This window comes from Oleidesulfovibrio sp., assembly GCF_047973035.1.
GTDB lineage: Bacteria > Desulfobacterota > Desulfovibrionia > Desulfovibrionales > Desulfovibrionaceae > Oleidesulfovibrio.
The window spans coordinates 1-57,671 of sequence record NZ_JBKEBF010000036.1; the positions used below are offsets into that span (position 1 = coordinate 1).

General features: G+C 51.1%; 50 protein-coding genes and 1 pseudogene (1 of these 51 running past the window's edge). 25 read left to right on the forward strand and 26 right to left on the reverse strand.

Annotated features, from left to right (window positions below):
• A partial coding sequence (locus ACK5LI_RS11765; RefSeq protein ID WP_416949524.1) for a transposase occupies positions 1–248 on the forward strand: 248 nt, incomplete at its 5' end.
• Between the two features lie 124 nt (positions 249–372).
• On the opposite strand, the gene ACK5LI_RS11770 is transcribed toward ACK5LI_RS11765, so the two are convergent.
• The 3 genes from ACK5LI_RS11770 to ACK5LI_RS11780 all read right to left on the reverse strand — a co-directional run bounded on the left by ACK5LI_RS11770 (position 373) and on the right by ACK5LI_RS11780 (position 2,714).
• Positions 373–1,527, reverse strand: coding sequence for an iron-sulfur cluster carrier protein MrpORP (locus tag ACK5LI_RS11770; protein ID WP_416949526.1), 1,155 nt, complete (start codon positions 1,525–1,527; stop codon positions 373–375).
• Between the two features lie 164 nt (positions 1,528–1,691).
• The gene (gene hypB / locus ACK5LI_RS11775) at positions 1,692–2,351 is read right to left on the reverse strand and encodes a hydrogenase nickel incorporation protein HypB (RefSeq protein WP_416949528.1); all 660 of its coding nucleotides are present in this window, start codon (positions 2,349–2,351) and stop codon (positions 1,692–1,694) included.
• Between the two features lie 9 nt (positions 2,352–2,360).
• The gene (locus ACK5LI_RS11780) at positions 2,361–2,714 is read right to left on the reverse strand and encodes a hydrogenase maturation nickel metallochaperone HypA (protein ID WP_416949530.1); all 354 of its coding nucleotides are present in this window, start codon (positions 2,712–2,714) and stop codon (positions 2,361–2,363) included.
• A 194-nt stretch (positions 2,715–2,908) separates the two neighbouring features.
• Between ACK5LI_RS11780 and ACK5LI_RS11785 the strand changes: the two genes are divergently transcribed.
• The 3 genes from ACK5LI_RS11785 (at position 2,909) to ACK5LI_RS11795 (ending at position 5,425) form a co-directional block, all read left to right on the forward strand.
• Positions 2,909–3,682 carry a tetratricopeptide repeat protein gene (locus ACK5LI_RS11785; protein ID WP_416949532.1) on the forward strand — a complete coding sequence of 258 codons (774 nt, stop codon included), beginning with the start codon at positions 2,909–2,911 and terminating at the stop codon, positions 3,680–3,682.
• Positions 3,683–3,721: 39 nt separating this feature from the next.
• A complete protein-coding gene (locus ACK5LI_RS11790) occupies positions 3,722–4,534 on the forward strand; it encodes an AMIN domain-containing protein (protein WP_416949534.1) in 813 nt (270 codons plus the stop codon).
• Between the two features lie 228 nt (positions 4,535–4,762).
• A complete protein-coding gene (locus tag ACK5LI_RS11795; RefSeq protein ID WP_416949536.1) occupies positions 4,763–5,425 on the forward strand; it encodes a peroxiredoxin-like family protein in 663 nt (220 codons plus the stop codon).
• A gap of 152 nt (positions 5,426–5,577) precedes the next feature.
• On the opposite strand, the gene ACK5LI_RS11800 is transcribed toward ACK5LI_RS11795, so the two are convergent.
• A complete protein-coding gene (locus ACK5LI_RS11800) occupies positions 5,578–5,784 on the reverse strand; it encodes a heavy-metal-associated domain-containing protein (RefSeq protein WP_416949538.1) in 207 nt (68 codons plus the stop codon).
• Between the two features lie 154 nt (positions 5,785–5,938).
• Between ACK5LI_RS11800 and ACK5LI_RS11805 the strand changes: the two genes are divergently transcribed.
• Positions 5,939–8,551, forward strand: a complete 2,613-nt coding sequence (locus ACK5LI_RS11805) for a heavy metal translocating P-type ATPase (protein ID WP_416949541.1) — start codon at positions 5,939–5,941, stop codon at positions 8,549–8,551.
• Between the two features lie 308 nt (positions 8,552–8,859).
• On the opposite strand, the gene ACK5LI_RS11810 is transcribed toward ACK5LI_RS11805, so the two are convergent.
• The 3 genes from ACK5LI_RS11810 to ACK5LI_RS11820 all read right to left on the reverse strand — a co-directional run bounded on the left by ACK5LI_RS11810 (position 8,860) and on the right by ACK5LI_RS11820 (position 11,865).
• Positions 8,860–9,282: a hypothetical protein gene (locus ACK5LI_RS11810; protein ID WP_416949543.1), complete on the reverse strand. Its 423-nt coding sequence runs from the start codon at positions 9,280–9,282 to the stop codon at positions 8,860–8,862.
• Positions 9,283–9,471: 189 nt separating this feature from the next.
• Positions 9,472–10,947 (reverse strand): UTP--glucose-1-phosphate uridylyltransferase, encoded by a 1,476-nt coding sequence (locus ACK5LI_RS11815; protein ID WP_416949546.1) that lies wholly within the window; start codon positions 10,945–10,947, stop codon positions 9,472–9,474.
• A gap of 288 nt (positions 10,948–11,235) precedes the next feature.
• A complete protein-coding gene (locus tag ACK5LI_RS11820; protein ID WP_416949548.1) occupies positions 11,236–11,865 on the reverse strand; it encodes a YigZ family protein in 630 nt (209 codons plus the stop codon).
• A gap of 155 nt (positions 11,866–12,020) precedes the next feature.
• Here ACK5LI_RS11820 and ACK5LI_RS11825 point away from each other — a divergent pair, with 155 nt between their 5' ends.
• The 4 genes from ACK5LI_RS11825 to ACK5LI_RS11840 all read left to right on the forward strand — a co-directional run bounded on the left by ACK5LI_RS11825 (position 12,021) and on the right by ACK5LI_RS11840 (position 19,822).
• Positions 12,021–14,534, forward strand: coding sequence for a DNA topoisomerase (locus tag ACK5LI_RS11825; protein WP_416949550.1), 2,514 nt, complete (start codon positions 12,021–12,023; stop codon positions 14,532–14,534).
• 310 nt (positions 14,535–14,844) lie between these two features.
• The gene (locus tag ACK5LI_RS11830; protein ID WP_416949552.1) at positions 14,845–15,342 is read left to right on the forward strand and encodes a rubrerythrin family protein; all 498 of its coding nucleotides are present in this window, start codon (positions 14,845–14,847) and stop codon (positions 15,340–15,342) included.
• 327 nt (positions 15,343–15,669) lie between these two features.
• Positions 15,670–17,703, forward strand: coding sequence for a methyl-accepting chemotaxis protein (locus ACK5LI_RS11835; protein ID WP_416949555.1), 2,034 nt, complete (start codon positions 15,670–15,672; stop codon positions 17,701–17,703).
• Positions 17,704–17,983: 280 nt separating this feature from the next.
• Positions 17,984–19,822, forward strand: coding sequence for a UbiD family decarboxylase (locus ACK5LI_RS11840; RefSeq protein WP_416949558.1), 1,839 nt, complete (start codon positions 17,984–17,986; stop codon positions 19,820–19,822).
• 276 nt (positions 19,823–20,098) lie between these two features.
• Here the strand turns inward: ACK5LI_RS11840 and pgl are convergent, their stop codons facing one another.
• Together pgl and ACK5LI_RS11850 are read right to left on the reverse strand one after the other, a co-directional pair.
• The gene (gene pgl, locus ACK5LI_RS11845; protein ID WP_416949560.1) at positions 20,099–20,839 is read right to left on the reverse strand and encodes a 6-phosphogluconolactonase; all 741 of its coding nucleotides are present in this window, start codon (positions 20,837–20,839) and stop codon (positions 20,099–20,101) included.
• A 194-nt stretch (positions 20,840–21,033) separates the two neighbouring features.
• Positions 21,034–21,780: an N-acyl homoserine lactonase family protein gene (locus ACK5LI_RS11850; protein ID WP_416949562.1), complete on the reverse strand. Its 747-nt coding sequence runs from the start codon at positions 21,778–21,780 to the stop codon at positions 21,034–21,036.
• Positions 21,781–21,837: 57 nt separating this feature from the next.
• On the opposite strand from ACK5LI_RS11850, the gene ACK5LI_RS11855 reads away from it, so the two are divergent.
• The 3 genes and pseudogenes from ACK5LI_RS11855 (at position 21,838) to ACK5LI_RS11865 (ending at position 24,091) form a co-directional block, all read left to right on the forward strand.
• Positions 21,838–21,969 carry a hypothetical protein gene (locus tag ACK5LI_RS11855; protein WP_416949564.1) on the forward strand — a complete coding sequence of 44 codons (132 nt, stop codon included), beginning with the start codon at positions 21,838–21,840 and terminating at the stop codon, positions 21,967–21,969.
• A gap of 223 nt (positions 21,970–22,192) precedes the next feature.
• Positions 22,193–23,467: pseudogene (locus tag ACK5LI_RS11860) on the forward strand (methyl-accepting chemotaxis protein); the annotation flags it as partial.
• A 78-nt stretch (positions 23,468–23,545) separates the two neighbouring features.
• Positions 23,546–24,091 (forward strand): chemotaxis protein CheW, encoded by a 546-nt coding sequence (locus ACK5LI_RS11865; protein WP_416949566.1) that lies wholly within the window; start codon positions 23,546–23,548, stop codon positions 24,089–24,091.
• Between the two features lie 131 nt (positions 24,092–24,222).
• Here the strand turns inward: ACK5LI_RS11865 and ACK5LI_RS11870 are convergent, their stop codons facing one another.
• The 10 genes from ACK5LI_RS11870 to ACK5LI_RS11915 all read right to left on the reverse strand — a co-directional run bounded on the left by ACK5LI_RS11870 (position 24,223) and on the right by ACK5LI_RS11915 (position 34,714).
• Positions 24,223–24,804 carry a hypothetical protein gene (locus tag ACK5LI_RS11870; protein ID WP_416949568.1) on the reverse strand — a complete coding sequence of 194 codons (582 nt, stop codon included), beginning with the start codon at positions 24,802–24,804 and terminating at the stop codon, positions 24,223–24,225.
• 46 nt (positions 24,805–24,850) lie between these two features.
• Positions 24,851–25,600, reverse strand: a complete 750-nt coding sequence (locus ACK5LI_RS11875) for an acyl-[acyl-carrier-protein] thioesterase (RefSeq protein WP_416949571.1) — start codon at positions 25,598–25,600, stop codon at positions 24,851–24,853.
• A gap of 487 nt (positions 25,601–26,087) precedes the next feature.
• Entirely contained in the window at positions 26,088–27,326 is a 1,239-nt protein-coding gene (locus tag ACK5LI_RS11880; protein WP_416949573.1) for an ABC transporter permease, read from the reverse strand.
• A gap of 1 nt (position 27,327) precedes the next feature.
• On the reverse strand, positions 27,328–28,563 hold the full coding sequence (locus ACK5LI_RS11885; RefSeq protein ID WP_416949715.1) for an ABC transporter permease: 1,236 nt from the start codon (positions 28,561–28,563) through the stop codon (positions 27,328–27,330).
• 266 nt (positions 28,564–28,829) lie between these two features.
• Complete coding sequence (locus ACK5LI_RS11890) at positions 28,830–30,425, reverse strand: sodium:solute symporter family protein (RefSeq protein WP_416949575.1); 1,596 nt, start codon at positions 30,423–30,425, stop codon at positions 28,830–28,832.
• Positions 30,426–30,446: 21 nt separating this feature from the next.
• Positions 30,447–30,617, reverse strand: a complete 171-nt coding sequence (locus ACK5LI_RS11895) for a symporter small accessory protein (protein ID WP_416949577.1) — start codon at positions 30,615–30,617, stop codon at positions 30,447–30,449.
• A gap of 325 nt (positions 30,618–30,942) precedes the next feature.
• Positions 30,943–31,641 carry an ABC transporter ATP-binding protein gene (locus ACK5LI_RS11900; RefSeq protein ID WP_416949580.1) on the reverse strand — a complete coding sequence of 233 codons (699 nt, stop codon included), beginning with the start codon at positions 31,639–31,641 and terminating at the stop codon, positions 30,943–30,945.
• A complete protein-coding gene (locus ACK5LI_RS11905; protein ID WP_416949582.1) occupies positions 31,638–32,885 on the reverse strand; it encodes an efflux RND transporter periplasmic adaptor subunit in 1,248 nt (415 codons plus the stop codon). The genes ACK5LI_RS11900 and ACK5LI_RS11905 overlap by 4 nt, the downstream gene beginning before the upstream one ends.
• 141 nt (positions 32,886–33,026) lie before the next feature.
• Positions 33,027–33,641, reverse strand: a complete 615-nt coding sequence (locus ACK5LI_RS11910) for a GNAT family N-acetyltransferase (protein WP_416949584.1) — start codon at positions 33,639–33,641, stop codon at positions 33,027–33,029.
• Between the two features lie 170 nt (positions 33,642–33,811).
• Positions 33,812–34,714 (reverse strand): hypothetical protein, encoded by a 903-nt coding sequence (locus tag ACK5LI_RS11915; RefSeq protein WP_416949586.1) that lies wholly within the window; start codon positions 34,712–34,714, stop codon positions 33,812–33,814.
• A 172-nt stretch (positions 34,715–34,886) separates the two neighbouring features.
• Here ACK5LI_RS11915 and ACK5LI_RS11920 point away from each other — a divergent pair, with 172 nt between their 5' ends.
• The 5 genes from ACK5LI_RS11920 (at position 34,887) to ACK5LI_RS11940 (ending at position 37,834) form a co-directional block, all read left to right on the forward strand.
• Positions 34,887–35,294, forward strand: a complete 408-nt coding sequence (locus ACK5LI_RS11920; protein WP_416949588.1) for an Hsp20/alpha crystallin family protein — start codon at positions 34,887–34,889, stop codon at positions 35,292–35,294.
• 12 nt (positions 35,295–35,306) lie between these two features.
• A complete protein-coding gene (locus ACK5LI_RS11925; protein ID WP_416949590.1) occupies positions 35,307–35,672 on the forward strand; it encodes an Hsp20/alpha crystallin family protein in 366 nt (121 codons plus the stop codon).
• 295 nt (positions 35,673–35,967) lie between these two features.
• Positions 35,968–36,513 (forward strand): hypothetical protein, encoded by a 546-nt coding sequence (locus ACK5LI_RS11930; RefSeq protein ID WP_416949592.1) that lies wholly within the window; start codon positions 35,968–35,970, stop codon positions 36,511–36,513.
• A gap of 266 nt (positions 36,514–36,779) precedes the next feature.
• A complete protein-coding gene (locus tag ACK5LI_RS11935; RefSeq protein ID WP_416949594.1) occupies positions 36,780–37,244 on the forward strand; it encodes a hypothetical protein in 465 nt (154 codons plus the stop codon).
• Positions 37,245–37,309: 65 nt separating this feature from the next.
• Positions 37,310–37,834 (forward strand): hypothetical protein, encoded by a 525-nt coding sequence (locus ACK5LI_RS11940; RefSeq protein WP_416949596.1) that lies wholly within the window; start codon positions 37,310–37,312, stop codon positions 37,832–37,834.
• Positions 37,835–38,116: 282 nt separating this feature from the next.
• Here ACK5LI_RS11940 and ACK5LI_RS11945 read toward each other — a convergent pair whose 3' ends face one another.
• Together ACK5LI_RS11945 and ACK5LI_RS11950 are read right to left on the reverse strand one after the other, a co-directional pair.
• The gene (locus ACK5LI_RS11945) at positions 38,117–41,221 is read right to left on the reverse strand and encodes an EAL domain-containing protein (RefSeq protein ID WP_416949717.1); all 3,105 of its coding nucleotides are present in this window, start codon (positions 41,219–41,221) and stop codon (positions 38,117–38,119) included.
• Positions 41,196–42,056, reverse strand: a complete 861-nt coding sequence (locus ACK5LI_RS11950) for a transporter substrate-binding domain-containing protein (protein ID WP_416949598.1) — start codon at positions 42,054–42,056, stop codon at positions 41,196–41,198. Before ACK5LI_RS11950 ends, ACK5LI_RS11945 begins: the two co-directional genes overlap by 26 nt.
• A 189-nt stretch (positions 42,057–42,245) precedes the next feature.
• Between ACK5LI_RS11950 and ACK5LI_RS11955 the strand changes: the two genes are divergently transcribed.
• The 3 genes from ACK5LI_RS11955 to ACK5LI_RS11965 all read left to right on the forward strand — a co-directional run bounded on the left by ACK5LI_RS11955 (position 42,246) and on the right by ACK5LI_RS11965 (position 46,582).
• The gene (locus tag ACK5LI_RS11955) at positions 42,246–42,800 is read left to right on the forward strand and encodes a hypothetical protein (RefSeq protein ID WP_416949601.1); all 555 of its coding nucleotides are present in this window, start codon (positions 42,246–42,248) and stop codon (positions 42,798–42,800) included.
• Between the two features lie 68 nt (positions 42,801–42,868).
• The gene (gene rarD / locus ACK5LI_RS11960; RefSeq protein ID WP_416949603.1) at positions 42,869–43,771 is read left to right on the forward strand and encodes an EamA family transporter RarD; all 903 of its coding nucleotides are present in this window, start codon (positions 42,869–42,871) and stop codon (positions 43,769–43,771) included.
• Positions 43,772–43,864: 93 nt separating this feature from the next.
• Entirely contained in the window at positions 43,865–46,582 is a 2,718-nt protein-coding gene (locus ACK5LI_RS11965) for an EAL domain-containing protein (protein ID WP_416949605.1), read from the forward strand.
• A 209-nt stretch (positions 46,583–46,791) separates the two neighbouring features.
• On the opposite strand, the gene ACK5LI_RS11970 is transcribed toward ACK5LI_RS11965, so the two are convergent.
• Positions 46,792–47,187, reverse strand: a complete 396-nt coding sequence (locus ACK5LI_RS11970; protein ID WP_416949607.1) for a winged helix-turn-helix transcriptional regulator — start codon at positions 47,185–47,187, stop codon at positions 46,792–46,794.
• 350 nt (positions 47,188–47,537) lie between these two features.
• On the opposite strand from ACK5LI_RS11970, the gene ACK5LI_RS11975 reads away from it, so the two are divergent.
• The 3 genes from ACK5LI_RS11975 to ACK5LI_RS11985 all read left to right on the forward strand — a co-directional run bounded on the left by ACK5LI_RS11975 (position 47,538) and on the right by ACK5LI_RS11985 (position 49,413).
• Complete coding sequence (locus tag ACK5LI_RS11975) at positions 47,538–48,047, forward strand: nitroreductase family protein (protein ID WP_416949610.1); 510 nt, start codon at positions 47,538–47,540, stop codon at positions 48,045–48,047.
• A gap of 157 nt (positions 48,048–48,204) precedes the next feature.
• Positions 48,205–48,522, forward strand: a complete 318-nt coding sequence (locus ACK5LI_RS11980; protein ID WP_416949612.1) for a hypothetical protein — start codon at positions 48,205–48,207, stop codon at positions 48,520–48,522.
• Positions 48,523–48,879: 357 nt separating this feature from the next.
• A complete protein-coding gene (locus tag ACK5LI_RS11985; protein WP_416949614.1) occupies positions 48,880–49,413 on the forward strand; it encodes a rhodanese-like domain-containing protein in 534 nt (177 codons plus the stop codon).
• On the opposite strand, the gene ACK5LI_RS11990 is transcribed toward ACK5LI_RS11985, so the two are convergent.
• The 4 genes from ACK5LI_RS11990 to ACK5LI_RS12005 form a co-directional block, all read right to left on the reverse strand.
• On the reverse strand, positions 49,404–49,622 hold the full coding sequence (locus ACK5LI_RS11990; protein WP_416949616.1) for a SlyX family protein: 219 nt from the start codon (positions 49,620–49,622) through the stop codon (positions 49,404–49,406). The two genes, ACK5LI_RS11985 and ACK5LI_RS11990, sit on opposite strands and share 10 nt — an antisense overlap.
• A 2-nt stretch (positions 49,623–49,624) precedes the next feature.
• The gene (locus ACK5LI_RS11995; protein WP_416949618.1) at positions 49,625–50,089 is read right to left on the reverse strand and encodes an EVE domain-containing protein; all 465 of its coding nucleotides are present in this window, start codon (positions 50,087–50,089) and stop codon (positions 49,625–49,627) included.
• A gap of 43 nt (positions 50,090–50,132) precedes the next feature.
• Positions 50,133–51,560: a DNA integrity scanning protein DisA nucleotide-binding domain protein gene (locus ACK5LI_RS12000; RefSeq protein ID WP_416949620.1), complete on the reverse strand. Its 1,428-nt coding sequence runs from the start codon at positions 51,558–51,560 to the stop codon at positions 50,133–50,135.
• 372 nt (positions 51,561–51,932) lie between these two features.
• The gene (locus ACK5LI_RS12005) at positions 51,933–53,894 is read right to left on the reverse strand and encodes a YgiQ family radical SAM protein (protein WP_416949622.1); all 1,962 of its coding nucleotides are present in this window, start codon (positions 53,892–53,894) and stop codon (positions 51,933–51,935) included.
• A gap of 258 nt (positions 53,895–54,152) precedes the next feature.
• On the opposite strand from ACK5LI_RS12005, the gene ACK5LI_RS12010 reads away from it, so the two are divergent.
• Positions 54,153–57,050, forward strand: coding sequence for an ATP-binding protein (locus ACK5LI_RS12010; protein ID WP_416949624.1), 2,898 nt, complete (start codon positions 54,153–54,155; stop codon positions 57,048–57,050).
• 32 nt (positions 57,051–57,082) lie between these two features.
• On the forward strand, positions 57,083–57,671 hold the beginning of the coding sequence (locus ACK5LI_RS12015) for a FapA family protein (protein WP_416949626.1). 1,352 nt of this gene lie beyond the right edge of the window; only the first 589 of its 1,941 coding nucleotides appear in the window; the start codon lies at positions 57,083–57,085; its stop codon lies off the right edge, out of view.

Genomic DNA, 57,671 nt, shown 5'->3' on the forward strand with positions numbered 1-57,671 from the left:
AGATGAGTGTTTCAAGTTTTATTGGGTACTTGAAAGGAAAGAGTAGCTTAATGTTGTACGACCAATTTGGCGATCTTAAGTTTAAATACCGGAATCGCGAGTTTTGGTGCCGTGGATATTACGTAGATACAGTTGGAAAAAATAAGGCAAAGATACAAGATTACATTAGGCACCAACTTGAGCATGATAAGCTTGGTGATCAATTATCTCTTCCATATTCTGGAAACCCGTTTACGGGTCGCAAGTAACAAAGATGCAGATGCCAGACGAACGTGCGCCTGCTAGGGCGCTGCTAGTAAGAAAGCCTTATAGGCGCATATGAAGAACCCCCAGCTATGCTGGGGGGTACCTTTTATAGCTTCCAGTAATAAGTTACGCCGTTAGTTTGCCTTTCAGCCAGTCTTGTACGGCTTCTTCAGGCGGGCAGTCCGGAATGCCTGTGACGCAGGTTATCCCTGCTGACTGAAGTTGCTTATCCATGCCGGCTGCAAGGCCGCCTGTAATCAGCACGTTCACACCGTGTTCAGTCAGCCATGCGGGCAACGTAGTGCTGTCTTCCGGTGCGGGCACAGTCTGTTGATTGCTGATTGTTCCCTGTGAAACATCAGCTTCTGCCAGCAGAACGTGTTCACAATATCCTGCATGGCGGCAAAGTTCACCGCCTGCCATGGTTACTGCAACTTTGACGGAACCGGTAACCTCCGGGGTATCGGTGCTGTCGTTGTCAGACAGTGCCAGCACTTCGCGGACCACGTTCATCACTACATTTGCCGCTGCGGAATCCGGCTTTGCCTGTACAAAGACCAGCCCTTTGTCGCCGGAGCGGACAACCTGCGGGTCAAGCGGTACTGCTCCCAGAAACGGAATTTCCATTTCCTGTGCCAGATCTTCGCCGCCACCTTTGCCGAACAGTTCTTCCAGATGTCCGCACTGCGAGCAGGCAATGCCGCTCATGTTTTCCACCAGACCGAGCACGGGATTACCAAGGTCGCGGCAGAATGATATTGAACGCCGGACGTCATCAATTGCGACAGCCTGAGGGGTGGTGACAATCAGGCCCTTAGCTTCCGGTCCCAGCAGCTGCATGACGGAAAGCGGCTCATCGCCGGTGCCGGGGGGGCAGTCTGCAATCAGGTAATCAAGGTCGCCCCAGACCACATCAGACAGCAGCTGCCTGATAAAGCCCATTTTAACGGGGCCGCGCCAGACTACAGCCTGTTCCATGTCCGGCAGCAGAAAGCCAAGAGACATGACGGAAAGATTGCCGCTCCAGCGTACGGGTTCGATATAGTCTTTTTCGATGGTAACGCGGGCGTTATGCAACCCGAGCAGTCTGGGAACGCTGGGACCATGCACGTCCACATCGATCAGCCCCACCCGCTTGCCTGCAAGGGCAAGCCCCGCAGCCAGATTCACTGCAAAGGTGGATTTGCCTACGCCGCCTTTGCCGGACATGACCACAACCTTATGGCGGATCCGGCGCAGCGTACGCTGCAGGCGCATTTCTTCCATATTTAGTTCTTGCATATTCTATCCTGATATTAAGCCTGAAAGGCCGTGGGAATTGTTGTATGAAGGCTTCTGCAGCCGTGATGGACGAATTGCAGATGGTGCCGCAGCTTCGTGTGGTAGACAACAAAAAAGTGCCCGCAGGCATTTTAACGCTTTGCGGGCACTGGAAAGTTGCTCAGTTAGCTGCTTTTTTTGGCTTTTACCGCTTCGCGAATCCAGTCATACCAGTTTTCCAGTCCCTCGCCGGAACGGCAGGAAACAGGCAGGAATTTAAGTTCCTTATTAAGATGTGTCGCAAAACGGTGGGCGCGGTCTACGTCAAAATCGACATAGGGCAAAAGGTCTGTCTTGTTCAGCACCATTGCTGCAGAAAGGTTGAACAGCAGCGGGTATTTTTCCGGCTTGTCGTCGCCTTCCGTAACGCTGAGCAAGGCGACTTTAAAATCTTCGCCGCAGTCAAATTCCACAGGGCACACAAGGTTGCCTACGTTTTCGATAAAAAGAATGTCTGTGGCGTTCAGATCAAAATGACTTACAGCGTCCAGAACCATGGCGCTGTTCAGGTGGCAGCCGCCGTCGGTATTAATCTGAACAGCTTTTGCGCCGGTTGCGGCAACGCGCTTCGCATCGTTGGAGGTTTGCAGGTCGCCTTCTACAACGGCCATGACAAATTCGTCTTTCAGGTCGGTCAGAGTGCGTTCCAGCAGGCTTGTCTTGCCTGCACCGGGAGAGCTGATGAGGTTAAGTACCAACAGGTCGCTTTCTGCAAACAGTTTGCGCAACTCGGCGGCGGTTTGTTCGTTTGCTTCCAGAATGTTGCGGATTACAGGGATTTCCATACCAGTTCCTTATTCTGCTTCGATGTGATCGACGAACAGTTCACGCCCCGTGAGCACTTCGTGTGCAAATTCGCGTCCGCACTTGGGGCAGGGCATGTACACAATGTCGTCATGTTCGGGTGTGAACTCGTTACCGCACCCGCCGCACGCAACGGTCAGAGGTACCTCTACCAGTTCAAGCCGTGCGCCTTGCAGGCCGGCTTCCATAGAAGTTGCCTCAAAACCCATTTGCAGGGCTTCGGGTACGATATTTGTCAGCCTGCCGTAGCGTACCCGTACCATGAGCAGACGGGTGGCGCCATGTTTGGCCATTTCCTCCTTGACGATGCCTATAAGGCTAGCGGCGATAGACATTTCATGCATGCATGTTACGTAAATGAAAAGAAACACGGCGTAAAGTGGGGTTATGATATTCAGGGTTTGCATGCTGAGCGATGTTGCGTGTATGGTTAAGCGCGATGAAACAAGTAGCCATGCGCTTTTCGTTACGGGTGTGGTTTGCCGGTGGCGTGACGTACCGGATATGCAGCAAAAAATTGTAGACCAAGGACGGTACCGTGAGGCTCGATAATTATCTGGGAGTGTACTCTACAGTTGAAAGTGCCCCGTTTTCTGCAGGCAGGCCTGGCAAACCCGCGTCACGCAAGCGCTATTGGAGTGTCTGGGAGAACGATGCCCGATCCGTCACAATACAGGCACTTACCGGTAGTCTGGAAGCCGATGGCGAACCTCGAGTGATTGCCCGTTCCGAGCTGGAAGGTCGCTATATGCACGAGCCGGGCCTTACTGCCATGTTGCCGGAGCAAGGGGGCTTCAGCTCTGAGTCTCAGCTTAAGGCCGAAGTTGATGACGATGATTCTCCTTTTGTCGGTCCTTCTGCCGCGCCGGAGATAATCGATGATAAGAAGCCGGCCAAGCTTGATCTCGATGACGGCCTGCTTGAATACGCAGAGGAAACAGAAAATGCCGCCCGTATGGACTTTGCATTTGCACTGACGTATTTGCGCAGGGGTGATAAAGAAAGAGCTGTGGAACTGTTTAAAAGCCTTGCGGCTGCTGATGAGCGTTATGTGCCCCAGCATCGTCATATGTTTACAGACTTTGGCATCAATCTTCGCAAAAGCGGATTGCCCGAGATTGCAATTTTGCATCATGAACGTGCGTTGCAGTTGACTCCTGCTGACGACCATATTCATTTCAATATTGCCAGAGCGCATTATGATATGGGAGATATGCAGAGCGCATTGCACCATATAGAAGCGTCGCTGCAGTTGAACCCGCAGCTTAAAGCTTCTCAGCGTTTTAAAAAGCATATTTTAACTAAACGATAAAACAGGCCGCCAGGCCATATTTCCATCGGAGTACCAGTTATGAACCGTATTATTGCCATGCTCATTCTGGGGGTGCTGCTCACCGCCATGGTGCTTATTGTGGCAAACTATATGTCGCGCCCCGACATGCCCGAAAATTATGTGCAGGAAGCACCTGTTCCCTCGCAGGCTATTCCTGCACCGCAGGAAGAAGCAAAACCGGAAGAAAGTGACTTGCGCAGCATGTTGCAAAAGCCTGTTCCTGCTCCGCAGGAAGCTCCCGAAGCAGTTGACGGCGGGCTACCTCAGCCCGAACCTGTTGCTCCCGGCGCAGGACAAGACTCGACGCAGCAGAATGCCAGTGTCCCTGTACCGCCTGTTGTTACCCAACCTGTTCCGGAAATGGGTAAGCAGCCTGAAAAGCAGCCCGAGCCTGTACAGATGCCTGTGGAAAAAGCGCCTGAAGAAGTGGCAGCTAAAAATGCCGAAGCAGAAAAGCCTGTCGCTCCTCCTGTGTCCAAACCTGCACCTGAAGCGGGCAAAAAAGTGCAGAAGCCCGCAACCTCCGGCGTACTGGTCATGGAGGCTGCAGGGTTCCGTTTTGACGGTAGCAAGCTGATTTTTTATGTTAAAGGTTCAAACTCCTTCACACACAAAATGTTTACGCTGGCAAAGCCTGACAGACTGGTTGTAGATGTTAAGGGTGCGTGGAAAGGCGTAAAAACTCCCGCCACGCCCTCAAACCGTATTGTTAAGGCAACCAGATCCGGCGTGTATAAGGAGTATGTCCGCTTTGTTCTCGATCTGAAGACTCCGCTGTCTTCTTACTCTGCAAAAATGCAGGGAAATGAGCTTGTAATTATTATGAATTAGCTCTGTTGATTGTTTTTTGAGAGCATAAGCAGACAAGCACCTGCACACTTTTTGTTGTGCAGGTGCTTTTTTGTTATTTTTACTTAGAGTTATGCTGTGGAAGTTTTGAAAATGTAGAATTTTATACATTGCTATTTGCAAAGTGAAGCTGATTAGATTATAACTATGAGTAATTGTTACTATTTGCAATCTAATAGAGGTAAAGTGTTTTGCGTCTCAGGGGGCCTTATGACGTTGCAGGAAAAACTGAATGCTCTGAATGGAAAGTTGGAGAGTGAACTTCCGGCCGAAATTATAGCGGTAATGGGGGCTGCTACTGTGGAAATTCGTTTGTCGGATATTCAGCGTAATGCGTTAAAAATGGGTGATACCGCGCCGTTATTCGGGTTGAAAGACATGAACGGCGAGGTGGTTAACCTTGTGGATAAACTTTTTGAGGGGCCGCTGCTGATCAGTTTTTTCCGTGGCAACTGGTGTCCGTATTGTATCGAAGAATTGCGGGCTCTTAACCGCTATTACTCTCTGGTGCATGATGCGGGTGCTTCAATTGTCGGGATAACGTCGCAGCAGCCGAGGTTTAACCAGAAACTTGCTAAAGACGAAGGCATACAGTTCGATCTGCTTACGGATGTTGCCTGTAAGCTCATGAAAGGGTTTGGCATTGTGTACCAGCTTCCAACTGCCATTAAACGACTTTACGGACATTTTGGCATTGATCTGGAACGCTATAATGGAGCATCGGGCTGGCACCTGCCTCTTACCTCAAGATTTGTCATAGGCAGCGATGCAAAAATTCTGTGCGCCCATATTGATATAGACTACAGCGAACGCACAGAGCCCAAGCATACTATCGATGTTTTGTTGAAAGCGCTGAGGACTAAGCGGAACTAAGCTGTAAATGGGGTTACGCGCACAACAACGCCGTGAGCACGAAAAAGAGAGTATATAATGATGCCCCGACAGTGTTACTGATACTGTCGGGGCATCATTATATCTGGTTGGCAGAGGTTTCACTAAAGTTGTGCTGCCGGAGAAGCTGCCAGCTACTCTGCGTCAAAACCGATTTTTACGATAGCATTTTTGATGACCTGAGTGTCCACAGGGGAGGTGGCGTTCGCATCTTCCCAGCTTGCTTCACCCTTTTCCAAGTCCACGTTCACATTTTTCAGGCCCTCGATGGAAGAAAGCGCATTAGTGACGGAGGTTTTGCAATGGTTGCAGGACATTCCTTTTACTTTGACTTTAGGCATAACGCCTCCTGTGGGTTGCCTGTCGCAAATGTGATTAAATGGCGACAGTAGTACTGGAAAAACATGCTGCGACTAATTGTTAGCATCGATATTTGCTTTTGCGTTCAGAATGAGTATGGTATTTTGAGAATTGATGTCAACAAGGAGATAGCTCATGACCGACGCACATAAATTATCTTCAGTTTCACATGCGGGCACTTCTTCATCAAGTGAAATCCCGAAAGCTGACGCTATCACGATCAGTCAGATACGTATGCCTGTGAAGGGCATGACGTGCGCGGTATGCGCAGGGCGTATTGAAAAGGTTGTGGGCGCGATGCCCGGCGTACAGTCTGTGAGCGTTAATCTTGCTTCTGAAATTATGGATGTTCGCTGGAGTCCGGATGCTCTTGATCTTGGGGAGATAACCAGACAGGTCGGCGAGTTGGGGTTTGAAGCCGTTGCTCCGGCAATGGAAGAAGAGCAGGAGTCTGTTCTTCGCTTTTCTATCGGCGGAATGACGTGCGCTGTCTGCTCCGGACGTATTGAACGTGTTGTCGGCGGGATGGAAGGTGTAGAGTCGGCAACAGTAAGCCTGCCCGGCGAAAGTGCCACTATTGTACCCGTGGCTGGGGTAGCACACCGTGAGCTAGTTGAGCAGATTATAGCCAGAATTACCGAACTCGGGTTTACCGCTGAATATGTTAAGCCTGAGGCCGCGGATGATGCTCATGCCATGTGGGAAAAACAGAAAGAAGAAAGTCTGGCCAGACTTGCAGAGATGCGGGCCAGATTGATTCCGGCTTTTTGTTTTGCTTTGCCGCTTTTTATTATTTCGATGGGTGAAATGGTCGGTTTGCCCATGCCTTCATGGCTTTCTCCGCACTCCGCGCCTGTTAATTTCGCTTTGGTTCAGCTGGCGCTGGTTTTACCTGTTATGTGGTCGGGGCGTCACTTCTATCGTATCGGCATCAAAAATCTGATCAATGGCGGGCCGAATATGGACTCGCTGATTGCGGTGGGTACCGGCGCAGCTTTTATATACAGCTTGTGGAATACCATCGAAATCGTGCTTGGCGTAGATGTGATGCAGCGGGTGATGGATTTGTATTATGAATCTGCTGCTGTGATTATTGCTTTGATTTCGCTAGGTAAATATTTCGAAGTCCGCTCACGGGTGCGCACATCTGATGCGATTCGTGGTTTGATGGAGCTTACGCCTGATACGGCGCTGCTTGTCACGCCCGAGGGGAACAAGCATGTTCCCGTGGCGGAAGTGCACCGCGGTGATGTTCTGCTGGTACGCCCCGGCGACAGAATCCCTGTTGACGGCAGAGTGGCAAGTGGCTCTTCCAGCGTGGATGAGTCCATGCTGACAGGCGAAAGTATGCCTGTGACCAAGGGTGAAGGCGACAACGTTGCAGGAGGGACCATTAACGGTGCGGGAACCTTTACCATGCGTGCAGAACGTGTGGGGGCAGATACCGTTCTGGCCCGGATTATCCGTCTGGTGCAGGATGCACAAGGTTCTAAAGCCCCCATTGCAAACCTTGCAGACAGGGTTTCGCTATATTTTGTTCCTGTCGTTATGGTGCTGGCCGTCGCTTCCGGCTTAGCGTGGTATGTATTCAGTGATGCCGGTTTTGCTTTTTCGCTACGTATTTTCATTGCTGTGCTCGTTATCGCCTGTCCTTGCGCCATGGGACTTGCAACTCCCACTTCAATAATGGTGGGAACCGGTAGAGGCGCGCAACTTGGCGTTCTGATAAAAAGCGGTACCGCTCTGGAAGCTGCGGGCAGAGTTCAGGCGCTTGTTTTTGATAAAACAGGAACACTTACAGAAGGTAAGCCGGTTCTGGAAGATATCACTTTGACAGGCACGGGAGATGCGGATGCCGCAATGCTTGTACAGCTTGCTGCCTCTCTTGAGGCTGTTTCGGAGCATCCGCTTGCTGCGGCAATAGTAGAGGGTGCCCGCAGGCGTGAACTGGCGCTTTTACCCGTTGAAAACGTAACTGTTACACCAGGCCGCGGGCTCCAGGGCGATGTGCTTGCGCCCGGAAAAGAGCAGAGAGTAGCCATCGGCAACCTTGCCTATATGCGTGAAAGTCGAGCGCAGGCTGAATGGGCAACGGTTGAAGCTGTAATGCAGCAATATGCCGAGCAGGGTAAAACGCCGCTTCTGCTTTCAGTAGAAGGTGCTGTTGCTGGCGTCCTTGCGGTAGCTGATCCTTTAAAAGAAAATGCACCTTCTGTGGTCAGCAGGCTTAAAGACATGGGGATTCATGTGGTTATGCTGACGGGCGATAACGTAACTACAGCCCGCGCGGTAGCTGCCAGAACAGGCATTGATGAAGTGGTTGCCGAGGTTATGCCTGATGAAAAAGACAGTAAAGTAGCTGCGCTGCAGGAGCAGGGATACACTGTGGGCATGGTCGGGGACGGTATTAATGATGCTCCGGCACTGGCTCGGGCTGATGTGGGAATTGCCATGGGTACCGGCATTGATGTTGCCGTTGAGGCTGGCGATGTTGTGCTGATGAAAGGGGATCTGGAAGGCGTGCTTACAGCGCTGGCACTTTCCCGTGCTACAGTGCGTAATATCAAGCAGAACCTTTTCTGGGCATTTGGCTACAACGTGCTGGGTATTCCTGTGGCTATGGGACTGCTTTACGCCGTGTTTAATGGCCCGACTTTGTCTCCCATGCTTGCAGGTGCAGCTATGGCCATGAGCTCTGTTTCCGTTGTCAGTAACGCTTTGAGGTTGCGCTTCTTTAACATTAAGTAAGTCACACGGCTTCGGTTTATTATGCGGCTGGCAACCTGTTGCCGGTGAACATGGTGCTGAACATACGATAAGGCGGGAGCGGCTTGATTGCTGCTGCCGCCTTTATTCGTGCATCTGGGGAAAAAGCTATAGTCACGTCTGCGGTAGGCCACGGGAAGGGAAGCCCGACAGGAATATGCCTGAACTCAAATGAAATGATAAGGAGAACACCGGAACCGGATCGTAAAGATATGGTGCCTGAATGACTAGTCAGGCGAAAGGCTGCTGTGTTTTAAGAGAAGCTGTGAAGAGAGGACGTGCGGACAGAGTTAATAATTCTGAATGTACGCGTCCAGATTTTCAGCAGTGCAGTTTTTGCTTACCCAGAACGCTGCCGCCCAGACAGAAAGGGCCGTAGCCTGTGTATCGTCCAGCCTGCGCAGTTTGGCTTCCAGAGAAGCTTTACCGGCACCGTGCTTTGTGTGCAGCATGTTCAGCTCGCACGCATCCTGTACGCGCAACATAAGGTAATCAAGGCGGGTCTGCTCCGGAGTCAGGCGCAGGTCTTTGTGTGCTTCCACAATCGTTTTCAGCTCCGGCGGGGTGAACTGGCTTTTGATTGCGGAAATCGCCCTGAAAAAAGTATCAACTGCCCACGGCAAAATAAATTCAGCTCCGGCACTTTTCGTGCGGAAGTAGTCTTTCAGCCATTTTTCCTGATCGCCGGAAATTCTGGCGGCTACCTGTGGCATTGTGTACCCCCCTTGGATGTGTACTCCAGCTTGCCCCGGAGGGTTTTCCGGTTTTTAGATAGTACAAAAAGGATACCTTGCTCCGTGGTATAGTTCAAGACTTTTTCTAGAGGTTGTACTGAATTTAATAAGGGCGAAGACTTCAGTCTTCGCCCATGAATACTGGAACACAATGACAGGCTGCTTGTATTAAAGGAATATATCACCCTCTAATACTGCATTGTCAGGGATATACGCCTTGCCGCCGGCTGCTATGATAGTTGTGTCGCCTTTGATGACAACGTTTGCGCCAAAGCTGACATCACCTTTTACTGTCAGGCTTCTGCATTCTTTAAGCGAAGGCGGTCCGAAGGGGACACGTTCGCGTAATTTATCGTAATGGTCGTAATACGCGTCGTCCAGCGTCACCTGCGGAGTGGGGTTCTTGCATTCGGGACTGAAGCTGACCGCACCTTCGTTAAGCTCGAAGCAATCAGACATTACAGCCAGCAGGTCTGAACATTTTTTAACAGGGATAAATCTGTCTCGGTTAATGACCACAGCCTTTGCGCCGGGGAACATTGAAATGCCTGCTCCCATAGCCGTTTCAATCTGCCATACAGGCTCGGACTGCTTGTCACGCGGGTTTACTGTTTTAGGGTTCAGTATCACCGGCAGGCGAAGCAGGCCTTCCTGCTCTATCCGCGTTTTCAGCGCCAGCAAGTCCACCCAGAGGTTGTTGGTATTAAACAGGCCGTAGCGGGTGATATCCTGAAACGCTTCAACTTCATCCGGCGGGCACTGGGCAAGTTCGCGCAGAACCATGCCACCGTCGCGGTGTATCGCCAGATGGCCTCCCTTGCGGTCTGATTTCGTTCTGGGAGCCACCTCCATAATGAAGGGAATCTCCTCTTCTGCCATGTAGCCGAGTATACCCATCTCAAGTGTTGCACCCAGATTGTCAGAGTTTGACACAAAGGCATAACGTTTGCCCTGTGCGAGCAGGTCGTTCAGAACTCCTGACGTGACAAGCGAAGCATACAGGTCGCCGTGTCCCGGCGGGTTCCATTCCTGACTGGGGTCTTCGGGGTAGGATGCAGGCTGTAATGTTTTGCGGGAAACTTTGGGGAACTTGTGTTGCACAAAGCACAGCGGGGTGCACTGGCGGCAGTCTTCTTCCTGAATCTTTTTCAGTTCATCCAACGTGTCCTGATGCGTGCTGAAGCTGTTCATCAGCGCAAGAGGCAACGGCCCGCCGCACTGCTTCTGCTGCAGCAAAGCCTGTTGCATGATTATATCCAGAAAGCGTAGCTCTCCGTAAATAGGTATCAGCGACTTGGCGTGCGTCATGCCCATGCTGGTGCCCAGCCCGCCGTTAAGCTTGATGACAACCGTATTACGAGATGCCGCAAGGCCTGCTTCGCGGTATTCTGCAAGAGAGTCTACATGCTGCAGATCGGCTGCTGCTACAGGGAGCAGTTCATGCTCATAAATGTACCCTGTATGATTCTGTGTTACTTCAACGTAGTAACTGCGGAACAGCCTGATCAAATCTTCAGAAAGGCCATGGGCGCGCATTTTTTGCGCAAAAGCCGTAAAGTTTTCTGTTTCGATATCTGTCATAGTCTGGGAACGTGGCGAAATATTTACTGTCATTGAATCGGCAGTGGATGCCCACATGGACATTGCAAGCTCCATTATGTTGATGTCAAAAAAAGGGTGCCCATCCCGAAGGGCATAGTGCCTGATTCTATGACAGCAGGACAAATATGCCAGTATATTTTTTGTTTCAGGAGCAAAGAATATCGGATTTTTTGGTAAAAAAGTGCATCAAAAGATATATTATATTGATCTTATGAAGAAAATGCAAAGGATAGAATAGTATTGGATCGTTGGCAGGGGGCCTTTGTCTGGATGCGTGGGATTGTATGTTTATTAAACAGGTTGGCTGAATAGAAGACGTATTGCGGCCTGCTAGGAGTCTTCTTGTGTCAGGCGCTCAATCAGAACTGTGCCGTTGGTAAGCTCAATAAGCGCAGCTTCTAGTTTTTCGGCATGTTCCACAGGCAATTCAAGCGTGAAAGCGGCATCTGCACCGAATTCTTCGGCCTTAATCATCGCTTCAAACTCGTTCAGCATTCTTTTGAAAACTGTAATATGCGAGTATTCCATGATGACAGAATACCTGACGGGAATAATTTTTTCCCGCACAGGCAAAGACTCCAGCCCCAGATTGACCATGCCGCCATAAGCTCGCACCAACCCGCCTGTACCTAATTTGATCCCGCCGAAATACCGCGTTACCACCACTGCAAGTTCGCCGACACCGCCGTGCAGAAGCACATTGAGCATGGGACGCCCCGCAGTGCCGTGGGGTTCGCCGTCATCGCTCATACCTACACGTGCTGTATCCCCGGGGGGGCCGCACATATATGCCCAGCAGTTATGCGTTGCATCAGGGTGTTTGGCGCGTATGCTGTCGATGAAGGCTTTCGCGGCTTCAACCGTATCAGTGTGTGCCATATAGGTGATAAAAAGGCTGCGTTTGATGGTATCCTGCACAGTATGAAAAGGCACAGCCGGTATGGGATAGCGTTGGTTCATGATGTTGGTGCCTACTCCGTGTCAGCCGGACGGTCAAGCTGCGGTGGCGTATCAGTCTTTTTTTGCAGGATTTGACGCAGGCACTGCAAGCGGGTAGGTAGCGGCTCAAGCTGGCTCTTTGTTTTCGGGCCGGACGACACTTCATACAGTTACATATGTCAAAAATACTTATCATAGCAGAAAAGCCTTCCGTTGCGCGTGAAATTGCCCCTCTGGTAGGAGCGGGTTCCAGACGTGACGGCTTCCTTGAAGGGGCGGAATACATAGTCAGCTGGGCCGTGGGGCATCTTGTGAATATTGCGGAGCCCGAGGAACAGGACCCTGCATGGGGTGGGCGCTGGGCGCTGGAACAGTTGCCCATGATTCCGCAAAAATTCAAGCTGACCGTACTCAATGAGGCCCGAAAGCAGTTTGAAGTAGTACGCAGGCTTATGCACCGTGAAGATGTGGGCGAAGTCGTGAATGCCACTGACGCCGGTCGCGAAGGTGAGCTTATTTTCCGGCGTATTCAGCTGCATGCAGAGTGTGACAAGCCCGTACGGCGCATGTGGGCTAACGACATGACAGAAGAAGGGTTGCGGCGGAGCCTTTCAAAACTGCTGAAAGACGCAGCTAAGCGGAATCTCGGTCTTGCAGCTTTTGCCCGAGCCGAAGCCGATTGGCTTATCGGTATGAATCTGTCGCGTCTGTTTACCCTGAAAGCCAATTCATTAATTTCAGTTGGTCGTGTGCAGACGCCTGTACTCAAGCTTATCTGTGACCGGCGTGACGAGATAGAAAATTTCATTCCCGCAGACTTTTGGACAGTAGAGGCTTGCTTCGGCAAAAATCCCCCGAAAATTGTTTCTGCTGTAGGTACGGCAGATTCTGATGCTTGCAAACAGGAAAGTGCCGGAGGGGCGGTTGATGTTGCGCTGAGTACCTCTGCCCTCCCGCAGACAGATGGCGGGGCTGTCGGGGCACATGCTTCGGCCTCCGACGGGCAGGATACTTCGGGTGTTACTGAGGCTGCAAATACGAATAATGCACAGCCGCTGCAGGATGCGCCCACTGCCGTTGCAGCTTCTGATGATTCCGGTAACGCTTCATCCAAAGCAGCAGAAACTGAATCTGCAGACTCTCAGGAAGATACGTTTCGCGCAGTCTGGTATCTGCCGCCGGACTTCAAGGAAACACGCCTTGAAGCCCAAAGCGATGCAGATGCTGTTATCAGCCGGTGTCAGGGGCAAGCGGGTGTTGTGGATAAAGTGGAAAGCCGCAAGGGAACGCAGCAACCTCCCTTGCCGTTTGACCTGACAACCTTGCAGCGCGAGGCAAACTCCCGTTTCGGTTATTCTGCCAAAGAAACCCTTGCCATTGCGCAGGCGTTATACGAACAGCGCAAACTTATCACGTATCCACGTACTGATTCACGCTATCTGACCAAAGACCTGTTTAAAGAAGTGCTCAAGCATTTTCGGGCTATTTATAAGTTGTATCCAGAAGAAACTGTACCTGCAGTTGAACGAGTCAAAGCGGCTAAAAAATTTGCATGCGTAAACGACAAGAAAGTAACCGATCACCACGCTATCATTCCCACAGCGGCACAGGGCAGACCGGAAAGTCTGACTGAGCAGGAACGGAATGTGTATGACATGGTCTGCCGTCGTTTTATTGCTGCTTTCAGTGCACCGGCGGAATTCGGGGCCTCTACCGTTACGGTGAAAGTGGCTGACGACGTGTTTATTGCACGCGGTAAGGTGTTTAAAAGCATCGGCTGGCTGGCTGTGGAACCGTGGCGTACTGCAGAAGACAACCCCTTGCCGTCTTTGCGCAAAGGTGCCCGTTTGCACGTGCATGAGGTAACTACTGCCAAGCGGCAGACCAAAGCGCCGGCCCATTTTACTGATGCTTCTTTGCTTGCTGCTATGGAAACTGCCGGTAAGCTGGTGGATGACGAAGAGCTGCGTAATGCAATGAAAGAGCGCGGGCTGGGAACACCTGCTACGCGTGCGCAGATAATCGAAACCCTGCTTTCGCGTGGCTACGTTGAAAAGAAGGGGAAAAAGCTTATTGCCACAGATGCTGGAATGCAGGCAGTTGCGCTTGTTTCATCCATGTTGCCCGATATTGCATCGCCGGAACTGACAGGACAATGGGAAAAAAAGCTGAAGGATATTGAAGCAGGAGAACATACCTACCCGCAGTTTATGCATGATATCCGTGTGATGCTGGCGGGAAGCGTGCAGCGTATCAAACCGCGTAATGTTAAAAGTATTCTGGTGGAAACCGCTGCGCGTCTTGCCTCGCGCGAACTGGACGGCAAGTGCCCGCTTTGCGGCGCAGAAGTGGAAGAGCGCGACAAGGGGTTCGGATGCAGCAAGTGGCGGCGCTCTGACGGCGGATGTCCGTTTATGATCTGGAAGACTGTAATGGGTGCAACCCTTGATGCGGAGCTGGTACGCCAGCTTCTGGAAAAAGGATGTACAGATAACGAGCTGGAGCTGACTTCCAAGAGCGGGAATACCTTTAGTGCCAAATTGAAGCTGGAGCAGGGGCGCGTGAGACCTGCTTTTAGCAGTAACGGCTCAGGCGGCTCTGCCCCCCGGTCGGCAGGACTTGATATGCATGATCCTGCGGAAAATCCTTTTCTGGCAGAGGACAATCCTTTTCCGCCGGATATGCCCTGATACATTTATCCTGCTGATTCTTAATGCTTATATGAGGCAACGCAGTCGGCTACTGCGTTGCCTTTTTGTTTTCTGTCAGGGCCGGATTGGGTCTGTATGATTTAATACGTTTGTCTGGATGACGTTATTGCTTTTTTATTTAAATGTGTTACGTGTTATTTGGTTTTTGCTTCTGCTCAGGGGCTAAAAAAAATAAAAAAAGTACTTTACAAAAACTTTCAGTATCCGTATTAGGAATCATTACTGATTGAGAGCGGGGCTTCCCGCACAGAATATAAAACTTAAAAATCAAGAAAACAGGAGCATTGTAATGTCCAAGACCATGGAAAACTTGATGGCTGCTTTTGCTGGTGAATCTCAGGCTAACCGTAAGTACCTTGCATTTGCCAAGCAGGCAGAAAAAGAAGGTCATCATCAGGTTGCAAAGCTGTTCCGTGCAGCTGCTGACGCTGAAACCATTCATGCTCATGGCCACCTGCGCAACGCGGGTAAAATTGGTACCACTGTAGAAAACCTGAAGGCTGCCATCGAAGGCGAAACCTACGAGTTTGAAAAAATGTACCCCGTCATGATTGCAGAAGCAGAAGCAGAAGGCGAAAAGGTTGCTGCTCGTTACTTCGGTTTTGCCAATCAGGCGGAAGAAGTTCACGCCAACCTGTACAAGAAGATGCTGGAAGCAATCGAAAGCCCCGTTGAAGTGGACTACTACAACTGTTCCGTTTGCGGTTACACCCACGAAGGGCCTTTCGAAGGCGATAAGTGCCCTGTGTGCAGCGCCGCTGCCAAGGCTTTCTACAAAGTGGATTAATATCCACACTTGTTAAGATTATTGATCAGCTGGTTACGGGCCGGAAGCAATACGCTTCCGGCCCGTTTTTTACTCGTTAAAATGGACTAGTTCCGTTGCAGCGTGGATGTATAAGTTTCATAATCAGACAATTTGCCATTTGGCTGGACTGACTGATTTAAACAGTACTAAGCGCCGTGTGTCACGGCTAATAGTCTTTGTTTTTTTGCCGATAAGAGAATTTAGGACTTTGGTGTGTTACGGGATACAGACTTGCGAGACTGAAACTTGCCCTGTGGCTGTCATCCCAAGTGCAATAGATCATTTATAAGAATTATTGGGGGGCTTATGACTATCAAAGTTAAGCTGATTGCAGGGCTTGGAACTCTTGTTGTTCTTTCGATTCTTCTCGGGGGCGGGGGCTTGCTGGCTTTGCGCCAGAGCGAAGCAGATCTGGCTCATCTTATTGATGGGCAGGTGCGCCTGAACGATGCTGCAGATGCCATTCGCTATATTGCAGCTCAGCACAGGCGTTATGAAAAGGACCTCTTTTTAAACATCGGTAACCAGAAGAAACAGGAAGGGTATTTGAAACGCTTCAGAGAAGAAGCGGCCAATTTGCAGGAAACTATCAATAAACTTGACGCTGTTATTAAGATTGTACCCGAACTGGAAGAAAAACGCGGTGTTGTTTCAGCATTGCGGACCTCACACCAGAATTATGTAACAGACTTCGAAGAACTGGCGCAAAGGGCTATTGCAGACCCGTCTATTACTCCTCAGCAAGCGAATAAGCTTTTCGGCTCTGCAAAAGAGTATATTTATACTCTTGAAGAATCCACAGACTCCATAGTTAAGTTTGCTTCTGCCGGGATGAATGATTTCATTGAAGAGATCGTATGGCATAATAAAATGCTCAGCATGGCAATGCTTGGCTTGACTATATTTGTTGCGGTGTTTGGCTTTGCCGCGGCTCGATGGATTTTTGTGTCGGTAGAAAAGCCCCTTGGCGCGATTATAGACCATACAGGGCAAGTTGCCGCAGGCAAGCTTGATCATCGTAGTGAGTTTCGTTTTACCGGAGAAATGAAAACTCTGTTTATTGCCATTGAAGCGATGGTAGCCTCCATCAGAGAGCGTATTCTTCATAACCAGGCCATAATTAACGGCATTCCTGACCCTATCGTCGTTACAGATGAAAATCGCGTGATTACCTCCGTTAACGCTGCTGCGCAGTCTTTGCTGGGAACCGGCAATAAGCCGCTTGCCGATCAGCCGCTCAGAAGTTGCCTGAACGAGAATTTTTATACCGGAGAACCTCCTATTGAAACTCTTGCCCGTACCGGAAGCGCAAATCATGCGTTGACGTTTGCGCGGCAACACGAGGGTAAAGAATACTTTTACCACTCCCGCGCCGTCGGCCTGCTTGACCATTCCGGCAAAGTGTATGGTTATATGGAAGTTCTTCAGGACATTACCGCTGTTAAAAGGGGCGAGCTGGATGCCGTGCGTCAATCAGAACATCTTGCCGGTATCGCCCAGCAGGCAGAAGGCATTGCCGCCAACCTTGCAGGTGCGGCGGGCATTTTGGAAGAGCAGGTAGCGGAAGCGGCACTGGGTGCCCAGCAGCAACAGCAGCGGAGCTCAGAATCTGCCACCGCTATGGAAGAAATGAATGCCACTGTGCGTGAAGTGGCCCAGAATGCATCTGATACTCATACCATGACAGAAGATGTGCGTGGGCGGGCAACGCGTGGTTCCGAACTGGTGGACGGGGTTGTTACCGCTGTTAACGGCCTGGAAAGTCATTCCCGTGAATTGCGGCAGGAAATGGAACAGCTGGGCCGTAGAGCTGCGGAAACAGGGCAGGTACTGGGAGTGATTTCTGACATTGCAGACCAGACAAACCTGCTGGCGCTCAACGCCGCTATCGAGGCTGCCCGTGCCGGTGATGCGGGACGAGGCTTTGCCGTTGTTGCTGATGAAGTCCGCAAGCTGGCAGAAAAAACCATGCAGGCCACCAAAGAAGTGGAAGATGTTATCAAAGGGATTCAGCTGTCAACAGAGCGGAGCGTTCAGGCGACAGAAGTTGCTGTGAAGTCCGTTGCAGAAAGCCGCGAACTTGCAGGCGAAGCCGGAAGAATGCTGCATGAAATCGTCAGCTCCGTGCATGCTGCCAGCGATCAGGTAAACTCCATTGCAACAGCGGCAGAAGAACAGTCCGCCACCAGTGATGAGATAAACAGAGTCATCATGGAAGTGAACGAGATATCTGATGCAACAGCCGTGCGCATGGCAGAAGCGGAAAAAGCTGTCAGGGATCTTTCCGAAGAGGCAATAGCCTTGAGCAAGCTTATTGATTCAATGCGCAGCAATACGTAGTTGTTCGCTAAAACATTGTGCTCTGCGCCGCCTTTTTGTACTAGAGGGCGGCGCAGAGAAAAATTCAGTGCAGCATAAGCTGCTTTTTTTATAAAAAGCGTTGTTGCGCCGTGTGTTATTCCTGCCTGTTTTTGAGTCGTAGCTTTTTTAAAAAATATATCTGTTTTTTTGATAAAGAAGGTATGAGTATTCTCTCTGCCGCCCCTTGCGTGCTGCCGGTGTTTGCGTCACTCTTTCGCTTCGGCACACCTGCACCATTTTACCTTAAGGAGATGGTTCCGTGCGATACCGCAACATGACCATGCTTCTGGAAGACCTTGAACGTCACGGTCATCTTATCCGTGTCGATGCAGAGGTTGACCCGCATCTTGAAGTGGCTTCTATTCAGCGTCGTGCATACCGTACCGGCGCGCCCGCCATGCTGTTTACCCGCGTAAAGGGAACGCAGTTTCCGATGGTTGCCAACCTGTTCGGCACCATGGGCCGTACACGTTTTATTTTCCGCTCTTCGTTGCGGGCTCTTGAAGGGCTTTTCAAGCTTAAAGTTGATCCTTTTGACTTCTTCAAGCATCCGTGGCGATATGCTGGTGTTCCCCGTGCGTTGTTCAGCGCCATGCCGCGTACAGTAAAAAAAGGCTCCGTGCTGGAAAATACCACTACCGTCAGCAAGCTTCCGCAGCTTGTTTCGTGGCCGAACGATGGCGGCGGCTATGTGACTCTGCCGCAGGTATATACCGAAAGTCCTGAATACCCGGGCTACATGCAGTCCAACATCGGTATGTACCGGGTTCAGTTGACCGGAAAGCATTACGAAAAAGATAAAGAAGTGGGCCTGCATTATCAGATTCATCGTGGTATCGGCTATCATCACGCGCAGGCTTTGCGTATGGGCGAACCGCTTAAAGTGAATGTTTTTGTAGGCGGCCCGCCGGCCATGACGCTGGCAGCAGTTATGCCGTTGCCCGAAGGAATCCCCGAAGTGGTATTTGCCGGTGCACTTGCAGGCTTCCGTATGCCTATGGTGCGTCCGCAGGGCGAACTGCCCGTTCTTGCCGAAGCTGACTTCTGCATCAGCGGTACTGTCATGCCCTACCAGAAGCCGGAAGGGCCTTTCGGCGACCACCTTGGCTACTACAGCCTTGAGCATGACTTCCCCGTACTGCGCGTGGATAAGGTTTGGCACCGGACAGGTGCGGTATGGCCTTTTACCACTGTCGGTCGTCCTCCGCAGGAGGATACTGTCTTCGGAGACTTTATCCACGAACTGACAGCCGACATGGTGCCGCAGGTGTTCAGCGGCGTACACGAAATTCAGGCCGTGGATGCGGCGGGTGTTCATCCGCTTCTGCTTGCCATCGGCAGTGAACGTTATGTTCCGTGGGCGGAACACCGTCAGCCTCAGGAGCTTATCACCTGCGGTATGGCACTGCTCGGCAATACGCAGACTTCACTTTCCAAGTATGTGATGATTGCTGCCAAAGAAGATGCTCCGGCTCTGACTACGCACAGCTATGATGATTTCTTCAAGCATATGCTTGAGCGTACGGATTTTGAACGCGACTTGCACTTTATTACCCGTACCACCATTGATACGCTGGACTACACAGGCATCAGCCTGAATCAGGGCTCCAAGCTGGTATGGGCTGCCTGTGGTGAAAAGAAGAGAGCGCTTGCGCAGAATATTCCCGCAGACCTTACCCTGCCCGAAGGCTTCAGCGATGCACGCCTGTTCAGGCGGGGTATTGTTGTGATTAAAGGCCCTGTACACACCGCAGCACGTGATGAACATGACGAAGCCATGTTCCGTCTTGCAGAGCATCTGGGTGGTATCAGCGGACTGGAAGGTACTCCTCTGTACGTGGTTGTGGATGATTCAGCCTTTACTGTTAAGGATTGGGCTAACTTTCTGTGGGTAACCTTTACCCGCTCTGACCCTGCAACGGACATGTACGGCGCAGGAGCCTTTACCCATTGCAAGCACTGGGGTTGCAAGGGCCCTCTGCTTATCGATGCACGGCTTAAGTCTTTCCATGCTCCGGCATTGGAAACAGACCCCGAAGTGGAACGCCGAGTGGATGAGCTTGGCGCGCCCGGCGGACCTCTGCATGGGTTTGTCTAGCGGGTATGAGCAGCATAAACATAAAGCGGGAGCATCAGATGATGCTCCCGCTTTTTTTGTGATGATAGCCGAAAGGGTTTCGGTCTGGATCCCGCGAAAAAGAACGGTTGTAGCTGCAATGCTGTACCACTGCAGGCTTCGATGCTTTATGGGGGCAGTCTCGCACGTCGCTTTCTTAAGAGAGCGTTTGTTGTGCCTTATAAGCCTGACTCGTAAACATTGTGTTGCCCTTGGGCTGATATCTGACGGTGTACCTGACCTTATCGTCCGTAATTCTTAAACAAGCGGACGGGAGGCTGCTTTATCAATTACCCACGTCAGTCTGCCGGTCACCGGTGAGACATGCTGAATGGGCAACACACTGGGCTCAAGCAGGTCGAGCGCCTTGGAAAGCATAGGGTATTTGTTGCTGCCGCTAGCCATGGCAACGACGCAACGGGCGTTGTTTATGACAGGTAACGTTAAAGTAAGGCGCGTGCTGTGCAGCGAAGGCACATACTGGTCAATGACCAGTTTTTCGCGTTCTTCCAGCCCTGTTGAACCGGGGAAAAGTGAAGCCGTATGCCCGTCTTCTCCGGCACCAAGCAGCAGACAGTCGAAACGGGGTAATTGTCCCGGTGCCAGTTCAAACTGTGTCCGCAGAAGTTGCTCATAGGCTTCTGCCGCCTTTTCAGGGTGATATTCGCCTTTCATGCGATAGAACTTTGTGGCGGAAACTTTATGCAGCAGCTCGTCACGTGCTACGCGGTAGTTGCTTTGCTCGTGGTCGGGGTCTACGCAGCGCTCGTCTACCCAGTAAAAGCTTACTTTGCCCCACGGAATGCGGTCTGCATACTCAGGGCTGGCAAGCAGGCGGAAAAGCGGAACTGGTGTGTTACCGCCGGAAAGGGCAAGTGTGAATGCATCCCTTGTGGCAATGGCCTTGGAGCATTCTTCTATGATGATTTCAGCCGTCTGTCGGGCCATGGCATCGGGGTCAGAAGTGATAAAAAGAGATATATGCTTTTGCTGAGTCATGATTACCCCCGTGGTAGAATTTACAGTGTGCGTTCTGCCAAGGCAGGGCACCTTTTGCTATGATGCCACACCCGCGTTTGCTTTGGAATATATGCTGCTACACTCAGGTTGAGATAACCTGATGTACGCGTTGTTTTGTGCGAAAGTTATGAATAAAAAAGGGGTCTTGCGACCCCCGGTATTTTTTATGCCTGTCAGCCGATGCGCTCTACTGAAGCGTAGTGCGGTTCATGCAGGGGAATGATGATGTCTGCCATTTCCTTGACTTGCAGCATAATGTTGTAAGCCCGTTCGGGGCTTGTGCATGTGCCGGGAGGAATAACGTCCATCTCCATGCCTTTTACCGCAGCGGGTGGATTCAGGTTTTCATCAATGATGCAAAATCCTGTGATGGCCACTTTGCCTTCTGCCGTATCGATGACAATGGTCATGCCGCCTTCGGTATGAGCAGGTGTGTGTACGGCTCGGATGCCGGGCACAATTTCTTTTTCCGCTTCGGTTATGGTATTTATCTGGCCGTTTTCTTCCACTTCTTCGATGTAGTCTTCCAGATAGCGGAAATCCAGCGGATGCGGGTTGTGAATATGCTCCAGCTCTTTTTCATGCACCCATATCTGCGCATTGGAACATTTACTGTCGTTTTCACAGTGATCGTTATGCAGGTGGGTATGGATGATGATGTGGATATCCTCAGGCGTAAGGCCATGCTTTGCCAGACCTTCTTCAAAGGTCACTATCGGGCCGCCCAGCGCTTTTTCGCGGTCATCCGATTTGATGGGGTGCATCTCACCGGTATCAATCAGAATGTTTTTATCGCCACCCTTTACCAACCAGCTGTAAATGGGAATGGTGTAAGGCTCGCCGTAATTTTGCTGATACGTCATCATACCTTTGTCAAAAACTTTTGATCCTACAACCATCGGGTGGATTGAGTATGTCATTTCTGGCTCCTTGCCTGAAAATTTCATGCGCGGTGGCCTTCTGTGGCGGGACAGCGAATGTTCGCAGACGGGTCGCAGAGGGAACGCCGCAAGGCTGATGCCGTAAAAACTATCGGGATAGTAGTGGAAATGATTTTTGCTGTTTCCGCTGTTTTTTATCCGTACGGCATCCAGACAACTGTGCGTTAAGACAATAGTAATCATAAAACGTTCAGCGGCAAGTCGCAAACCATACCTGTATAGTCTGCTTTGTCTTCGCAACATTCCGGCTATCCTCGCAGCATTACGAAAAACTTGTCGTGCTTCTCTCTATAATAGCAAGCTTATGCTTCGGGCGGCATTCTGTAGGCTGGCGTTTATCGCGCAGCGGAGAGGATGGTTTGTAATGAGAGATTTACGGCTTGCGTATAAAATGGGTTTGGGATTTGCAGTAAGAGTGCTTGAACAGCAGTTTTTCATGCAGGCGCAAGATGCCGTAGCTGATGAAGTGTTTGCGTTGATTGAAAAAATAGATGCGAAAGGCAGGGTGTTGCATGGTCTTGCCGAAACACAGGAGCAGGCAAAAGCCCTGCAGGGCCTTTTGATAACGCTGGAACAATACCGCAAAGCATTTGATGACTATGCGCAGGTGCTTATTGCTCAGCAGGGCCAGCGGGTGCAGATGAATCAGGTGGCGAACTCGGCTGCAGAGCAATGTGAGGCTTTTCATGCAATGGTGTTGGGAATGATGGCAAGGGAAGGCCAGTCTGCAAAAGTGATGATGCTGGCGGCGTTGCTGGTGGCAATCGTTCTCAGCGTAGGCTGTTCGTGGTTTGTTACGCGCGGAGTCACGGTTCCGGTGGCACAAGCATTATCCTTTGCCCGCAGTATTGCAGCAGGCGACCTGAGTGCTTCACTTTCAGTATACGGTAAGGACGAGCTGGGAACACTGGCCCATGCACTTCGTCAGATGGCACATAAGCTGAAAAATATTGTGGGGGATGTTCAGCGTGTATCCCATGAAGTTGCGGCAGGAAGCCATCAGTTGTCTGCTTCCAGCAATGCACTGAGTTCCGGTGCGTCTCAGCAGGCTGCGGCGGTGGAGGAAATATCGTCCAGCGTGGAAGAAATGGCAGCCAACTTCAGCCAGAATGCCGAAAACGCCCGACAGACAGAGGGAATAGCTATACAGGTTTCCCGCCATACCGCAGAAGGCGAACATGCCGTGAGTCAGGCTGTGCAGGCGATGCGCGACATAGCAGAAAAGATCAGCGTGGTGGAAGAAATAGCGCGGCAGACGAATTTACTTGCCCTTAACGCAGCTATTGAGGCGGCACGCGCAGGAGAACACGGGAAAGGTTTTGCCGTAGTTGCAGCAGAGGTACGAAAGCTTGCAGAACGTAGCGGAAAAGCTGCGGCGGAGATTGGTTCCATTACCGGCAGCAGTGTGGCTGTGGCGGATAAGGCAGGCACCATGTTGCGAGATGTAGTGCCGGAAGTACAGCGCACGGCGTCTCTGGTTCAGGAGATTGCAGCGGCAAGCTCGGAACAGGATGCAGGTGCTTCGCAGATCAGTACGTCATTGCAGCAGCTTGATAGCGCTGTACAAAGCAATGCCTCCGCTGCAGAGCAGGTGGCCTCAACCAGCGCACAACTTTCAGGGCAGGCTGAAAGTTTGTTGGAAATCATAGGATTTTTTACTGTGGAAAAGGGCAGATAGTTTCAGAATGTCAGTCGTAGTATAACGTTGCAAACATAGTATCTCTGATTGCAAGCGTGGTGGAGTATGGAGAATAACAAAGACTTACTTGGTGCAGGCCTTTCTATTGGCGGACAGGCTCTTACTTTTTTGCTGGATGACAGCATGTATGCTCTGAGCATTTCCACTGTGCGGGAGATTGTGGACGTAAGCACAATCACAACCATTCCCCGTACACCTGACTTTTTGCGCGGCGTGCTTAATTTGCGCGGCGAGGCTGTTCCGGTTCTTGATCTGCGGCGCAGATTCGGATTGCAGGATTGCTCACTCAGCCCTGATCATTGCGTTATAATCAGCGAGTTGAATACTGACGGCCATAAGGTGACCATAGGCACGCTTGTAGACGCCGTGCGGGAGGTCGTTCAACTGGCAGAAGACGATATCAAGCCCCCGCCGGCAATCGGCATGCCCCTAGATACAGAGTGTATTCGTGGTATCGTCCGGATGAATGGTGACTTTGTGTCGTTACTTGATTTTGAAAAAATCTGCGCCGCCTCCGGCGTTGTAAACGCCATAAAACGTGTGCAGCAGACGAAGCATGATATGGAGGAGGCAGAGGCAGAGGAAAAGTGACTTTCTGCTGAATGACTGTAGTGATAATTTGGCAAACTTGCTGAAATGTCTTCCGTTTTTTCATACTAGTACGCCCCGCGGCTTTAGCCTCGGGGCGTTGTTATATGCAGGATTATCAGTTTTGACCGGCTTTACTCTGAAGTACTGTTATGGCTTGCCGCTGCAGCCTTACGGGCTGTCTTGCCGGGGATAAAAGTTGCTTTAAGAAAAGCAGGATGGAAGAAAAAAAGCGGGTTGCGTACGATGGCGTCCGGTAAAATATGATACCAGCGGTAGCCGCACTCTTTAAAGTAGCGCATGGCTTGAGCCCCGTAACCGGTCTCGCGGGCGGCCAGCATGGCAGCGTCGCGCTGGCAGCGCGAAGATGAAACCGGCCTCAGTAGTCTGGGGTTGTATCCGTAACGGGCCAGCATTGCACGTAGCCGTTTGAATTCTCTGAAACGTGAGAACGCATCAGCCTGACAAAGCACCACACCCCATAGAAAAAGCGCTGCAAGAATAGCAAGAATCCATGCAGGGCCCCATGTCAGCAGCCATTGCCATGAGCCGAGGTGGGGTTCAGTCATTGAGCTTACACTGCGGGCGTGCGCCATCAGCGCTTTAGCTTCTGCGCCTGTAATAAGCGCCAGCAGCGTTACTTTGATGCTTGTCAGATGCGGAAAAGGAGCAGCCTGAACATAGCGGATGAGTTCTTCGGCAAGATTGCGCATCATGGCGTGGTGCGTTCTCCTGTCATTCTGTGCAGCATTGCAGCGGCGGCTATAAGCCGTTCCAGCGTGTGCGTACGCGGCACAGTTCTTTATTGTCGTCTTCGTTGCGGATGCTGTGCAGCAGACAGTTGTCTTCGCCTTGCTGCCCGATGCTGCTGGAAAGATTCTTTCCGGCAAAGCATTCTGCTCTGAAGGAAATATTGATATACTGGATTGTTATGTCTGGTGAAGTGCAGACGGGTTCTGTGGCCCATTCCAGATAGTGCACGTTGTTAACGTGGCCGTTGATATCAAGATCGGCTTTGCGTGTGCGCAACGTCACGGATTTGGCCGGAGTTTTTAACCGAGGCAGTGTGCGCGATTCAAACGGCAGACACGGCGGATTATCCTGCGGGTAGCCTGTAGTAATGAACTCCGGCAGCGGGCTCATGCTCCTGCTCTCAAGGTTTACCGTTACCCATGCACTGGTGCCGCGGGCTAAGGGCTCACCTTCTTCGCTGATAAGCTCATAACAGCGGTAGGCCATGTGTCGCTCATGCGAAGAAGGCCACGTGACAACAACGACAGACTCCCCGACATAGGGTAAGCGTTCAATAACAATCTGAAGGCGGGCCAGAACCCATGCCAGATTCTGTTCAAGCAGGCGTTCAGCAGGAAAGCCCATCGCACGGGCATGGTTTGATGCTGCTTCCTGAAAGTAATTCGCAATGGCTCTGATGCTTACATTACCATTCTGGTCGGCATCATAGGTGCGAATTGTAAACGATTCTTTGTGCGGGTGATGTGCGTGTGTCGTCATTTCTTGCTGTTCTCAATGGTAGCGCTTTGCGCCTGACTCTGTTCTGGTGTGTCGCCGGAGTAAAGGCAGAGCGGGCAGTTTGCGCCCATGTCAGCTTGGTTTGCGTCATAGCGGTAAGCGCTGTGCTTTTCGCATACCTTGCTTTTAGGCGGGGCGCAACGTGCAAAGAAAGGTGTTTTTGTGATGCGATGTTAACTAGGTAGGATTCGCGTTTGTCGCCTCATGCAGAAGCTTATCGCCTCCGAGGGGTGCTTTATTCTCATACGGAAACTGTAATGTGTTGAAAATGTATATTTAATATTTTGAAGGAAGGCCACTGTCTTCATGTGTGACTGGGGGCATGCAGTCCAGAGCGGATTAATGCGTATGCAGTCTTGCGGGGCTGACTCTGTTTATGACGGAGTACACAGCTTCCGGCTGCAACAGCGGATATAGCGTAGTCCTCGCCAGAGTAGAGGATTCGCGTAAGGTACAGGGGATATCCCCTTTATGGAGAACTACGCAACACTGTAAGAATTTCCAGTTGCGAAGCCTGCCATGCAGGGTAGGCGCCTGCCGCCAGCCCCAGCAGTACAGAGCCGGCGCACGTGCCGATAATCAGCAGCGGATCATAGACGAAAGGCAGACCGGCAAAAAAGTATACCAGCGTGATAAGCCCTGCTGATGCTGCAACCCCTGCGGCACCGCCAATGCCCGACATGATGGCCGATTCCATTAAAAACTGCCCCATAATGTTGCCGCGGGTGGCTCCCACTGACCGCCGGATACCTATTTCCAGTCTGCGGGCACGTACCAGCAAAATCATGATGGACAATATGCCGAGGCTGCCCACCGAGAATGAAATTCCCGACGAAAGCAGGCCCAGTGTCCATACCAGATCCAGCGCTTTTTTTTGCAGCTGTGATGCTTCCTGCGCAGTGATTATGGAAAAATCATCACCGCCTTCTTTGGTGTTGTGGCGTTTACGCAGAATTTCTATGGCTGCTTTTCTTGCAGCATCTTCGGATGCTCCGGCTTTCAGGTTCATAAAAACGCCTGAAACCCAGTCCTGATTCGACATGCGGCGCATGTAGGTAGTCAGGGGAACGAATACCTGTTCATCCTGATCGGTACCGGAAAGGTCACTGCCTTTTTCTTCCATAATGCCGACAACTTTCATGTTGGCGCGGTAAAAGAATACTGTCTGCCCCAGAGCGGCTTCGGGCGAGTCGAACAATCTGGCCGCAATGGTGCGTCCCAGTACCACCACTTTGTCCCGTCGCTCCAGCTCCTGCTCTGTAAAAAATCTTCCGGCGTCAATGGTGATGCTGCGTACAGCCGTATAGTCCGGCAGAGTGGCAACAAGCTGGCATTGTGTTGCGCTGCGTCCCACGCGGATGGGCATGGTGCGACTGATGTAGGGAACACCTTTATCGACCTGAGGGATAGATTTGATCAGGGCTTCTGCATCACGCAGGGTGAAGGTTGTTGTTTCTCCTCTGAAGCGTACAGAGCCGCCGCGGCGGAAGCTGATGGTGCCTGATGCGGCCTGAAACAGGTTCGGGCCCAATTTGGCGGTTTCAATTTCCGCTTTGCGCACAAGCGATTTGGAAACATGTAAGACACCTGTCAGTACCAGAGCACCCAGAAAAACCCCCAGCATTGCGAGGATGGTTCGCATACGATGGGTGGAAAGTGATTGCATGGCTATACGCAGCCCGCCGAACATGCCCGTGGTTCTGGTCATATCAGGCGTCTCCTCGCAAGGCACGGATGGGGTCGAGCGTAGCGGCATTACGGGCTGGGCGCAGGCCGAAAATTATTCCTACGGCAACGGCAGACGCCACACCGATAAAGAACACCTTCCACGAAAGTTGCAACTCTATAAGGTCAAACCCTGAAAGTATTTTGCCGAGTACAATACCCAGCCCCAGTCCCAGCAGGCTGCCTATCACTGTCAGTGCTACAGATTCGATGAGAAACTGCATGACAATGGCGCTGTTACGCGCGCCCATGGCTTTTCTCAGACCTATTTCCATCTGGCGTTCTGCAATGGATAAATACAGCAGGTTTGCCAGCACAAAGCCGCCTACCACCATGGCTGATGCAGCCGTGATTCCCAGAAAAACCACTAGGCTGCCTTGCAGCATGGCAAGAAACTTCATGACCTCATCGGCAGTGATGATGGAAAAATCGTCCGGCTCATTGTCGCGCAGGTTATGCAGGTGGCGCAATAGGCTCCGTAAGCCTTCTTTATGCTCTTCCATCGCTTCTGCATTGGTGAACTTGACCCGCAGGGCGGGAAAGTAGCGCCTGTCCATGTTGAACCGCTGGGTAAGCGTGGTCAGCGGCACGATGATACGGTCATCCATGCGCGCGTTGGGAGAACTGGTGCCTCGCTCGCTGAGCACTCCGGTGACTGTAAAGGGAATATCATTTAAAAAAACAGTTCTGCCGATGGGATCACTTCTGCCGAACAGGATTTGTGCAGGCTCAACTCCCAGAAGGCATACCCGGGCACCACGGTCAACATCGGGCTGAGTGAAATCGCGCCCGAGCGAAAGAGGCCAGTTCCATGCCTCGGCATAGTTGGCTGTAGAGCCTATGACACGGCCTACTTCCACATTGTTGCCGTTGGCTTTTGCTGTAATGCCCTGCTTGGAACGCATGGGGACAACCAGATATACACCAGGCAGCATCTGCCGGATGCTGCGGGCGTCACGGTGTGTCAGTGTGGTAAGCCGCTGGCCTACAGCTCTGTTGAAAACATCTCCGCCGAAAATCAGCGCGGCATCCGGCCCGAAGTCACTGGTGATTTCGCGTGCTTTTTTTTGAGCACCGTCCACAGCGGCAACAATGACAGTAAGCGATGCAATGCCCAGCGCAATGGCGGCTATTACAAAACTGCTGCGCAAGCGATGCGCCCAGATGGCGGTAAACGCAATACGCCGTATACGCCACAGGCTGCGCAGCGTGAAGGCAATACGTTGCCGTAGCGTGCGTTCCCTCGTGGTGTGTTCAGGAAAGACAGATGCGTAACGGACAGAGTCAGAGTTCAAGCAGGTGCTCCTTACGGGGAAACTATACCGTTATTATGTAGGTAAAAAAAGCCCTGAAACACACTTGGCGGAAATATGGAGCCTGGGTGTGCCCTGTCTGTTGTGTGCTGTAGTGGTATGAAACTGCGTGGAGATGATAAAAAAGCAGGCCACCTTTGTGATGGCCTGCCTGTTATTATCGGAGATTGAGATCAGCAGCGGCTGTAGCACAGCTCTACGTGTTCCTGTGCTACGGGACGTGTTGCCATGCTGATGCCGATGGCCAGCGCAAATGAAAGGGGCAGGGCCACCACGTTGGGGTCTACCCATTGCAACAGATGCAATGCACTGCCTGGAACAGCGTTTGCCACAAGCGTTGCTTTGCCGGTAAGCCATTTACACAGGCCGATGGCAGCGGCTTCTTTTTCATGCACAAAAAGCAGCCAGAACATGGATGTGACAAAACCGCCTATCATGGATACCTTGGCGCCAGCTTTTGTTATACCCCGCCAGTACAGCCCGAGAGCGTAAGCCGGCAGAAACGTGGCTGCACACAGTCCAAAGAAAAACGCTGTGGCTCTTGCAATAACTGACCCCGGCAGCACCCATGCCCAGATGAGCGATGCCAGAATGGTTACCACCACGCCGATACGGTTGGCTTTAAGCCCTTGGGACTTTTTACCAAGGGTTCTCGTCATGATGTCGTGGCCCAGCGCGGTGCCGCCGGTGTGATATTGACCTGACATGGTAGACATGGCTGCGGCCATCATGGCCAGCAGGAAAAAGCCGGAGAACCAGTCAGGCATCATGGTTTCGACATAGGCGGGAATAATTTTGTCCACGTTGCCTTCACCCATCTGAATGGCGATTTTACCGAACTTCTGAAAGAAAACAGCGTTTGAAAGCGATCCTACGGTAAAGGCTACGCCGGTCATAAGCAGAATGAATACTCCGCCGAAGAGAACGGCTCTGTGCAGCTCTCTGTCGGATGGAACAGTCATGTAACGCACGGCAAGCTGCGGCTGGGCAAGTACACCCACACCTACACCGTATACGATAGTGGTATAGATGACTAACCACAGGGGCGAGCCGGTCACAGTACCTTGGGTCCAGCCAAGCAGGCCGCCAGCCTGCAGTTTTTCAGGCATCAGATGGGCCATGTCGGTCAGCGCCTGATGCGCGGGAACAACGCCCCCCAGCATCCAGTAGGTGTACCCCACCAGTGTAAGCATCATGAAAACCATCAGCGTACCTTGAAATGCGTCAGTATACATGACAGCCTTGATGCCGCCGGTAATGACATACAGCGCCAGAATGGCGGTAACGATGAGCAGGGCGGCTACGTAGGGAATACCCAGCGAAACTTCTGCAAGCCGTGCAATGCCGATGAGAACTGCGGCCGCATACACAGGAATGAACAGAAAAATGATGCTTCCGGAAAAGCCCTGAATAAACTTTGACTTGTACCGTCTGCCCAGCAGTTCGGGAAACGTGTGAGAGTCAAGAGCAAGCCCCATGCGGCGGGTGCGCCTGCCGAAAAAGATCATGGCTATGAAAACACCCACGCCGATATTGAGCACTGTCAGCCACAGGACGGAGAAGCCGAAAAGAGCTGCCGCTCCGCCAAAGCCGATAATGGCTGAAGTTGAAATAAATGTGGCGCCATACGACATGGCCATGACAAACGGGCCTGCCTGTCTGCCTGCAAGCATGTAGTCCGCGTTGTTGCCTGTTTCCTTCCAAGCCTTCCATGAAAGCCAGAAACAGCAGCCCAGATAAATTGCGGTGGCGATAAGTTTGCCCGTCACTGTGTGCTCCTTCTGCGACTGTTAGCGGGTTTCGTGTTCGGGCTGGTCGTCGTCCAGTCCCGGCAGCGGGCCGGAATCCGGAGCGCCTTTTTCATTCCAGTTCCATAAGCCCCAGACAATGCAGCTGCATGCTGCAAACAAGCTCAGCCAGAAGGCCAGAGCAGCCTCCAGTGAACCGAGTCCCAACATCATGCTCATGCTCCTTTGCGTTGATGTCCGGCAGGTGCATGCCGGACAGGTGGTTGCCGGCCAGATGCGTACCGGACGGATGAAACAAAAAAAGGTCGCGGGCTGTAAGCCTGCGACCTTCGGGTGCACTGTGTTTCTGTTTGCTAGTTATCAGACAACAGCATCCACCTTCCGGCCACAGGCGCGACCGAAAAAGAAAAAGCTAAAAAAGCTAAAGTAAAAGGCGGATAGTTGTTGCATCATGTTTATATGCTAGAGTGATACTTTTTATTTGTCAATGGGGAATATCTGTATGGAATGGACGCATTTCTTATATTCATCTGCAGGGTCAGCGCACCTGTTCGCTCTCTATTTGACCGTCGCGGAAGACTATTCTTCGCCTTGCACGTGCGGCAGTCTCTTTATCGTGCGTGACCATGACTATGGTTTTTCCCAGTTCGTTAATTTTGCCGAACAGGTCCAGAATGTCCGCACTGGTTGCAGAATCAAGCTGTCCTGTGGGTTCGTCTGCCAGAATGAGCGCAGGGTCAAGCAGCAGCGCACGCGCCAGAGCCACACGCTGTTGCTGGCCGCCGGAAAGGCTGGAGGGCTTAAAAGTCATGCGGTCGCCAAGGCCCACCTGTTCCAGCAACATAACCGCCCGTTGGCGTAACGTGCGCAGAGGTATATCGCTGTACAGCCCCGGCATAAGTACATTGTCCAGTGCGGTGGAATAAGGGATGAGATAAAAGTTTTGAAAAACAAAGCCTGTCAGCCTGTTGCGGTAGTCGCTTAGCTCATCGTCGCTCATTGTGGAAACATCGCGCTCTTGCAGGTGGTAGCTGCCGCCCGTCGGCCTGTCCAGCAGCCCGAGTATGTGGAGCAGGGTAGACTTGCCGGAACCGGAAGCCCCCTGCAGCGCGACGAACTCTCCCTGACTTATCTCAAGATCAAGCGGGCGTACAGCTTCTACAGTCAGGTCGCCTTGCCGGAATGTGCGGTACAGCCCGCGAGTACGGATGAGCATGCCTTTCTGCGCGTGTGTCATCGCATGCCGCCGCGTTTTTTGGATGCGGAAGCTTTGCCCAGATCGACTCCTACAGCCACTTTGTCGCCAAGCTGAAGCCCGCTGAGAACTTCGCTCACGTCAAGGCCGCGCAGACCCAGTTCGGGGTATGCTTTACGTACCGTGCCGTCTGCATTCTGCACAAACACTGTCTGCTCGCCGTCCACCCACTTCAGGGCGGCATTGGGCAGGGCGGGAACGTTTTCCTTAACTTTTACAATAACGCTGCACTGTGTGGTCATTTCCGGCCGGAGCCTGCGTGAGGTCTCTGGAGTAAGTTTTACAAGAGCCTGATAGTACACGATGTTGTCACGGACCTCCGGCTGGGGATAAATCTGATCCACTGTGCCGGTAAATGTCGTGTCGGGGTATGTGTCCACTCTGAATTCCACAACCATGCCCGGCGTGACTTTGCCCACATCAGTCTCATCAACGTAAATCCACATTTCAAGCCTGTCGGGGTCAAGCACTGTGATCAGGTTGGCAACTTCCAGACCTGCCACAACGGTTTCACCTTCCTGTGCGGTTACCTGGCTGACTATTCCGGTGATGGGGCTGTAGATAGTTGTGTAGGACATACGTATACGGGCAGATTCCAGATTCGCTTCGGCCTGTTGCAGAGCCTCTCTGGCTTTGTCACGCTCCAGCTGGAACTCTGTCTTCAGCCTGCGGAGTGTGGCTTCCCGGGCACGCACCGTGTTACGGGCGACGGTGGCTGCCTGCTCGGCATCATCCAGCTTGTTCTGTGTCTCAAGGCTCTGGGCCACAAGCTGCTGGGTCCGGTCAAGACTGAGCTCCGCAAAACGGTGCTCTGCACGACCGGCCTTTAACTGCGCTTCGGCTTCGTCAATCCGTAGCGGATAAGAAAGCTCTATCTGCCGCAGTTCTGCCTGTGCCCTGTTCATGTTGGCTTTCGCCTCGTTCAAAGAAGCTTTTTGTTCGCGGTCATCAATTTCGGCAATAAGGTCGTCCTTTTTAACCGCGTCACCGACGCGAACGTACATACGGCGGATCAAACCGGTTGCACGAGTGCCTGTTTTTACAATGGCTCCCACTTCCGGTTTTATGATGCCTGTCGCTTCCAGCACTTCACGCACTTTTCCGGTGCTAAGAGTTTCTGTGCGCGTTATTACCACCGCGTGGTCTTTTTTACCGCCCAGCAAAAACCAGCCGCCGACGGCGGCGGTGCAGATGAGAATCAGCGAGATGAGTATAATTTTACGCATAGGTGTGTGTCGCAGAGTTGCAGTTTTTCGGGCAATAGAGCCGTATATCTTTGCAAAAGCTATTAATCCAGTAAAGACTCGTCAATATGCCCCGACTGAGCCTGATGAGGTATTGTAACAGCAAAAGTGTATGATAGGTATTTATTTAAGTTTGTTATCGTCCGTGGGCTGCTGAAATAAAAATGTTCCGGCGCGTTTTGCCAGTTTGTTTTTGTTCCAAACCGCGGGCGATATTGTGTACAGCACATGTGGCCGCAAAGGATGTTGCGGCGGCAGGTCGGGGTGCTCGAACGGGCCTGCAAACTCCATGGAAAGCCGCTGCATGACGGCCTGCGAACGTACATTAAGGACGGCTGTAAAAGAAACAACTTCTTGTAGCTGTAATTTGTTGAAGGCCACATGTAACGCTGCTGCTGCGGCTTCCGTTGCATACCCTTTGTGCCAGTGATACCTGGCCAGCCGCCAACCTACTTCAATGCATGGTGTGAAGGGCAGTTCACTGCCTGGCGTGTGCAGGCCGGTGAGGCCGACGAAATCGCCGGTCTGTCGTTCTTCCACCGCCCAGAATCCCCATCCCCGCTCGTGAATAAGCTGATGGCAGCGGTCTGCCATAGCGTCGCTTGCCGCACGGGGTAAAGTGGCAGGGAAAAATTCCATCACCTCTGGATCGGCATTCAGCATTGCAAATGGCTTATAATCTTCGGTCCGCCATTGCCGCAGAATCAGGCGGGGAGTGATTATGGTAAAAGTAGCCAAGACTTGTATCCGTTCGGTTGTTGTTAAAGTGATGCAGCGGGACTGGCTGCCGACAATCGTTACACAGCCTGATTGGTACCATATGTTATTTTGCCAAAGAAAAGGGCCGGATTACTCCGGCCCTTTGAATATGCTTGCTATTGCCTTCAGGGGCAACAGTGAAAGTCTTGCTAGATATCCAGCACTTCGCATTGCAGGCTTTGTTTACCATCAACAAAGCGGAAGCCGAAGTTGGCCCAGAGAGCTTCCATCAAATCGATGCCGGCAGTAAGGTCGGCGGTGCCGCGATTGTATGAAAAACGGAAGAACTCCAGAAAATCCCGTGTTTTTTCATTCAACATGGGGGCTTCTGCAAGAGCTTCTTCTTTTACGCGATACTCAGGATAATGGTCCATGGTCGCGTATGCATAAATGAGCGAGAAGGAAAGCTGTGTCACCTTGCCGCGTACATTCTGCAGGAAAATGGCAACGTTCGGATTCTTGCGGTATTCGCTGATCTGGAAGCGGATCCAGTCGTAGTATTCACCTCGGTTGTTCAAAAGGCGGATGTTACCGTCGAGTGACTGTTCCAGATCCTGACGTGCTCTGTCTGAAAGGGGCTGTTTGTATACATCGCGTACCAGAGCATCGCGGAATTCAAACGAACGGCGGCTTGCTTCGTATTCGCCGTATAACGCGTATAGATTCATAAAGTAGTTGGCGTACCTGTCGGGGCGGCCGCGGCGAACAAGCAGGGGGAATCGGCCCCGGTTAACCACTTTGGTAAATTCGTGCCAGTAAATGCAGAAGCGCACCTGCTCGTCGTACCATTTGCTAAACAGCTTCGGGTGGAACAGCAGCACATAGCCGGAGGGCGTATGTGAGGTACGGGAAACCGGTTCAAGACCGGGAGTAGAACGGAAGTCGGTTGTTCCTTCCAGCTCGTTGACCTTGGCGTCAAAGTCTTTGGGAACAATAATCTGGTCTACAGGAAAAATAAGCTGAACACGCTTTGCTGCTTCAGCCAGCATACCCAGTTCGTTTTTTATGGCCTGTCGTTGGGTGTTGTTACCTGTTTCTACGTAAATCTGCATGTCATTCTCCCGGGCGAAGCGCCGCCCGCGACTCGTTTAGCGTGTGCGCTGGTGCTTGTAAACCCCGCGTATAATGTGCCAGATACCCTCTGCAAAAAATAAACAGGGTGTGTTGACAGTGTAAAAAGCAGATTTATTATCAAGTCAAGACAACATTCAGGAGGTCATTACTATGGTAATTGATTTCAGTTCTCTTTATGAGATGCCAAAAAGTATTGAAAGTTTGTTTGATGATTTTGCGCGTATGAACAGATCCGCTTACGCAAGGAACGCTACTGCAGGATTGAATATTGTTGAAGATGACAACAATTACTATGTTGATCTTCTCGTACCTTCTGTTGAACATGAAACTATTGATCTGACAATTTCTGATAAAAATCTTATCATCCGTGGTGAAGTGCTTAAGAATGCAGGAAAATATTTCAGGCAGGAACGCGGTCACGGATCGTTCCAGAGAGTTATCACACTGAATGCGCCTATAGATAGAGATGCAGTAGAAGCCACATGCGAGAATGGTGTTTTGCGTGTTGTTCTGCCAAAATCAGAAGCAATCAAGCCCAGAAAAATTGCCATTTCGTAATGGAGGTGTATTATGAGCAGTGAAGTTATAAAGAAGACAGAAAAGGCGATGCAAAAAGTTGTTCCGGCTACAGACATTATTGAAATGGAAGACGGCTTTCATATCATGGTGGAATTGCCCGGAGTATCCGGTGACGGCTTGAATATTGATCTGGAAGAAAATGAAGTGGTGATTACCGGGCGCAGCAGCTATGTAGCGCGTGAAGGAAGAAAGCTGCATAGTGAATTTGAACCGTGCGAGTTCATAAGAACCTTCACAGTATCTGACGTGGTAGATAAAGAACGGATTACAGCCTCCATGAAAAATGGTTTGCTGAATCTGCATCTGCCTAAGGCTGAAGCTGCAAAGCCTAGAAAAATCGAAATCCGTTCTGCGTAGCAGATAATCATAGCGACCTGCTTGGCGCAAAGCGTATCTGTAGTGGAAGCAACAGTATATCTGTAAGCCTGAAGGCCTCCGGCGTGCTTTGTCGGGGGCCTTTTTATTTGATTCATGCGGCAACAGGGTGTTTGCGGGGTTGCCATGCGGACGGCAAAGGCGTATTAAGCCCGTCCGCCCTATGAGGCTTTCCGCCACAGGTTCGTCCTGTGGCTCATTTTTTGCCGGTTGTATACGCCGGACTTCGACAGGTTCGTATACGGATTATAATCCGTCTGAAACAGAAGGGGATCCCATGAGCACATCCGGACTGACGGCTGGCGATAACATTACCACCAGCTGCACCAGATGCAATGACGTTACTGGCCACGTTATCGTGGCTATGGTAGGCAACGAAGTTGTCAAAGTTCAGTGTAAAGCTTGCGGAAGTGAGCATAAGTATCGCGCACCCAAGCAGCCCAAATCCAAACCGCAGGCTCCTGCCGTGAAGAAAGTGCGTGCCGGTGCCTCGCGCGAGTCTGCTGCTCCTCGTGCTTCCGCTGCCAGTGGCGAACGCACTGTGTCTGCATCGCGTTCCGAGGCAGCCCGTAAGGCTGCTGACACACGTGCTGCTGCCCGTGCCGCCCGTGAAGCTGCTCAGACTGCAGAAGTATGGCTGAAAGCTATCACCGAGTCCGAAGACCGCGACGGTACACCGTACAGCATGAAGAAAACTTACGAAGTGGGCGAGGTCGTCTCTCATCCTACATTCGGCGTGGGAAAAGTTCAGCAGCTTATCAAACCTGACAAAGTGGAAATTTTGTTCCGTCAGGGCCTTAAAATGCTGCGCTGCACCATCTAGCGATATATACCAGCAATGGTTCCTGCAGGAATCAATGCCGTAAAACGTCCGGTCTATCTGACCGGACGTTTTTTTATTTTCCTGCAGACAGTTGTAGGTGATGAACGTGCGGATGCAGTCTGCAGAAAGAGAAAGGATGCTTATATACCGTATGGGTAGACTCCAATTGTGAACGGCTTTTGCATATTTGAGTTGCTAAGGAATATTTTGCCTCTTTAGCAGTGGCTGAGTTCTTTGCGGTAGTTATTTGAACCAAGGAGAATATCATGCAGATCAGCGGATACCGTGGATTGGAGTTTTGGAAGCTGGAAGCGGCAACCGGAGCTTCTGAACAAGCTGATTCCTCACCACGGGCTGTAGGAATGAGCGGCAGCGGAGATAGAGTTAGTATTTCTGCTGAAGCATGGCGCCTGATGGAAGAACAGAAGAGCAAGGCAGTGGAAAACAGCCGCCATGCAAGGGGAATCAGGGAAGAGGAGGAAGAAACCGTAGAGAGCATAAAAGCCAGAGCAAAGGCTCAGGGCGAAGAGACTAAAACATTTGCGAGCGGCGGGCAGGAACAGGTGGCGCAGCTGGAAAAACAGATAGAGGCGCTGGAAGAGAAAATTCAGGAGATAATGCAAAGCAGCATGTCGGATGAACAGAAAGAGCAGGCGACAGGCCCGCTTTATTCTCAGATCAACCAGCTACGGCAGCAACTACAGGCACTGCTGGCTTCTCTGCAAGGGTAGCCGAAGAATTTAGATCTATAGAGAACGGTCATCCGTCCGATAATAGTATGAGACGGAGGTGAAACATGGCTATCAGTTTTGATCGATTCCCCCTTGGCATGGATGCCATTCGCCGTGATTTGCAAATGGACGGGGCAGAATTCGGCCCGCGTAAGACTGCAGCGGGAACACTGCATACCGGTACCGCTGCCGAAGCGCAGCAGGCCGTAAATCAGGCTTCGGGTGGCGGCATAGTTGTTGAAATTTCTGACGAGGCGCGCCGCAAGGCGGATGAAGAGTTCGGTCAGTCGTTCACTTCCACATCAGGTAAAGTGGAAAAAGAGGATGAAGACAAAACTTCTGTAGAGCAGGCTATAGACCGCATCAAAGAACGAATCGAAAAGCTTAAGCAGGAAATCAGGGAAATTGAACAGAAGATAATGCCTGAAGAGCTTAAGCAGAATATGCTTGAAGCCAAGCGTAGCGAGTTGATGCAACTGCAACAGCAACTTTCGGAATTGCTCGGCAAGCTGGGCGAGTCGGCAGGTGCAGGGCGCGATGGCCGTGGAACCAGTGCTCAGGGGGCCGGTGAACTGGTTCGGCCTGAATAGACTTGTTTTGAGTTTCGCTGGTTATATCCGGAAGTCATTCGTACTGCGGCGAACGGTTTCCTGTAGCTCGTTTTGTCTGTTGAATCTGTATGCGTTTTTGTAAGCCTGCGCTCCGGCACAGGCTTTTTACATTTTGCAGAGTCGGGCAGGGTGTGGTGCCCTGACTTTGTGAAAATTGTGATTGTGGTGCGGCATGTCGCAAAAGCACAACCATCCTTACGGACAGGTGAAAGCAAAAGGATTACGGTGTTTGTTGTTTCCTATGCTTGTAAAACAGCGTGGTTAGCTGTTTACAGCGTGGCTGGCAGTGTTTTGTTGTAGCGTCTGTAGTAATTGCTCAAACTGTTCCTGCAGCATCGGTTTATGGAAGTAGTATCCTTGCACTGCTCCGCACTGGAGCTCTTTAACCACTTCAAGCTGCTCTGCAGTTTCCACTCCTTCCGCGACCACAGACAAGTTGAGGCTATGTGCCAGCACCACAATAGCCCGCACGATTTCTTTACACTCCGGATCAGACAGAAGAGAACTGATGAATGATCTGTCGATTTTCAGTGTATCCACGGGGAAGCGCTGAAGATAGGCCAGTGAGCTGTATCCGGTACCGAAATCATCAATGGCCATTTTTACTCCCAGATCACGCAGTCTGCTTATGCGTTGCAGCGCACTGTCCGGGTCTGCCATGATGGCTGTTTCTGTTATTTCCAGTTTTAATGCTTCCGCGTCCAGACCGGATGCTATGAGAGCCCGCTCAACTGTTGTCGTCAGGCCGGATTGCGATGTCTGTCGTGCAGAAAGGTTGACGGAAATAAACATATCTTTTGCCAGCGGGAACAGTTGTTTCCATCGTGCCATATCTGTGCAGCTTTTTTCCAGAATCCAGCTTCCCAGTTTAAAAATAAGGCCGCTGTCTTCTGCAACAGGAATAAACCGGGCAGGGGATATGGGGCCTTGCTCCGGATGGTTCCAGCGCGCCAGAGCTTCTACGCCGACAATGGAAAGCGTAAGTGCATCGATGATGGGCTGGTACTCAATGTGCAGTTTTTCAGCGCGGAGTGCGCTGGCAAGGTCGTTTTCCATGGTGAGTGCAAGCATGGCCTGCTGGTGCATACTCTGGTTGAATACTTTGAAGCACCCTTTACCCTGCGCTTTGGCCTGATACATGGCAATATCAGCATCGCGCATGATATCCTGAGCACTATGATAGTCCGCAGTGCGCAGAACAATGCCTATGCTGGCTGTCGTCTCAATTGCTTTGCCGCCGACATGCACAGGTTGTTCAATGATATTGGACAGCCGCTTGATAAGTTTGACAACATCTCTGGGAGTTTTGAATTCTTCCAGCAGAATGGCAAATTCATCACCACCAAGGCGCGCGATAGTGTCCGAAGCACGCAGGATGGGCTGGACGCGACGTGCAATTGTCTGCAGCAGCAGATCTCCTGCCAAGTGCCCCATGGTGTCATTGACCAGTTTAAATCGGTCAAGATCAAGCATCAGCACCGCAAAATTGTAGTTTTCCGAGCGCCCTGCACGCGAAACACAACGTTCAAGGCGTTCATGGAAGAGTGTTCTGTTAGGCAACGCCGTAAGTGAATCGTGCAGCGCCTGATGCGTGAGCAGCTCTTCATTCCGCTTCCGTTCAATGGCAAGAGCCACCTGCTCGGAAATGGCAGTCATCAGAGCCGAGTCACGTTCTGTAATGAAGTCCTGATTTTCGTAATGCTGAATGGTCATGCAGCCGATGACTTTGTCGCGGATTTTAAGCGGGGTGCCTAACCAGCATTGAGAAATCGGGCCCTGCATGTGCGAGTAAGCGCGGATGTCAGAGGCGTACAGCTTTATCTGTTCACCGCCGCGGATAACATCCAGTGTACCGCTCTGCACATCCGGACTGCTGATGTTGTCCAGTGGCAGAATGTTGCGGTGGCGTTCATCAGAAAAATATGGAAATTCCAGCCGGTCTTTTTTTTCATTGACCAGAGCAAAGTAAAAATTGCGGGCATCGACATAACTGTTCAGCACCGTGTGGATGGTTATAAACAGCTCTTTAAGATCGTGGGTGATGTTGATGGCGTTTGATATGTGGAAAAGAATATTGGAAATATTTTCATCTTGCTTTCTGGCTGTGATGTCACGCAGGCATTTAATGGCCCCGGTCATGTCTCCTTTATCATCAAACAGAGGAGACGCAGCGGCCCAGATGTGTTTTTTACCAGTGCTGGCTGTCATGGGAAATTCTGCAATCCACGTATGCTCCACACGTTCAAGCTGGATGGCAGTCTTGGTGTGCAGTCCGGAATTGGCAGCCTGACGTTGCAGCAGCGCATCGGCTTTTTGTGGTTCAAAAACAAAGTCACAGAGCAGAGGGGTACCGCGTTCAAGAAAAAGATCATTATAAAATGCCGGCCCCTGTCCCAGAGCGTCACGTTGGGGTACGTCTGTCAGACTTTCCATTGCCTTGTTCCACGCCAGAATGCATTTTTTTGCATCTATAACCATCGTGGCGTCTGGAAGGAAGTCTATGATGTTGAGTAACTGGGTAGATGTTTTGTGAAGCTGCTGCTGCATCGACTTATATTCGGTAATGTCGTGCATGAACCCTTCATAATCACCTTCACCCTCGTGCTCCTGAATTGCTCTGACGTTTGTCAGTGCCCAGAATATTGAACCGTCTCTGCGTCTGAGCTTGTGCTCTATATTATGTATGCGTCCTTTGTGCGCCAGCTGGTCTAACAGCTGATTTCTATGGTTCGTTGATGTGTAAATCTGCTTTGAGATGTCCGTAACTTCTTTGACCATCTGTTCAGGCGAATCGGCACCCCACACGCGGGCAAATTCGGGATTTACCTGTAGGTAGCGTCCTTCACGCGTTGCTCTGAAAATACTTACAGGGGCATATTCAAAGATGGCTCTGTAGCGTTCTTCAGCTTTGCGGAGTGCTTCTTCTGCATTTCTTCTGCGGGTTGTATCTCGTATGAAGCCCTCTATGCTTATCTGATCCCCCAAGTTGTCCTGCGTTGCACCGGCGTTGATTTCCAGTTCGCGCATGGAGCCGTTGCTGTGTCGTGTCTGGAATGTCACAGCTGGCAGGGGGTGTAGCAGGCTTGCTGACTGAAGCATCTTCTGGATTGCGACAGCCCCGTTGTGGTCTACTGCAAGGGCTTTTATGTCTTGCAGCAGTTCCTCGGCCGGTTTGCCGAGAATATGCTCGATCTGAGGGCTCAGGTACAGAATTCTACCGTCAAGCCGCAGGCGGAAAAAGCATATGTGCGGCGGAAGATGCTGCTCGATGTGGCGGTAGAATTTCCGCAGCCGTCTATAAGATGTATCGTTACGGTCGAGTTCGCGGCGCAGGCGTCTGTTACGTAAAAAAAACGACGATGGCAGTTAACAGGCAAAAAGCGCTGAATCCTAATACCCACGGAGTGAATACCGAAGAATGTGTGATTATTGCCCCGCGCCATTCCGACTGAACCCGCGACAGCTCCTGAGGGGGAATTTCAGCAAAGCCTGCTGTGATGATATCTGCTGTTAAGTCGGCATTCAGTGTCTGGATTTTCAGATGCTGTGTGAAAACCGGTCTGGAGTGACGGAACGTAGGTTTATGTTGGCTTTTGTGGCGTGACAGTAAGGATGTGGTGGAAGGGACTTCACTTAAAAAGACCCTGAGATCGCCAGCCAGAGCCGCGGCAATTATTTCGCCGGTGTTGTTGTACAGGGCCAGCTGTAATGTGGGGTATCGTTCTCGCAGGTGGTGTTCGGCGGCAGAGTTTCTTACAACGCCGATACGGAACCCGGTAAGGTCATTGATGTCCGTAATGCCGTACATGTTGCTTTCAAAAAAAATGGAGGTGGGAACAGTGAGGATAGCAGGGCCGGGGGTAAGTCCTGCATCGCGGGCCTGATCATCAACAAGGCCGCTGAAGGCGTCCGCTGTGCCATTACGCAAGGCTTTGAGGGCTTGTTCAAAAGGCATCTGGATGTAGTTGACCTCAATGCCCGAATGCTTTTCCCATAGGTGCCAGATATCCGGCAACAGGCCCCGCGGCTCTCCTACGCTGTTGATAGACTCATATGGCCAGCCGTGGATATCTCCCACAACAGTCATATGGCTGCCCTGTCTTTCCAGATGGGCAAGGGCGGTAATTGCGGAAGCACCCAGAAGCAGAGATGACAATATAAGGAATTGTAATGTTTTGAGGAGTAAGTCGCGGGATGGCATGAGGGGATAACTACTGTAAAATATGACAAAATGGAAGAGCCGGCAGAGGGCATCGTGTTTCAGTTTGGCGGGTTGCGGGGTGTACAGCGGCTTACTTATTGTATATTACAATTTCAGGGCTGCAGCCTGTGTTTCTGCTGCGGCTATGTGGCGTTCTGATTCACTCTGCTACATTCTGGAGGTTCTCCAATGCTTAATCCCAAAGAATGCATCCTCTACAGCGGCGGGGCACGTGGTGCCGAGTCTGTTTTCGGACAGCTTGCTGAAGAGTTCGGACTGGAAGAAGTGAACTACAGTTTTGAAGGGCACCAGTCGGAGCGTGGGAGAGGGGTTCGTGTGCTGACCAATGAAGAACTTGCACTTAAAGATGTCAGCCTGACCTATGTTTCGCGTCTGATGAATCGTAATTACACCAGCGCTCCACTGTTCCGCAAAGTTTTGCAGTCTATCTGCTGGCAGGTCAGCAGCGGACATGAGGTCTTTGTCGTGGGGTCTATTATGGAAGACCATACTGTTAAGGGCGGCACCGGCTGGGGGGCAGAATTTGCAAAAATCTGCAATAAGCCCCTGTATGTTTTTGATCAGGACCGTGGTAACTGGTATCGCTGGGACAAAAACCATTGGCAGCTGGTCGAAGCGCCTGTTGTCCGGCACAGGCATTTTACTGCCACAGGAACGCGTTTTATGCAGGATAATGGCATTAAGGCTATTCGCGACCTGTTTGAACGTAGCTTTTCCCGCTGATGTAACGGTTGTATTTTGTAGCCGGAGCCTGCGGGTTCCGGCTTTTTTTTTGTAAAAGGATATTCTTGATGCAGGCTTCTGGTAACAGTTCTGCCGTCGGTGCGGTTGCTGCTGTATGTGCGTTTGTATTGTGGGGGCTTCTTCCTCTTTACTGGAAGATGCTGCAAAGCGTTCCTCCTTTTGAGGTGCTTTGTCACCGCATTGTCTGGTCTTTGTTCTTTGTTGCCGTGCTTATGCATATGACACGACGCTGGGCTGAATTGCGTGTTGCGATGGGCTCGACCCGTAACAGGATCAGAATGGCTGCAGCGGGAATTCTGGTAGGTGGTAACTGGTTTCTGTATATATGGGCAGTGAATGACGGCAGAGTTATTGAGACCAGCCTCGGCTACTATATCACTCCGCTGCTTAACGTGTTGCTGGGCTGCCTTTTTTTGGGTGAGAAGCTCAGCAAGGCTCAAAAGATTGCCTTGGCACTGGCTGCCTGCGGTGTCGGTGTTCAGCTTGCAATGCTGGGCAAATTGCCTTGGGTAGCTCTTACTCTTGCCTGTTCTTTCAGTGTTTACGGTCTGCTGCGTAAAACCGCCAATGTGGAATCTGTTCCGGGCCTTTTTTTTGAAACGGCAGTTCTGACTCCCGCTACGCTTGTGTATCTATTATGGCTTGACGGAAACGGCGGAGCATTCGGCCATGCCGGAGTCGAAGTTTCCTTGCTGCTTGCCGGAGCCGGAGTCTGCACTTCTGTTCCTTTGCTTTTATTTGCTTTTGCCGCCCGCAGAATGCATCTGGGAACAGTAGGCATATTGCAATATATTGCCCCGAGTATCGCCTTTGGCCTTGGAGTCTTTGTCTTCAATGAGCCATTTCCAGTATCACGGCTTGTTTCTTTCTGTTTCATATGGTGTGCAGTTGCAATATACAGTGGCGAGCCTTTGTGGAGACGTCGCAAACTACGTCGTGTCCGTGGATAAACAGTATTGTAAGATCATTTTTATTAGTGAAGCGTAATATTGTATTGCATTTCTTATTCCTTTGGGTACTCTACGGCCTGAAGGAGGAGGGCTTTGTTTTTTTCTGCTTCACATCCGGCCTTTGCAAAAAGGTCTTTGCCACGCCAGACACTGCTGCTGATTGCAGCGGCCTGTGCTATTCTTTCTGTTGTTCTTTCGCTTTCTCATCATGTTGCAAAGCAGGCATTGCAGGAGCATGAAAGCCTTTTTCTAAGGCAACAAAGCCTGATGACCTCTTTGGCATCCGAAGCCATGACAGGGCATCTCGCATCACTTGCGAATACCTTGCGAGTTCACTCAATTCCTTTTGAACTTGATTCCTCTGAAACCGAACTGGAATCTCTTTCACCGCAGATACTGCGCATCTTCGAGTCCTATCCCAGCCTTACTGCTGTAAGTTACAGTAATATTGCAACGGGGGCTGAAGGCATTGTTGTCAGGCCCGGAACTTCTGCAGCTATCCGGGGGCAGGCCAGAGTATGGGGCCACCAGACCTTGCTCCATCCTCCGCAGTCCATCCGGCTCCAAGGACACTGGTATGAAACCGTCATGGTGGACAATATACCTCTTGCCGGAATGCAGCTCATATCCGAAGCTGAACCTGGTGTTTTTGTTGTAGCTGTTATCAATATGAAAAAATTGTCCGCTCATTTTGCGGGCGAGTTAAAAATCGGTGAAAGCGGATCGGGCTATGTGCTGGACCAACGGGGCAATATCCTTTTTGATGCGGAAGCTGACGTTATCGGGCGTAATGTTTTTGATGGAATGCACTCAGGTTTTCCCGAATTGCAGAAAATTGATTCCCGGATGCTTAGTTCCGTTGAAGGGACTGGAGTGTATGAATTTATTTCTCGCAGCAATCGTCAGAAAGTTCGTAAAATTGTTGCGTGGAGCAGAGTGCCGCTTGAACCCTACAGCATAGTAATCAGCCTTTCTTCTCCGGTACACGAGATTAATGCCAGTCTGTATGATGTGAGCCGCTTGCAGGGGTTCCTTGCAGGCAGTGCTTTTCTGATGCTTGCTTTGTTTTTTTTGTGGTTTCTGCGGGAACAAAGTACCAAGTCGCTCAGAAGGTCTGAGGAACTCTATCGCCAGCTGGCTGACACCGCTTATGACATGGAAATGTGGCATAATGCCGAGGGGCAGCTCGTTTATGTATCTCCTTCCTGCGAACGAATCACAGGATATCCAGTTTCAGAGTTTTCCGCCGACAGAGATTTGCTGGAAAAAATAATCCATAAAGACGATCTTCCTGTTTTTAAAATGCACATGGGTGCACAGCAGATGCTGGAAGGTGAGTCACTTGAATACCGAATAATTACCCGGTTCGGTAAAGTCCGGTGGGTATCCATGGTCGGGCGTGAAGTCTGGACTTCGGACGGGATACAGCAAGGGGTCCGTTCCTCTGTCAGAGATGTAACTGAAAGCAAGATGATGGAAAAAGAGCTTGATTACAAAGCGTTACACGATGAGCTGACAGGTCTTGCCAACAGGGCGCTTTGTCTTTCCCGTATCAGAGAGGCCATGACCCGCAGTATCCCGAGGGAAGGGGTCGGGTACGCCGTCTTATTTCTTGATGTAGACCGGTTTAAAATTGTGAACGATAGCCTTGGCCATGAGTATGGAGACAAGGTCCTTGCGGTTCTTGCCGAGCGGCTGGTTACGTCGGTACGCCACTACGATACTGTTGCCCGTTTTGGCGGTGATGAGTTCGTAATCGTGCTGGAAGAACTGGATGGTCCGCGCAGGGCTGTTCGCATCGCCAGAAGCATTAAGCAGGTTTTCAAAGAGCCTGTCCGCCTTGAGGGTGAAGAAGTCTGCGTAAGCTGCAGCATCGGTATGGTCTTTGACTACGGTGCGGAAAACGGTAGCGCGCAGAGTGTGGTTCGTAATGCCAGTATCGCCATGTACCGTGCAAAGGCGCAAGGTAGAGATAAGCTGAAAGTTTTTCAGCAGAAAATGCTTGCACAGGCGGCAAGTGTGATGGCGCTGGAAAACGACATGCGCCATGCACTGCAGCGTGATGAGTTTTTTGTGGAATACCAGCCCGTGCAGCGGGCTTCAGACAGCTCTCTGACCGGCTTTGAAGCGCTTATCAGGTGGAATCATCCGGAAAAAGGACTTATCAGGCCTGACCAGTTCATTCCTCTTGCAGAGGAAAGCGGGCTTATTATCGATATCGGAATGAATGTGTTGCGTAAGTCCTGCTTTGAAATGGCCCGCTGGTGCAGGCTGTACCCCGGATGCGACTCGCTGTTTCTTTCTGTAAATCTTTCTGCCCGTCAATTTTTACAGCCGGATCTGGTGTTGGCTATAAGCGCTATTCTTAACGAATCGGGATTACTCCCGCACCAGCTGAAACTGGAAATTACAGAGTCCACGATTATGTCCAACGCAGAGACTGCATTGGGCATGATGCACCGCTTGAAGGAACTCGGGGTGCAGCTGGCAATTGATGATTTCGGAACAGGATATTCGTCATTGGCTTATCTGCAAAAGTTGCCTGTTGACACGTTGAAAGTTGACAGAATGTTTGTTTGCTCCATGGAAGATCAGGCAGGCTGCCTTGAGATTGTACGAAGCATTATTGTGCTTGCGCGCAGCCTGAATATGAGCACTATTGCTGAAGGCGTTGAAACATACAGGCAGCTGGAAGTGCTGCGCAATCTGGGCTGCTCGCATGTTCAGGGCTACTATTTCCATAAGCCCTTGCCCGTTGGAGTGGCAGAGGCCCTTTTATCCAGCAACTTAGTTGTTCCGATGGCTTCTTAGGCTTACAGCACGTGCTCTGCAGAAAAGTGCTGTACGAAGTATGACTTGTGCAGCTGACAACGGACGTTGCTTTCAGAATAATTTAAGAATGCTCCGGCTCCGGCAGATTTTTTCTTTTTCAACCAATATCCGCCATAAACAATCCCCCATAAAATGCCGGACACAGCACGTTATGGGGGATATTTATTTGCTTTATTGTAACCTGCCTGTCAGGCTGCGCTGTTTTTTTCTTCCACTTCAGATTCAACTTCTACAATACCAAAGCGCTCTTCGTAATCTTTTCCCCATTTACAGAGCTGCTTCAGAACAGGCATGATAGTCTGGCCGGTTTCAGAAAGTGTATATTCCACTTTGGGCGGCACTTCAGGGTAGACCTTTCTGTCGACAATCCCGTCCCGCTCCAGTTCACGCAGCTGCTGTGTAAGCATTTTCTGGGTTATGTTGGGGATACTCCGGCGAAGCTCGCCGAACCTGTAGGTGCCTTGTGTTCCCAGATGGTACAGAATTATCGGTTTCCATTTTCCGCCGATAAGCTGGATAGTAAGTTCGACTGAACAATAATAATTTCTTCCAGCACAGTGTTTAAGGGTACAATTGCCGCCCATAAAATCTCCTTATTGCAGTAGCGATTTTTTATAATAATGTCGCTTTTGGTTTCCTGCAAGCATGTATGGTTACAAAAAGCATACTGGGTGACTTAATTGTGTGTACTTGCATAAAATATAACTTTTCGTTTTAGTCTTTTTATAAACCAGCAGGTCATAGAGGGTTATGCCATCTGTATTAAACGGAATGTATGTATAATTAGCGGGTTCCGGTTTGACTGATGTGAAGGTTGTGTAACCACTTGCTACTACTCGTATAACCGGTTGCCTTACCATCTGACAAAGTACAGAGGAATGGCAGGCCGGAACATTTTAGGTGACTGTGCACAGACAGCACAGGAGGGATTTACATGGAACTGATGAAGGCTATAGAAGAGCGCAGAAGCGTGCGGAAGTTTACAGACGAGGCCGTAACCGAAGAGCAGATTACCGTGCTTTTGCGGGCTGCAATGGCGGCCCCTAGCGCAGGTAATGCTCAGCCATGGCAGTTTGTTGTTGTGGATGACCGTAACGTATTGGAAAAAGTTCCTGCGTTGCACCCGTATGCAGGTATGGCTGCAAAGGCTCCTCTTGCAATTCTTGTATGCGGCGATCTTAGTGCTGAAAAGTATCCCGGATTTTGGGTGCAGGACTGTTCCGCAGCTATTCAAAACATGTTGCTGGCGGCTGTCGACCAGGGACTTGGTGCGGTCTGGACAGGAATTTATCCGGATGAAACCCGCGTGAAAAATTTTGTCGGCTTGGTTGGTCTGCCGGAAAGCGTAAAGCCGCTGGCGCTGGTTGTGGTGGGAGTGCCTGATCAGAAAACGGGAGCCAAAGACAGGTTTGACGCGGCAAAGGTGCATCGAAATCACTGGTAGTAAGCTGGCGGGGTAACTTCGCTGTATTTTGAAGTTGTAAGTACATCGTTACATGCTCCTGCCCTTGAATAACTGGAAAAAAACGTATACCTGCCATGCGAAGACATGTTGAAGGTTTTTTCCGGCGCATGTGTTTACATCATCAAAGGAGCATCGCATGAAAGTACTTGCTATCGATAAAGTCTCTCCCGACGCTACCCCCGAGAGGGTGCGTGAACTTTTTATGAAAGAGGTTCATCACACCATAAAAATGTATCTGGCAGACATCGTTCGCGAGATATACTTCAGGGAAGACCGCTCCGGCACTGTGCTGATGCTTGAGGTTCCCTCTCTGGATGAGGCGCGTAAACTTATCGATACGCTGCCCATGGTTAAAGATGGACTGCTTGAGTATGATCTGATTCCGCTCGGACCCTTTATGCCGCTGGCGTTACTGGTAAGAGACGACGAAGAGCCCGAAGCCAAGACTCAATAAGTTCTGGCTGGCACGCTGAGAGATTAAAAAGCCGCAGGATACCCCTGCGGCTTTTTGCGTTTTGTGTCTGTCTCAGCCTGGAGTTGGTTTGCCAGGTCAACCTGCCTGCCGGACAGCTAAAAAAGATCGGCCATAAAGCTGCACACGGTGATTGCTGTTTTTCTAGTCCTCATTGCGCGTGTTGGAGAATTGAGAACGCCGCATTTAAAAAGAGAGACGCAAATCAATAAAGCGAAGTAGCGGCAATTGGAGTGACATGATGAACGCAAGTATAACCGTAAGATGATAGTTTGACTTCGTAACTATATTTGACAAATGACCCTGCCTGCTATCAGATAATACTAAGGAGTAGTGCATATGAGCAGGCAGCAAGTCGGGTCCGTACCCGTAAAAAATATTGAGAACGCACCGGACGTACAGAAGGCTGACAAACCTTCTGTACTGCGCGAAGAAGCATCGCGCAGACTACGCAGGGCCTCAGAACAGGGCGGGTATCAGTTGCTTGATGTCGAGCAGGTTCATGCAATGATTGAAAATAATGAAGCTATGCTGGTAGACCTGCGTGATGAAGACGTGTTTGCCCGCGGGCATCTGCCTGAGGCAATCAATTTTCCGCTACCGATGACATGGCGGGCAAGACTGCAACAACGATGGAAGCTTAAAAGACTGCTGTGTGAACTGGAGTGCAGGCCGGTAATTTTTTACGGAGCAAGCCCCTCATGCAGGCGAAGCGATGTTGCAGCCTGTGCTGCTGTTATCGTAGGCTTTCCTGTGGTGTACCGCTTTGCAGGCGGCGTGGACGCATGGCTGCGTTTGGGGCTTACTCTGGAAATTGAACCGCTGCAGAATGGCGGCGGACAACAGGGACAGCTGCAGCGTCGTTACAGATAGTGCGGAGGCGGTCCGTCATCCAGTTCGCTGTGTTCCTGCAACAAAGGAATGATCAGCCTGAGTTTGGCCTCAATGGCTTTCTGCTGCTTCAGCATTTCATCCATCTGAAATTGTTGCTGGGTAAGGGCTTTATTGAGCTCTGCGATAGTCTGCTCCTGAAAGTAGACAGTCTCTTCCAGTTTAATAATACGTTCTTCTTGTGTTTTCATGGTTACATCTCCTCCGCCAGCTTTGTGATTACTGCATATTCCTCTTCGGTCACTGGCTGTACAGAAAGCCTGTTACCTTTGCGAAGCAGAGCCATACCTTCAAGCCCCTCGACAGTTTTCAGATAGTTAAGCGGGATAGGGTTAGAAAACTGCTTTACAAACTTGACGTCGACCATGAACCAGCGGGGTGATTCAGGCGTTGATTTGCTGTCAAAATGGCTGTTTTCCGGGTCCCATGATGTGAAATCAGGATATGCTTCACGTACTACCTCTGCCAGTCCGACCACGGCTGCGTTTTTTCCGCTATGATAAAAAAGAACTTTGTCCCCTGTTTTCATTTCTTCACGCATCAGGTTGCGGGCCTGATAGTTCCGTACTCCATCCCATGGGGTAGTCTGATCCGGTGAGTTGATGAGATCTTCAAGGGAAAAGCAGTCCGGTTCACTTTTCATAAGCCAGTATTTCATATCTGCGTCCGTATATTTCTGATGTTATCAGGTCTCTGCGGTGTTATTCTTTCAGCCAGCTTTCAAGCGAAGGCGGCTGAGGTGCAAATCCCGGTAAAGGACTCCATTCGCAGCGCGCTGTCAGCTCTATTCCGCGTTGTATTATTGAAACGGGCCTGTCCGATGAGACCACTATGACAATCATATCACCATGAGCGGCGGTAAAACGCAATGCCGAGTTAAAGCGCGCTCCTCTGGCTCTGTTTTCACCGGGAACAGTGCTGCCGTCCAGCAAGCAGGCAAAGTTCAGCAGCTCTCCATTGCCGGTAATGTGCAGCGCGCCGTCAATCTTTGATAGCGAAGTTGCCAGTTCCAGATTGTTAATATCCTGAAGGTCCAGCGGCGTATGCAGCGATTGTCCTGCAAGGTTACGGGGAATATGGCGCAAATCTACTGCCAGCGTGCAACCGTGTTTCCGTTCGCGGGCGTGGCGTACAATATGTGAAACAATGCGCCGCAGTTTGAGTTGAGTTTCCTCCGGCAATGAACTTTCCAGCAGCGCTTCTTCAAACTGGACAAGATTTGCCGTGCGGTTGGAAGAGTTGAAAACCCCCTCTTCAAAGCCGCATATCGACTCGTCATCAAGATACAAAAAGCCGTGCCTGCCCTGAAAGTCTGCAACCAGACTGCCCGGGGGCAAAGGCTTACAGGTAATGCCCACGATTGAACGTCCGTCTGCCACAAGAGTTCTGCCGGAATGTTCTACCGCTTGCAAAAATTTGCGGCAATGGCGCAGGTTGCGCAACGAAGGCTGCTCCATACGCGGGAAGCTGGCAATAAAGTCCATCCGTAAAAGCATGTAAGGCTCAACAAACGCAAGCCTGCCACAAGGCCACGCGCCTTCTTCGCGGGTACATGAAATACCCAGCACCGCATCCAGTGTCGGGTATATGCGAAGCTGGGTGTCAGGCCCCAACAGGTAGTTGCGCTGGTCTACGATATAGTCGCGGATTGCGTGGAAGGCATAACTTTGCAGTACAAATCCGGATGTGGAATTTCGCATGGTGCCGGACAGGGCCATGTCCTGTGCCAGCTGGCAAGCTGCGTGCTCCAGCCAGCGCAACGTCGGGCCGGAGGAACACAGGTCCGGATGTTGTTCCGTAAACCACATCTGGAAAAAAGCAGAGTTGCTGTGTCCGCCGAAAGCAAGTAGGCCGGTAAGCTCCGGATCTTCAGCGGGATATATGTCGCCGCTTCTCATACTGGCTAAAGCTGTTGGAGGAGATTTCCACGACGTGTTGGACCGGTATAATTCATCAAGCCTCGGGGCATGGTCTGTAAGCAGCTGCTGGGGGTCGATAACGTGAATAGGGTCGTCAGGCGAAAGAGCCAGCAGAAGAGCAATTCTGCTTTGGCCGGAAAAATGGCTTAATCCTTCGCGCAGACCGTCAATGCTGTTGTGGATAAACAGACTGCGGTACAGAGATTTCACAGGTATCCCCCTTGGTTTGGTAAACAAGGCCGAAAACAGCGGGTGTCTCATCATGGAAGCCGGACAAAACCTGTCTTGCAGCTAGTGCTGCTTATGCAGTGTCGCGGCATACCCTCAGCCTGTCTCTGACTTGAACCAGCAAAAGCAGCGTCCGTCTAGCGGGCTCCACATAGGCAGAGGCTCATTGTCCTGACAGGAGTCATGCCGGTCCATATATAGATTCAGGCTGTTAGCCTGCATGCCGGTTTGAAATTCATACTGACTATGTCAGGCCAAGCTGCAGGGTGTCATTCCGGTTGCTTCGCAACACTTCATTCTGCATAGCTTTTTGAAGAAACAAAGAAAAGGGACGAATTAATTCTCTGCTTACTGTCAGCGTCGTTTGGCGGAACCTGTCCGGCATTTAGCGTTCTCTACGCTTTTACCATGTTGCAGGTGTCCTTTTTTGCTGTGGGCTTTTTGCTCTGTTTTGCCTTTGTTTGTCCTGTCATCACGTCGTGCTCCGGCAGCAGGCTGACGTTCACTCTTGCCGGACGGCTTGTGCTTGGCCTTGCCTTCCGTCCGTGCTTCGGGACGGGCAGAGTGCTTGCCCTTGGGCTGCTTCCCTTTGGATTGCTGGTTGCGGGCGGGCGTCCCCCGGGTGGGCATCAGAATATGGTGCTGGCGCAGCCGTTCGGCATCTGTTTTGGCAACGTAGATGGGATTACCGTCTATGTCTGCTTCTGCATAGTACATCGCGGTAGCCACTGTACCGGGAGTGGGAATAAAACACTGCACCTGCTGCGGTTTCCAGCCTCGTTGCTGCAACCAGTTGCCCAAAGTGCGCATGTCGTCGTCCGTACAGCCGGGGAAGGCACTCATAAGATACGGGATGACATACTGCTCTTTGCCTGCCTGACGTGAAAACTCTGCAAATGCGTTCAGGAACGCCTCAAATGCGGCAAGACCAGGTTTGCGCATACGCTCCAGTACACTGTCACAGATGTGTTCAGGCGCAACCTTCAGCTGCCCGCCTGTAAACTCCATGGTGTAAGCTCTCAGGGCCACATCGTTTTTCAGTGCAAGATCATAACGCACACCGCTGGCAACGCGGACGTGACGGACTTTTTCCAGACTGCGAATGGTGCGCAGCAAGTCAATGGCAGCGGGCTGGTCCGATTTGAAGGCCTTGCAGACAGTCGGATACATACAGCTGCTGCGTTTGCAACGGGAAACATCGGCAGAGCAGTGTGCCTGCCACATGTTGGCACTGGGACCGCCCACGTCGCTGATGGTGCCTTTCCAGTCAGGGCGCGTTGTCATATTGCGCACTTCGTTTAGGATGGACTTGCGGCTGCGCGAGGCGATGTGCCTTCCCTGATGCAAAGCAAGTGAACAGAATGAACATCCGCCGCCGCATCCGCGGTGTGTTGTAACCGAAGTCAGCATCATGTCTGTGGCGGGAATGGGCTCGGAATAAGAAGGGTGTGTCGTTCTGGCAAACGGCAACGAATAGAGCCTGTCCATCTGCTCTTCTGTCAGAGGCATTGCCGGCGGCGTCAGCAGTATGTTTCTGTTTGCCACAGGCTGCATTGCTGCCGCACTTTGAGCGTGGACCTGCTTTTCCAGTTGAATGGTGGCATCCAGCAACAGGCGCGCATCTTTTTCGATAGCTTCATGCGAGGGAAGCTGGATGACATTCTCTTCCTGCGGAGCAAAATCTGCCGGAACGGCTGTGGCTATGCCGCGGATACTGGCAAACACTGTCCAGAGTGGCGGCAGGTCGCGACGGTCAGCAGGGGCAGCTGCGTAGCCGTTTCCGTCCAGAGCAACGGCAGCTTCAAGCATGGCGCGTTCGCCCATGCCGTAAATGATGGCGTCTGCCTTGCTGTCCAGCAACAGAGGACGCCGGAGCTTGTCTGTCCAGAAGTCGTAATGGCTGATACGGCGCAGCGAAGCTTCAATGCCGCCCAGAATTACCGGTAATCCGGGAAAAGCCCGGCGGACAAGATTGGTATATACAATGGTAGCTCTGTTCGGGCGTGCACCGGCCTGACCACCGGGTGTGTATGCATCGTCAGAACGCTTCTTGCGAAAAGCGGTATAATGGGCAAGCATGGAATCCAGTGCTCCGGCGGTTACACCTGCAAAAAGAGATGGCCGCCCCATTCTTTCGATGTCCGCGGGGCTTTCCCAGTCGGGCTGTGCAACCACGCCGACGCGATAGCCGTGCGCTACAAGCCATCGGCCCAGTAGGGCCGCGGCAAAGCTGGGGTGATCGACATAGCCGTCACCTGTAACCAGTAAAATATCTATTCCATCCCAGCCAAGGCGCTTAACATCAGCTGTGGTCATGGGTAAAAAATCAGGTTGGGGCAGAGGGGGGCGTCCCGCAGGCATGGCAGAACGCAAGTCAGTATTTATGTGCATCCGCGGAATATAGATGTCGCCGTCAGCAGGCGCAAGCGGGATTGTTCCTGCGTGGCTTTTTTCTTATACAGCCATTGAGCTAATGCGTTAAATATTGTATCTGCTTGGACGAATTGTTATGTAAATAATTGTTTTATAGCGGGTACTGTAAATTTCGTCATGAACGTTATTTTGGATTTGTAAATGCAAAGCGAAGTTGAACTGCTGAAAAAGAAGATTGCTCAGCTTGAATATGAAAATGAAAACCTGCGTTCAGGCTGTGTTTTTTCCGGCTCACCTGAAGAGCATGATTTTTTACTGTGTCTTTTTGATAGCGTTAATGAATATGTATATATCGCAGATATGGATACTCATGAACTATTATATGTGAATAAAACACTTGAAAATGACATTGGAGAAGTAAAAGGTAAAAAGTGCTTTGAGGTGTTGCAAGGCCTGAGTGAGCCCTGTTCGTTTTGTACAAATGAGATAATACGAAATTCACCTACGTCTTCACATGTATGGGAGCTGTATAATCCTGTGCTTAAGCGTTGGTACAGATGCATAGACCGCACCATACCATGGTCAGGAAACCGTCTGGTGCGGTATGAACTTGCCTTGGACATTTCTGATATCCGCGAAGCTGAAGACGAAATGCGCCGCTTTCGCATGGCGCTTGAAGCATCCTCAGATGCGATATACCTGACAGATGTTAAGTCCGGTTTTTTTGTAGATGTAAACAGCCGTGCTTATATGCAGCTGGGGTACACACGCGATGAAATATTGCAGATGGGGCCGGAACATATAAATATTGCTGTAAAAGAGCACGGCCTTGAAGCGTATCTGCGTAATACGTTGGGTGCAAATGATGAAGGCGCAGTCGAGACGTTTCATAGCCGTAAAGACGGCTCCATGATTCCGGTAGAAGTCGGATTACGGCGTTTTCGCACAGCGTCTACTGAGCTGCTGGTGTCTGTTGCACGCGACATTTCAGAGCGGCGTGACGCCCAGCGCGACCTTGCAACCCGCCTGATGTATGAGCGTGTTTTATCAACATGCGCACGGGAACTGCTTACCCGCTTCAGCTCGCCGCGAGCTATGCAGCGGGCATTGAATAGCCTGCGTGAAGCTGTAGACGTGTGCCGTGTATACGTGTTTGAAAATTTTACGGACAACAAAGGCAGACTGTGCTGCCGCCAGCGTTATGAAGTCTGCGCCGAAGGTGTGCCGTCTCAGCTGGGGCTGCCGGAGCTTCAGCATGTTGAATTTTTACCTGGCTACAAGCGATGGGTGGACACCCTGAGCCGTGGAAAGGTGTTGTGCGGCGTTGTTAAGGACTTTCCGGCAGAAGAACGGGCGTTGCTAAATCTGCAGCAGATTAAATCGCTGCTTGTGCTGCCCTTGATGGTCGGAGGCGAATGGTGGGGTTTTATCGGCTTTGACGATACCCAAAACCTGCGCAGCTGGTCACAGCTTGACGAACAACTGCTGATGACAGCCGGTGAGATTGTTGCTGCAGCCATAGAACGCAGCCGCGCACAGACTCAACTGGAAAAAACGTCCCGCGAAGCAGAAGCCGCCAGCAAGTCGAAAAGTGAGTTTCTGGCCAATATGAGCCACGAAATTCGCACGCCTTTAAACGCCATTATCGGCCTGACAGAACTTTCTTTGCAGGAAAACCTGTCAGATGAAGTAGCTGAAAATCTTAAGGCTTCTCTTTCTTCTGCAGAGGCTTTACTTGATATCGTTAATGATATTCTTGATCTTGCCCGCGTTGAGGCGGGCAGAGTGCATCTGGAAGAAGTCGAATTCAGTCTGCCCCGTTTTCTGGGCGGTGTAATGCGTGTGATGCGGCATGAGGCCGAGCGTAAAGGGCTGGAATTTTCCATGTTCCTCGGGCGCGGTCTTCCGCGTGAACTTGTGGGTGATTCTGGAAGGCTGCGGCAGATTCTCGTCAACCTTATCGGCAACGCCATCAAATTTACGGAAGAGGGCGGAGTAAACGTTGCTGTGGAGTGCATAGCAGATAAGGAAGGAACCCGGCAGGATGTCCAGTGGGTTCGCTTCAGCGTGCAGGATACGGGTATAGGTATTCCTACGCATATGCACGGTCTGGTGTTTGAAAATTTTCAGCAGGCAGACGGGTCTATTACCAGAAAGTACGGTGGGACAGGGCTGGGACTGACAATCAGCCGTCAGCTTGTAGAAATGATGGGAGGCACAATATCACTGCAAAGCGAGCTCGCAAAGGGTAGTCGTTTTCAGGTGGAGCTTCCATTTGTCGTTTCTACGCAGCTCAGCGTGTGCCACGAAGAAGATCAGGCCGTACCTGTTTTACGTCCGTTCAGGGTGTTGCTGGCAGAAGATAATGAAATCAACAGGCGCACTTTGCTTATGGCCCTGAAAAAACTGGGACATGATGTTGATACTGTTACCAACGGCGCAGAAGCTGTGGAACAGGCCGGTAAAGTACATTATGATTGTATTTTGATGGATGTTCAAATGCCTGTTGTTGACGGGCTGGATGCCACAAGAGCAATTAGGGCTTTTCCCCGCGGCTGCAATGCCACGCAGCCGGATGTGCATATTACGGCATTAACGGCACATGCTCTTGCGGGAGATAAGGAGCGCTTTGTGGCCGCAGGAATGTCTGCTTATCTGGCAAAGCCCGTCCGCCTGACAGAGTTAAGGGAACACATAGAAGCACTGCAGGCAACTGTTGAAGAAAAAGGGCTGGAGCCGGAGTGCGAAGCTCCGGCGTACGACGCTCACCCTGTGATGCTGCCGTTCAGCGGAGATGCACGCGAAGCCTACAGGTTCCGCAGGTTTTTGGTGACGGTGGCCGCATTACGCGAAAGTTTGTGGTCTGCCTTTGATCGGGGTAACTGGCTTGAACTGCACTCTTTGGCACATACGCTGATGCATGAAGCAGAGCGCATGGGGACTCCCAGAGTACACGTGATGGCTACCCGTCTGGAAGACAGAGTGCGGGAAGGCAGACCGGAAGAGGTTCGGCCAATATTCTTACTGTTGATTGATGCAGTAAATCATCTTGAACACGAATTGCTGAAGTTTTTCCCGATGCCCGATAGCAGTCGGTGAACCTGAAACAAGACTGAGTGACTGGAAACTTGATGAAAGAAGACCAGTTGGTCAATGCGGATGCAGTTGTCCGGTTTTATGCCAGTAAGGACTACATGAAAGTAGGCATTGCCCGTTATATTCCTCATAAAGGATCGGGCAGGCCTGTCAGTGTGGACTTGCTGGCGGAACAACTTACTGCTGCCGGAATTCAGGTTTCGCTGGATGTGAAAGCGGCAAAAAAAGTTGTGGCAAAGCTTCAAGCGGGTGAAGATATTTCCCGCATTGTAATTGCCCGCGGTGTGGCGCCAGTGGCTGGAACCAACGGCAGACTGACCTGTTTCGGGGATGAAAAATATCCGGTGTTTCCCGACATGGCGTTCGGTACTCTGCTTCCGGCAATTCCGGCTCAGGCAGGTCTCCGCATTGACGGTAAATCGCTTGAGCCTCCGCTTGATATGCAGTCGTGCGATCTGCAAGTGGCCATGCACAGTAACTGTGCTCCCTCACCGGAGGGCGGTCAGCTTGTGTCACAAGTCTACGGGACAATCATGGTTACCGGCTGTGTTGTCCAGATTCTTCCGCTAGTCACCGTTTCCAAAGACCATCTTCGTGTACTCGGCACATTATATCATCGTGACT

What these genes read in the sequence shown, in the direction of transcription:
- ACK5LI_RS11770 (WP_416949526.1), bottom strand. Translation starts at nt 1,527, where the DNA reads ATGCAAGAACTAAATATGGAAGAAATGCGCCTGCAGCGTACGCTGCGC.
- hypB (WP_416949528.1), bottom strand. Translation starts at nt 2,351, where the DNA reads ATGGAAATCCCTGTAATCCGCAACATTCTGGAAGCAAACGAACAAACC.
- ACK5LI_RS11780 (WP_416949530.1), bottom strand. Translation starts at nt 2,714, where the DNA reads ATGCATGAAATGTCTATCGCCGCTAGCCTTATAGGCATCGTCAAGGAG.
- ACK5LI_RS11790 (WP_416949534.1), top strand. Translation starts at nt 3,722, where the DNA reads ATGAACCGTATTATTGCCATGCTCATTCTGGGGGTGCTGCTCACCGCC.
- ACK5LI_RS11795 (WP_416949536.1), top strand. Translation starts at nt 4,763, where the DNA reads ATGACGTTGCAGGAAAAACTGAATGCTCTGAATGGAAAGTTGGAGAGT.
- ACK5LI_RS11800 (WP_416949538.1), bottom strand. Translation starts at nt 5,784, where the DNA reads ATGCCTAAAGTCAAAGTAAAAGGAATGTCCTGCAACCATTGCAAAACC.
- ACK5LI_RS11805 (WP_416949541.1), top strand. Translation starts at nt 5,939, where the DNA reads ATGACCGACGCACATAAATTATCTTCAGTTTCACATGCGGGCACTTCT.
- ACK5LI_RS11810 (WP_416949543.1), bottom strand. Translation starts at nt 9,282, where the DNA reads ATGCCACAGGTAGCCGCCAGAATTTCCGGCGATCAGGAAAAATGGCTG.
- ACK5LI_RS11815 (WP_416949546.1), bottom strand. Translation starts at nt 10,947, where the DNA reads ATGTCCATGTGGGCATCCACTGCCGATTCAATGACAGTAAATATTTCG.
- ACK5LI_RS11820 (WP_416949548.1), bottom strand. Translation starts at nt 11,865, where the DNA reads ATGAACCAACGCTATCCCATACCGGCTGTGCCTTTTCATACTGTGCAG.
- ACK5LI_RS11825 (WP_416949550.1), top strand. Translation starts at nt 12,021, where the DNA reads ATGTCAAAAATACTTATCATAGCAGAAAAGCCTTCCGTTGCGCGTGAA.
- ACK5LI_RS11830 (WP_416949552.1), top strand. Translation starts at nt 14,845, where the DNA reads ATGTCCAAGACCATGGAAAACTTGATGGCTGCTTTTGCTGGTGAATCT.
- ACK5LI_RS11835 (WP_416949555.1), top strand. Translation starts at nt 15,670, where the DNA reads ATGACTATCAAAGTTAAGCTGATTGCAGGGCTTGGAACTCTTGTTGTT.
- pgl (WP_416949560.1), bottom strand. Translation starts at nt 20,839, where the DNA reads ATGACTCAGCAAAAGCATATATCTCTTTTTATCACTTCTGACCCCGAT.
- ACK5LI_RS11850 (WP_416949562.1), bottom strand. Translation starts at nt 21,780, where the DNA reads ATGACATACTCAATCCACCCGATGGTTGTAGGATCAAAAGTTTTTGAC.
- ACK5LI_RS11855 (WP_416949564.1), top strand. Translation starts at nt 21,838, where the DNA reads ATGTTCGCAGACGGGTCGCAGAGGGAACGCCGCAAGGCTGATGCCGTA.
- ACK5LI_RS11865 (WP_416949566.1), top strand. Translation starts at nt 23,546, where the DNA reads ATGGAGAATAACAAAGACTTACTTGGTGCAGGCCTTTCTATTGGCGGA.
- ACK5LI_RS11870 (WP_416949568.1), bottom strand. Translation starts at nt 24,804, where the DNA reads ATGATGCGCAATCTTGCCGAAGAACTCATCCGCTATGTTCAGGCTGCT.
- ACK5LI_RS11875 (WP_416949571.1), bottom strand. Translation starts at nt 25,600, where the DNA reads ATGACGACACACGCACATCACCCGCACAAAGAATCGTTTACAATTCGC.
- ACK5LI_RS11880 (WP_416949573.1), bottom strand. Translation starts at nt 27,326, where the DNA reads ATGACCAGAACCACGGGCATGTTCGGCGGGCTGCGTATAGCCATGCAA.
- ACK5LI_RS11895 (WP_416949577.1), bottom strand. Translation starts at nt 30,617, where the DNA reads ATGATGTTGGGACTCGGTTCACTGGAGGCTGCTCTGGCCTTCTGGCTG.
- ACK5LI_RS11900 (WP_416949580.1), bottom strand. Translation starts at nt 31,641, where the DNA reads ATGACACACGCGCAGAAAGGCATGCTCATCCGTACTCGCGGGCTGTAC.
- ACK5LI_RS11905 (WP_416949582.1), bottom strand. Translation starts at nt 32,885, where the DNA reads ATGCGTAAAATTATACTCATCTCGCTGATTCTCATCTGCACCGCCGCC.
- ACK5LI_RS11915 (WP_416949586.1), bottom strand. Translation starts at nt 34,714, where the DNA reads ATGCAGATTTACGTAGAAACAGGTAACAACACCCAACGACAGGCCATA.
- ACK5LI_RS11920 (WP_416949588.1), top strand. Translation starts at nt 34,887, where the DNA reads ATGGTAATTGATTTCAGTTCTCTTTATGAGATGCCAAAAAGTATTGAA.
- ACK5LI_RS11925 (WP_416949590.1), top strand. Translation starts at nt 35,307, where the DNA reads ATGAGCAGTGAAGTTATAAAGAAGACAGAAAAGGCGATGCAAAAAGTT.
- ACK5LI_RS11930 (WP_416949592.1), top strand. Translation starts at nt 35,968, where the DNA reads ATGAGCACATCCGGACTGACGGCTGGCGATAACATTACCACCAGCTGC.
- ACK5LI_RS11935 (WP_416949594.1), top strand. Translation starts at nt 36,780, where the DNA reads ATGCAGATCAGCGGATACCGTGGATTGGAGTTTTGGAAGCTGGAAGCG.
- ACK5LI_RS11940 (WP_416949596.1), top strand. Translation starts at nt 37,310, where the DNA reads ATGGCTATCAGTTTTGATCGATTCCCCCTTGGCATGGATGCCATTCGC.
- ACK5LI_RS11950 (WP_416949598.1), bottom strand. Translation starts at nt 42,056, where the DNA reads ATGCCATCCCGCGACTTACTCCTCAAAACATTACAATTCCTTATATTG.
- ACK5LI_RS11955 (WP_416949601.1), top strand. Translation starts at nt 42,246, where the DNA reads ATGCTTAATCCCAAAGAATGCATCCTCTACAGCGGCGGGGCACGTGGT.
- rarD (WP_416949603.1), top strand. Translation starts at nt 42,869, where the DNA reads ATGCAGGCTTCTGGTAACAGTTCTGCCGTCGGTGCGGTTGCTGCTGTA.
- ACK5LI_RS11970 (WP_416949607.1), bottom strand. Translation starts at nt 47,187, where the DNA reads ATGGGCGGCAATTGTACCCTTAAACACTGTGCTGGAAGAAATTATTAT.
- ACK5LI_RS11975 (WP_416949610.1), top strand. Translation starts at nt 47,538, where the DNA reads ATGGAACTGATGAAGGCTATAGAAGAGCGCAGAAGCGTGCGGAAGTTT.
- ACK5LI_RS11980 (WP_416949612.1), top strand. Translation starts at nt 48,205, where the DNA reads ATGAAAGTACTTGCTATCGATAAAGTCTCTCCCGACGCTACCCCCGAG.
- ACK5LI_RS11985 (WP_416949614.1), top strand. Translation starts at nt 48,880, where the DNA reads ATGAGCAGGCAGCAAGTCGGGTCCGTACCCGTAAAAAATATTGAGAAC.
- ACK5LI_RS11990 (WP_416949616.1), bottom strand. Translation starts at nt 49,622, where the DNA reads ATGAAAACACAAGAAGAACGTATTATTAAACTGGAAGAGACTGTCTAC.
- ACK5LI_RS11995 (WP_416949618.1), bottom strand. Translation starts at nt 50,089, where the DNA reads ATGAAATACTGGCTTATGAAAAGTGAACCGGACTGCTTTTCCCTTGAA.
- ACK5LI_RS12005 (WP_416949622.1), bottom strand. Translation starts at nt 53,894, where the DNA reads ATGACCACAGCTGATGTTAAGCGCCTTGGCTGGGATGGAATAGATATT.
- ACK5LI_RS12010 (WP_416949624.1), top strand. Translation starts at nt 54,153, where the DNA reads ATGCAAAGCGAAGTTGAACTGCTGAAAAAGAAGATTGCTCAGCTTGAA.